This is a genomic window from Lacrimispora sp. YZC11 (genome assembly GCF_057543815.1).
In genome coordinates this window covers 1-57,671 of the sequence record NZ_BAAJYQ010000020.1, presented here as the reverse complement: position 1 = coordinate 57,671, position 57,671 = coordinate 1, and the positions used below count along the sequence as shown (strand labels likewise).

Below are 57,671 nucleotides of genomic sequence, written 5' to 3'. Positions count from 1 at the left end.
GCCTCATCTCATGGTTGTGGGACGCAGCCTTGTTGATACGTATTTTGGCCTTATTCCTCACATCATATACCATTACGGTCTCCGTATTGCCGGACTGGAGTACGGTAATCTCCTTATCGGCGGATACGCCGTAGTTTGCAGGCGCATTAATTTCCTTTAAAACATAATTTCCTGCCGGGAGACGTTTTACAGTGACTCTTCCATCGCTTCCGGTAGTAAACCCGGAACCTTCCTCCTGGCTTTCCTTTAATCCGGTATAGGAGTTGTTTTCATCCAGGGCAACATACTTTCCATCTGCGGTCATCAGCACAAACACTGCACCTTGCAGTATCTCTTCCGTCATTTGATCCCGTTTTTCAATGTTCAGCTCATGAGGCGTATTGACGATCCCATTGCTTCCTGTAAAGCTCACGCCTTCGGCGCTTTCAATGGTAAAATCCTTGGTCCATTCACTTCCGCTGCTGAATAAATATCCTTCCGGTGCCTTGATCTCCTTTAAGGTGTAGCTGCCGTATGGGATCTCTGTCAGAAGACCGGCCTTTGAATCTCCGGTTCCATCTACCTGGAACTTAATCCACAGCCTTCCGTCTTCGTTCCCTGTAGATACATGGGATACTCCCAGACCTATCACATGATTTTGGTAAGCGGCAAATGCCCCGTCGATCACAGAGGTTCCGCTTAGCTCAAACTGCGCTCCACCGATGGCTTTTCTGGTTTCCCCGTCGATCTTTTCTAAGTTAAGGGAACCGGTTTTAATCACGTTCTTTACAATCAGGTTGATCTGGTTCTGTTCTGAGCTGTTTAAAGTAAGCTCGCCTCGCCCTTCCCCATCTAGCAGAGAAACGGTTCCATCCGCATCAATTCTTACGTAGAATGGCTCCACAGATTCATAGCCCTCTGCATTAAATTCCTCTATTTTGTAATCTCCATATTGCAGATTCCAGGTGATGAGGCCGTCTTCATTGGTCTGTTTTACTTCATATCCCTTTACAGTCGGATCATTTAACTTAAATCTGGCTTTGCTGAACGGAATCCATGAACTGCTTTCATATTTTCCAGGACCGGTTATGGCGAACTGTATTCCGGCTACCTTGTCGTTGCCTGCATTATCCGCCTTCTTAAGGCTTAAGCTGTATTCGGTTCTGGTATTCCTAATAAGGTTGCCCTCAAGGCCAGAAAGCACTGCCTGCTGCCCATTGGTTTCGATCCGGAATTCGATATCAGCCTGCTTCTTTGTGATATCGTATCCATCAGGCACCCGGATTTCTGACAGTGTGTAGGTTCCATATGGGATTCCGGTCAATATTACCTTACCAGATACCACCTCAAATTCTACCATACTGTCTGTTGCCGTTACCTTTGTCACTCCCATAGAGGCCGGATCCGCCTTCATGGCATTTATAAATGCCTTCCAGGCATCCTCTACCACAGCACCCTTTTTCTCAATCCTAAATGCTGCTCCGCCAAGCTCCTTTTCCGTCAATCCGTCCAGCTTTGTAAATTCCAGAGCTCCGGATACATAGCCGTTCTTAACCGTTATAGTGCTTGGTATTGGGGTTCCGGCCGTCTTAAATTCCTTGCTGAGAAGCTCCCATGCCTTCTGACCCTTCACCTGATAGGATTCCATTGGAACCATATCACCGGACTGTGCACCGACAATCTCATATCCCACAGGCGCCCCATCCTCTACAACGATATAATTCCGGTAATAGAGTAGTTCTCCTGCATTCCAGACTGCCTCGCCGCCGGCCAGGGCCGTACTGCCTTGAGCCGCCGGGCTTCCAAGGACTGCTGCATCCTTAATTCCATTTTTCCGTAATGCTTCCATCTCCTCGTTGGTATACGGCCCGTATACGCTGAAATGAGCGCCCGCTACCGGATTTCCGGCTTCATTTGTCTTATTAATCGTTACATTCCTATATGGTACAAATCCGATATCCTTTGTCTTATCATAGTCACTTCCTGTAGACCATAAGAAGAAGTCTTCTGATGCATAAGAGCCTTTCGCATCCTTAAAGTTGCTGTCACGGCTCTCTTCGTAATTGCTTCCTTCTTCTGCCAGGGTACCAGGCAGCCTTGATCTTCCGGCCTCAGGATTTTCCCCGGTGGAAAGCATGGTCGGTCTCGCTAGCTTAAGCACCAGATCTTCATATCCCTCCGGCATGGTTTCTGTTGACACATAAATCCTGTAATGGGCTGGATCCTCACCCTTTAGCTTCGATAAGATCAGAGACTGATTGCTGTACCAGCTGTTTTCCTGATCCTTGGTGAATTCCGACCCAGTGATTCCAAAGGGCCTTGCAGGCGTCAATTCGTCAAACAGGAATCTGGCATCACCAAAACCTACCGATCCTGTCACCTCATCGTCACCGCTCTTGCTGTATTTCAGAAGACTGACCTTAAAATACTCTGACTGAAGCACCGGAAGCAGATCCGTAAGGAGATGATCCTTTTCAATGCTCTCATCCTGTATTCCGTTGTTGTTGTCATCAATCCATATCCGCCCTGATACCTTCACATTTCCCGGAACCAGAACCACCTGAACCGCATTGCTGGTCTGTGCTTGGGAGAACTTAATATCAGAAGTATCTGATAAGCTCTTCTTATAGCTGTAGGAGGTAGCAAAGTCATTGACCGCATATCCGTAAGCTGCTTCATCCAGCTCCGTCATTGTGGTATAAGGAACAACCGTCTTATAGGTCACCACCAGGTTTTCCCCTGGGGCTAAATAGAACCCGGGATCAGTGATCTTAATGCGGATAGCCGTTGGATCATCTAAGTCTCCAGACCAGAATCCGTCATTGTTGTCGTTTAACATGGATTCTTTTCCTTGCTGCGCCGTTCCTTTATTGTCAAATGCCCGTTCAGAATAAGTCACCTCACTGCTGAAGTCTTTGACCTTTCTTCCTTCCTTATTATCAGTCCTGTTCTCAATGGCAATGGATATAATTCCATCATATTTCAGCCGGTAATCACTAAGCCGTTCAAAATTGCCGGTACTGTAATCACCCTTGACCGGAAGAATATCCATAAACTGCAGCTGGGTTATATAATCAGTTGCTGAAGCATTGTTAGCCGTAAGCCGGTATAATACGGTACCGTCATAATCGGTGGGTTCCGTATTTTCCGCAATCTTTGCCACCTTACCTACCGTTGTACCTGATACGAATCTTGTGTCTAAATTTCCTTTGACCTCTTTATGAAGGACCAACCCGGTACCGGTGCTCATGGTGTTCTCCGCAGAATCAGAAGCGTAACCATAGCCGTGGTACTTTTCATCCGGCAGCTGCACATCCTTTGGTAAGTCAGCGCTGGGCCATTTGCTGCCTGAATCCGTTTTGATCATAAAGGAAGCACCTGTCTGGTTTAACGAAAATGCAGGCTGAAGAACATCACTTGTAACATAAAGTTCATTGAGAATATTCTTACCGTAATTGATAACGCTTCCCGCAATCTGCGCTTTCACTTCAACCGTAACGGACTCACCCTTATCCAGATCTCCGCTTAGCTGGATGAATAAGGTCTCCCGCCCTGTCACTGGATCAACCTTTTTAATGGTTTTTTCAATGGCAACACCCTGTGGGGCATCCTTTAAGCTGACAGCCTTTAACAGGCGGTTTTCACCGGCTGACTCCCCTGATACAGTAACTCCAAGAGGCACATAATCAATGAGAATGGGCTTTTGCATTGGAACAATGTCAGGATCATTGCTTGTGGTATCATTCTTTACAAAAAGCGTATAAGTTAAGATATCACTTGGCTGTATACCTTTAATAGGATCAACGCTCTTTTTCACCGAAATAGTCGGTGCCTGGCTCTGAACGACCTGAATATCGCATTCCTTTTCTGCCTGGCTCTTTTCCTGGCCCTGAACCAGCATTCCGTTGGTATCCCATTTTCTGAATTCCATAGCCACATCGGCCACGTTGCGGATATATTTGATTTCTTTCTTAAAGGTTCCGCCTGACAACTTCGGATCCTGGCGGTTCAGCTTTACTGTAACCTCTATGCTTCCGGGTACAAAATCATTTCCAAGGACATATTGGTTTTCCGTAGAGCCTTTTAATGTGTCATCCCGGTAGCTGATTTTGAAGGATTTCACCTTTTTCCCGCTTACCGGTTTAACCAGGCCAATCTCTCCGTCGCCGGATACCGCAACGCTCTGCACCTCTCCCACCTGGTTTCCGTTAAAATCATAGAAGGTCACATCAGCCATGATGGTTCCGGTCTTTGCACCCTTAATGCGGTTCTGTTCCGTGGCTTTTCCCGGCTTAACCCCGGTGATCGTATATTTTTCGTAGGTGTAATCAGCCTCTGAAAGCACTGTCTTTCCTGCATCCAGCATCTTTAAGCCCGTATCCGTTACTACAAACCGGTCCAATGGTATGCTGTTGACCACATGAGGCGTTAAGGTATAGGTCACTGTCTGGCCGTCATTCCACCATAAATCCTTTAATGAGGTTGTTAGAGATGTCTTATCCAGTGACACATCTGTCTTCTGCTTTACGTTAGTAAACTCACAAGGCTCCGGAACTGCACCCTTCTTAACTTCCACTTCTTTCCTGTAAATGGTTCTGACATCATCCTTATTAATGACATAGCCCTGGCTGTTCTGGTTCACTGCCATCTCTTCGATGACATAGGTTCCCGGTAACAACGGCACCGTAATTCCGGTTTCCCCGTATGGCACTGCAACAAGATCTCCAACTTCTTTACCCGATTCTTTTTCCGTGATCTTCATGGAAACGGTAATGGAGCTGCCAGGATTATCCTGTTTATTTACATCGTTTTTAATGAGTTTTAAAGGCAGCGCTTCCTGGTTATGGGCCTTAAAGTCATATACTCCCGGAGTAACAGTATTGTCTCCTGTCAGAACATAAAGATCCAGACCGGTTTTGGTTTCTCCGTTCTTTACCACATCCGCTGTTGTAGGAAGGATGGTTCCCGCCTCTCCCTCAAAGGAAGCCATGCGGAATGTTTCAAAGCTATTTTCCTTTTTCGTCACCTCATAAACTCCGTAGGAGTCACCTGCCGTCAGCTCAAGTCCCCGGAAAGAAAGCTTTCCTAGGGAATCAGTGGTTCCTTCCTCAACATAATTCCAGGCACCACCGGACTTTCTGTAAAGCTCAAAGCTGATTCCCGATTTAAGGGATTCTGAACTTCCATTTCCGCTGTATTTGGTGATCTGCAAATCAATACCGCCCTGATTTAGCACGGTAATTTCTGTTGTTTTTCCTGTTTCTGCTGCCAGACCTTCCGCCGGTATGGCTGTTGTGATTGCAATATAGCCTGCAGGAGCATTCACTTCTTTTATATAGTAGGTTCCAGGGCTGTAAAGTTTGGTGGAAAATACGATTTCATATACTCCGCTCTGCCCTATCTCTGCGAAATCTCCTACTGCTTTTGTCAGCTCCGGGTCGGAATACAGCTTAAAGGCTGCTCCCGTTAATTTCTTTAAAGGATTCGTCCCATCTACCTTGGTCAGGCGTATCCTTGCTTTGGCATATTGATTGTTCACCGTAATGGATACCGGATTTTGGGAAGTGAAATCAGACTCTCCGCCTACCTTAATATATCCGTCTGCCTGAAGGGTACCGCTATCTTCCACACTTAAGGCTGAAAGCATCCAGTCAGAGTTTTCCTGCTCCTTTAGATAATAGGCGCCGCCTTCCGGCTTCTGAGGAAGTAATGCGGTTCCCTTTGCCGTGTAATAACCATCCTGAGCTTCAAAGCTCTGGATCTTTACCTGCACCGGCTTGTTGCTTTCGTCTAATACCTGCTTATAGGCATTATTGGAATAGGTGTAAATATCAAATACGATCTCAGCCGGAAGCTTATTAACAATGTTCTCATCATTCATGAATCCGTCGCCAAAGAAAAGCTTCTTTGTTACGGTCAATTCTGCTTTCTTCCTGTTTTCAAAGGTCACAGGAACAATACCCTCATATCCGCCGGCCATATCTCCCACCACAGCCACAATCATCGGCTGGGCGTCAATGGTATAGCCTGCCGGGGCTTTCTGTTCAGTGATCCGGTACCAGCCAGGCTCACAGCCCTTCCGTGTATAGGAACCGTCCTTGTTATCAGTCAGAGTTCCTGAAATTTCATGAAAGCCCTGATCTGGTTTACTATATCCTTCATCGGTTACATTCTGCAGAACTCCTCCGATTAAATCTGAGCCGGTACGGAACTTCAAGTATTCCACTTTAAAGGAAGCACCTGCCATACCAGTACCGCTTTCCTTTGTTTCTGCATCTGTCTTATGAATGATAAGATCAGAAAGACGCGGGTTCTTAACCACAGCCGCCGCCAGCTTTCCTGTCACGCTGTCTCCTACAGGAATCAGGGATACCTTTTCTCCGGAAGCTTTTGCTTCGTACCCCACATTCACTGTTGCTGTTTCAAAATATCCGCTGGTTACGGCTTGTGCCGCTCCGCTTCCTAAGGCTTCCGCCTTAATGGTGTAAACGCCGCTGTCCAGATTCTTAAAGCTGGCAGCATATTTTCCATTCTCCAGTTTTACGGTAGCCGCCTTGATCTCGCTGCTGCCTGATTTTTGAATGGTAAAGGTGATCCCGTCAAGGCCAATGGAAGGATCTCCGGCCCAGGTGGTCTTTTCAATTGTCAGATCCGGCTTCTCCGGGTTATAAACATTCACAGCGGAAGGAGTGCTTCCTACTGTAAAGTATCTCCAAAGATTGCCCTGGCCGGTATACATGGTAATATATTTACTGCTCTGGGTCGTTGTCAGGGTTTCCTTTAACCGGTACCGCCCTGCTTTTAAGCCCTTGGGTATCTTTATCTGACCGTTGCTTTCTGTGGTATAAGTTCCTATACTTACATAACTATAACTGCCGTTTGCCCACTGGTACTGAAAGATTTCAAACTTTACGCCGCTTAAAGGGGTTTTTCCAATGTTTAAAGCAGCCAGCTCCTCATCGGTCTTGCCAAAGGTACTGGAATCCGGTACATATCCGTATTTTGCAAGAGTTACCGGATATTGTTCCAATACCGTGTTCATCAGACGGTATTCCTCAGATTTACCCTGTTTCCAGAAATACTGGGAATCAATGGCATCCTGATTTTTGGGAATTGTCACTTCCAGGTAGTGAAGGGTCGGATCCATCTGGATCTTGGAAGGCGCATATACCTCTTCCAGTCCAAAGAGTGCTTTTACTTTATCATTCTCAAGCTTAAGGATCCTTTCAATACTTTCTTTATCAAATCCCTTGCTTTCAAGCTCTGCCTCAAGCTTACCCAAGTTGATCATCTTGGAAAGGGCATAGCCTGTTTTGTTCTCACTGTCAGATTCCAATCCGCTTTCAACCACCTCAACAGGAAGCAGTTTTTCTTTACTATCCGGATCCAACAGCCATATCTGGAATTTAGCTCCGCCTAAAAGGGTTGGTTCTGCATTCGGCTTCGAAACATCCTTCAGCCATTTGTTTAATGCAATCTGGAAATAATATGCATCAAGACCTCCCGGGCCCTCCCCATGCTGATTTTTCACTACAGCGATTTGTTCATTGCGTCCGTTTTCATAAAGATGAAGAATTTCATTATATCCTGAGTAACCGGAATCCTTTGGCGCGAATACTGCTGTGATCTGACGTCCGCCAGGCAGCTGATATCCCGGCGCAGCCTCTTCTTCTACCAGCCAGTATACCTTACCGGTTTCCAAAATGGCGGTATCAAATTCTCCGTCCTCCCTGATTCCTGTCTTCGGATTAATCCGGGTGCCGCTTTCATAGCTGTCTATCTTCTCAAACCGGTTTTCATCCGCCAAATCCGCTAAATCGATACCCGAAAGGTTTTTCTCATCACCTTTCATCTTATAAAGGGTAAATTTCGCTCCGTTGACGTGTTCCTCTGGATGGGTGGTTCCATCGATTGCCTTTCCATCACAGGTTTTTAATATATTAAACTGAACCCATGGCTTATAGTTATAAAGTGAATCGGTATTCTGGATTAAAGAGTCCGCTGTTTTTGCAAGATCTTTCCCCGTATATTTCACTGCATTGTATTTGCCGGCTTCCAGTTCTGAGACAGGAAGGGTCTTTGGAGGTTCGGCATTTCCTTCTGCCAAAGGTGTCTTATCCTTCATATTCAGTTCAAAATCAAAGCCGGTCTCTTCCTTGGTGGGTACCCGGACCTCAACCACATAGTAGGTATCATTCCGGTTAATATCATAGAAGGTAGCAATACCGTCATAGGCATTGGTGGTTTCTGTTTTTACATAATCCGCTGTGACGCCGTCTGCATTTACCTTATAGAGGGCCAGCTTCACGTTTCCAAGAACATGATCCACCGGATAGAACTGGTAATTCCATTCATCCCTCCAATACTTCTGGGTGCGGATGGTCAGCTTGGGTTCGTTCTTAATAACAAGCGCGCTTCCGTTTGTGTCCCCATTGACCGTAGTGATTACCTTGCCTTCTTTTAAGGTAGTCGTTAAGATTTCATAGGATGGCAGGTATCCGGCTGGCGGTGTTATTTCAGCAATAACATAAGCAATCTTATTTCCATTGACGTCAAAGATCTTAAGGTTTGTGCTGTCAAAGGCTGCCAGACCGCTTCCGCTGGTAGTTATCGTTTGAATCGGATTCTTAATGCTATTTGCCCAATCATCTACATTAAAGTTATCCGCTCTGAAAATACCAAAAACGGCTCCGTTTACAGTGGTATCCCTTAAAGCATCCTTTTTAGTAACGGTTACTTTTCCATTATCCTTATAATTCTCTACGGGCTTATTCTCTCCTGCCAGATAGATATCCAGACTCTTTTCGCTGCTTGTGGATGCTGCGGTTATGGTGACCGGTCCGTAGTAAACATCGGTTCCGGAAACCTCATAACCAGGATTACCCGGATGGGTCCCTTGCGCTTTGCCAGCGTCAGAAAGCAAGTAATAAGGATTGATATTACCGCTTGGAACAACTTCCTTAAAGTAATACATTCCAGGAGCAAGCTGGGTCGGAACACTGGATTTCAGACTGCTTGCTTTTGAAAAGCTGCTGCCATTCTTAACATAGACATCAAACTGTATTTGTGCACTGAGATTTGCTTTTCCGTCTGCATCAAATTGCGTCTTCTTAATGGAAACGGATTTATATGGTTTATTTTCAAAGGTCCGGCGGGTCTCTTCATTGCCCTGGGTAAACCACCGTTCCAAATCTGCTTTTTGAACAGGTCCATTAGGAGTAGTGATCTTAATGTCTTTCCCTTTTTCAAAATTAGCAGGAGGCGTTGTTTCTTCTATGGTGTATTCTGTTCCGGGATCAAGAATCACATATGTTCCCTTATTGGTCACTGAACCGTTGAAAACCACTGTCTTATCAGCATCTCTTGTTATTTTAAATTGTGCTGATATGGAATTGTTTTTATTTGTGATATCAACCTTATAAAGCCAGTAAGGCACCTTTTGAGGAATGTTATAAGCCTTTACGGTAGTATCACTTTCTCTGACTACCTTATAAGGGCCGATAAAAACCCGATCTCCGGAAATTACCATTTTCGCGGAATCATCTGCTTCCAACCTTCCGCTGCTGTTGATTTCAGACCAGTAATAGTCCTTTGTTACATCAAGGCCCTTTACCAGAATTTCTCCGTTACTGTTTGTTGTATAGATCGTATTTGGCAATACTTCGGTGAAGTCATTTCCTTCTTTATAGTAAAGTTTAAACTGAAATCCACTTTTGGAAGCATTCTTATCCAGGCTTCCGCTGTTTATGAACCAGGCTTCCTTTTGAAGCTTTAAGGCGCCCCCTTTATTATTTTTCAAGTCTATCTGAGCGGTCTTTAAAGGTTCCAGGGAAAAAGTCTTATAAATGTAAGTCTTATTTCCTTTTGTTTCCTGTGAAAAACCGGCTTCGGTGCCATTCCCGTCAGAATATCCCTCAGGCACTTCCTCAACTATGCGGTACTTAATCATCTGGCCGCTTCCATCATAAACTGGAAGAGCCGCTGTGAACTGGCTTGAACCATCCAGAGAGTAGGTGGTTTTGGAGCCAATGCTCACTTTTGTCCACGTGCCCTCCACATTCTTTTCAAACCAGAATTTATTGTTAAAGTCCCCTTTGTAAGTTCCAGGTACCTTAATATAACCATCCTTGTCATTTTGCATCCACTTTGTTACATTTACCTTTGCTTCATTTAATGTGTTGACAAGGAGGTTATTCCCGGCTTTTACTGGTGATGTCTTACCGGCCTCTACGGTCACTTCATAATCATGATTGTCAAGGATATAACCGTTGGCGCTTTTTTCTCTTACAATGTAATTGCCAGGCGTAAGAGGCTTAAACAACACATATCCTTTGCTGTCTGATTTTACGGTTTTCACTTCTAAAAGGCTTCCATCTTCATTTTTCTGGTAAAGCGTGAATTCCGCACCTTCCAAAGCATTTAATTCTGTTTCACTAAGGTCTGCACTGTTCCAGGAACGGGCCTTCTTGTTAAACTCAATGGCTCCCTTTCCAATGACTTCGTTAATTACAGTAACCTCTGCCTTTTCTCCTGCCTTTAAAGTGACCTTAATATCATCGCCTTTGGCAACCGCCTTTGTTCCAACCTTTGCGGAGCTGAATTGGGTTCCAACTGGATTTGCTATCTCATTGATCACATAGGTTCCCGGATCTACCTGGATCTCGATGCAGCCATCATCCCCAGTTGCGTAGAATCCGCTTTCCGTTTCATCACTGGATGGATTGACAGCAATATTTTTATTGTTAATTTTTTGACCATGTCCGTCTATAACCGTATAATTTTCATAGGTCGTCTGCTTGTTGTCAGAATCCAGGGAATAGATCTCAAAACCAGCCAGCCCGGGATATTCCTTTTCCATGGTCAATCCATACTTCTGGGTAAGGCCAAGGCCCTCGTCGATTTCCTTCTTTATCTTGATGACTGCCGGCTGGTTGACTTCATGGATCGCAATATCCACATCAGAATCTTCAGTAACCAACTGATCTGCTCCCAGCTTTACATATTCCAGATGAGCCTTATTGTTGATTGTGAATACGGTCTTGTTCTCAACGCGTTCATCATTGTATTTCAGTAAAAATGGTTCATAGGGATAGCGGGCGGTTACCAGATAGGAGCTGTAGGTAGGCGCTAGGTCTGACACGTAAATGTGATCCGCATCATTTTGTCCCTGGGTCTTGAACTCATCAATTGTGATTGATCCATCCCCATTGTTAATCACCCGGACATTGGATCCGTCCCCCCATTTGGCCGTTACGGAAACCGGCTTCATGGCCTCAGGTGCATTTTCCGTGAGGATCCTAAGAGAATCCGTTATTTTATAAGAATTATCCTTAAACCCGGTACGGCCATAAGTCTGGTAAATGGTACCGTTAGGCTGCCTGGATATGTCGCCTGAGCTTCCGTACATACCCATTTCAATCAGGTAGGTAATGTCCACAAATTCAGGATTTCCTGCATCGTCTCTAACCACCGTATAAGAATTATCCGATGGATAGACTCTCTTTTTAATATGCCATTCATCATCGGACACAAGAGTCAGTGTGGTGTCTGCCGGCTGATCCGCATAAGTGATTGTTTCAATCGTTCCGGGATATGTTACATTTTCCTTATCTGTCTTATCAGCCACCTTAACGTCAGCATAGAAAGCAACGCTGTCTTTAGACAGTATAAATTCCTCCCCAACCGCTCTTTTTCCGTTTCCGTCAATATAGGCATTCATGGATATGCTGTCTGATTTGCCCGGACGGATTACATTCTGTTCATCTCCCACACTGATTTCATAAACCTTTCCCTCATCATCAGAAGATACCAGCTTTACTTTTCCGGGTTGCTCTTCTATGACAATGCCGTCAGGAACGGTGAAGAGAATTTTTGCATTCTCATAGGTATCAAAGAGAGAAAGCTTTCCCCCTGCGGCATATTCGTAAAGAGGTGATGCCTGCATGGTATAGGTGATGGTATAGGTATATAAAATTCCTGCCTTTATGGAGCCGGTCTGGCTTTGAGACAGATTTACTTCAACCGTTTCTTTCTTATCCGCAGCGTCTGGCCCATAATAAGTCAGAGCCGTTTCATAAGGACTGAGCTTTCCTTCACTGTTCACCTCTGTATTCAGAAGGGTCATTCCATAGCTGTGAACCACCATGCGAAAGGATGGCTGGCTGAGAAAAGAAAATAAACTTATCTTCTTTTCCTCTCCATTTAAGGTGTCAATATCCGTTCCCATCAGAGAGGCCCGTTCCTCTTCTGACAGGACCTTCTTATCCCCTACAGAAACAAGATTAGCCTCTTCCCCGCCGGTGTAGTCATCATCTGCTTCAGAAGCTGTTGCCAGTGTATTATCTGTGTTAAAAAGCACCGGAACCTCATGCCTTGTTATTGAAATCCCATTTAGTTCAACACTGCTTACAGAAAGAGCGTCCCCGGATTTATCAGAACTGGAATCTTCCCCGTTTTCTTTTCCAATCTCTTCTTTGACTGCGTCTTCTGATTTTTCCTGGGCTTCTCTGGAATGCGCTTCCGTCTGTGCCTCTTCCGTTTCGCCGGTCTGGCTTTGCGCTTCTTCAGCCGGTTCTGAAAGATTCTTATCAGCCTCACTGGTTTCCTTCGCATCCGTTTCCTGAATCTCGGTTTCTATCGCATCCGTCTCCTGGACCTTGGTCTCTTCCTCTGTTACAGCAGCCGTTTCTTTGGTCCCGGAACTTCCTGAACTTCCGGTTTGATTCCCGGTTGAGGAAGGCTTTGCAGCCGTTTCTTCCTGTGAACCTTCCCCGATGACCGCAAATTCTTCCATTTGGGCATCTGTGATCATGAAATCATCGCCAACAATCCGCAGCCGGAATTCACAATCCCGGTCCTTATATCCGTTGACTCCTATGATCTGAATGTTATTAAGGATTGATTCCTGCTTGATCCGTTCGGATTGATCGGCTTCAAAAAAAGGTTCTCCATCCAAGGTATCGGATACCACCACTAAGTACATGGCTTTACCCACCTTCTTCTGGAGCACCAGAGTCTTTCCCTCCAGTTCTTCATACAATTTTCCTATAACCAGATCCTTTTGGTCTCCTTCAAAAGGAACCAGATCTTCCTTTAATTCAGGTCTGCTGTCAAGATCCTTTTTAAGAACCTTCTCAATGGCAGACTGAGTCACTTGGACGTCAATAACCCTCGCCGCCTCTGACGGAGTTGCCTCCGACGGGGATGCTTTCCCTGCATTGGAAGAAGATTTACTTCCGCGCTCTGCAGTTTCTGATGCATATGCGGTGGTTACTGAAAGCTGCGATATATTTCCGGTAACAATCGCAACGGTCAGCAGCCAGGCAATCACCCTTTTTAAGCGATGCACTTCCTTCACTACACCTTTCATACTTTTATCCTCCTTAATTATTACCATCTTAACGTTAAAATCTATTATTAAGAAAAAGCTGTATTTTCTATTTATTCAGTATATCTCCCGATGGTTACAGACTGGTTATTTTTTCCAAACTTTTGAAAATCTTTTTTGTAACCGTTTTCTATTGTTAACCTATAATCAATTATTGGTTGACAATCAGTTTCCCATGTGTTACCATTCCAATAGAATCTTATATTACACAAGGGAGCATGATCTTATGAATACAGCAAAAACCTTTCAAACAAAGACCTCATCCGCTGCCAAACACCGGATTTCAACAAAGGAACTGGTATTGACCGGGATGTTTGCGGCAGTTCTTGCCGTGATTTCCCAGATTTCTATCCCCTTGCCAACCGGTGTTCCCATTACCATCCAGATCTTCGGAGTGGCGCTTATAGGAACCGTGTTGGGATGGAGGCTCGGCTTTTTAGCAACCCTTATTTACATCCTTCTTGGAGCTGTAGGCCTGCCGGTCTTTTCAAACTTTCGCGGAGGACTCCAATCCTTACTGGGGTTAACCGGCGGTTACATATGGGGCTGGCTGATTATGGTAGTCCTCTGCGGCATCAGACCAAAAACGGGCAGTAAGCTTCTTAACACGATCCTTATGTTTCTGCTCCCGGTTCTTGGCACGCTCATAGATGAAACCATAGGAGGCCTCCAATGGGCGGCATTGTCCGGGGATATGTCGGTATTAGGCGTATTTTCCTATTCCATAGTGGCATTTGTTCCCAAGGACATTATCCTTACAGTGATTGCTGTTATCACCGGAACTCCTATCCGAAAAGCCGTTTTACGGCAATGACAAATATAATTGAGGCCGGCGCTAATAAAAGCGCCGGCCTTTCTATCTTTAACTATTTTCTTATGGCTTGACAGGATACATTTTGAAATTTAAAATAGATTAGAATACTTTAATGCAAATAATTAGAAAGGAAGTTCAGTCCGCCATTGGCTCACTGGACGGCTAATTTTCTAAATTCAGGCGTTCTTTGTTTGCCTTCATTAAGTAAATTATGCCAAAGAAGGTTCTTTACAGATGATACAGGATATTTTTCCCCATGTTTTCCATAACGAATTTCAAATAAAAACGCCGGACATGGACAGCTATTTTCTATATTTCCAGGATGGCCGCCTCCTCCTTGACCACAGAAGTTCCAAAAAAATCCCTCAGTTTAAAGATATTAAAAACCTGAGCAAAGAAGCTATGACCTGCTCTGATTATCTTTTCTCCATTGACCAGATGGATTTTTTTCTTGTAGATGAAACTAATGTCACCCTGGCAGAAATAGATTCCCTTTCCTTTTGCGAAACAGGTGTCATAAGGGATCTAAAGCCCATGTGGGTGTCCTTTGCAGCTATTTCTGCCGTACAGCTCCACCGGTTTTACAGTTCTAACCGGTTCTGCGGCTGCTGCGGCTCTCCCATGATGAAAAGTAAAAAAGAAAGATCCATGGTCTGCTCCTCTTGCGGCAATACCGTTTACCCCAAGATTGCTCCGGCTGTCATTGTGGCTATTACTTACAACGGAAAGCTTCTGCTGACCAAGTATGCCGGAAGGGAATACACCCGGTATGCCCTGATCGCAGGCTATACGGAATTCGGTGAAACATTAGAAGAGACGGTGAACCGGGAAGTACTGGAAGAAGTAGGTCTTCGGGTCAAAAACATACGATATTACAAAAACCAGCCATGGGGGTTCAGTGATTCCATTTTAGTCGGATACTGGGCCGAGCTGGATGGTTCTCCACAGGTCCGCCTGGATGAAACAGAGTTATCCACAGCAGACTGGATGGCTCCGGAGGATATCCCCGATGATTTCACCAATTTAAGTCTGACCCATGAGATGATTCTTCTCTTTAAAAATGGAGAGGTGAAATAAAAAAAGAAATGCAAAAGGCCGCCCCGAAATTCGGGTACGGCCTTTTGCCACCTATTTAAACTTATTTACCATAGTAAGCCTTTAAATACATTTCTTTGATCTCACTCATAAGAGGATATCTCGGGTTTGCACCTGTACACTGGTCATCAAATGCATTTTCAACCATCTCATCCAGAGTAGCCAGGAAGTTTTTCTCGTCAATGCCATATTCCTTAATGGTTGCCTTGATTCCTACTGTCTTCTTTAATTCCTCAATCTTAGCAATGAATTTCTTAAGCAGTTCGGCATCATCCTTACCTTCGATACCACAGAAACGTGCACACTCTGCATATCTTGCAAGAGTATGAGGATACTCATACTGTGGGAAGGTTCCCATTTTAGTAGGTACTTCACAAGCATTGAAATCCATGACCAAGGTGATCAGGAGAGCATTTGCAACACCATGAGGAAGGTGATGATAAGCGCCTAATTTATGAGCCATGGAATGGCATACACCTAAAAATGCGTTATTAAATGCCATACCAGCCATGCAGGAAGCATCTGCCATCTTACATCTTGCCTCTACGTTGGTTCCGTCATTGTATGCAGTAGGCAGGTAGTTAAATACATTTTTCATTGACTTAAGTGCAAGACCATCTGTATAATCAGAAGCCATTACAGAAGCATAAGCCTCCAATGCATGAGTCATAACGTCAATACCGGAAGCGCTTGTAAGGCCCTTTGGCTGGCTCATCATGTTGTCTGCATCAACGATAGCCATATTCGGCATTAATTCATAGTCCGCAAGTGGATATTTCACCCCTGTTTCCTGGTCAGTAATAACCGCGAAAGAGGTTACCTCAGAACCGGTACCGGAAGAAGTTGGGATGGCCACAAAGTAAGCCTTTTCACCCATTTTAGGGAATGTGTATACTCTCTTACGGATATCCATAAAGCGCATGGCCATATCCTGGAAATCCACCTCCGGATGCTCATACATTACCCACATGATCTTGGCAGCGTCCATGGCTGAACCACCGCCTAAGGCGATAATGGTATCAGGCTGGAATGCCTTCATGGCAGCCGCACCTGCCTGGGCATTTGCAAGGGTGGGGTCTGGCTGGACATCAGAAAATACGGTATAAACAATGCCCATTTCATCTAATTTATCTGTAATCGGTTTGGTATAGCCGTTCATGTAAAGGAAAGAGTCTGTTACTACGAATGCTCTCTTTTTGTTATATACATCCTTTAATTCGCTAAGTGCGACAGGCATACAACCTTTTTTAAAGTAAACCTTATCCGGATTTCTGAACCACAGCATGTTCTCTCTCCTCTCAGCAACGGTCTTAATATTCAGCAAATGCTTTACCCCAACGTTTTCGGAAACAGAGTTTCCGCCCCATGAACCACAGCCCAGAGTCAGGGATGGCTGAAGCTTGAAGTTGTAAATATCGCCGATTCCGCCATGAGAAGATGGGGTATTCACCAGGATACGACAGGTCTTCATAGCCGCTGCATGCTTTTCCATTTTCTCTTTTTCATTTACATTTATATAGAGAGAAGAGGTATGTCCGTAACCGCCGTCGGCAACCAGCTGTTCTGCCTTCTCAATGGCCTCATCAAAGGTCTTAGCCTTATACATAGCCAGAACCGGTGACAGCTTTTCATGTGCAAATTCTTCTTCAATATTAACGCTCTCAACTTCACCGATCAGGATCTTTGCGGATTCAGGAACTTCCACGCCTGCAAGCTTTGCAATGGTGTGGGCTTTCTGGCCTACAATCTTAGCATTTAACGCGCCGTTGATAATAATGGTCTTACGTACCTTATTCAGTTCATCTTCCTTCAGAAAATAGCATCCTCTGGCTGCAAACTCTTTTTTAACCGCTTCATAAATAGGCTCAAGTACTGTTACAGACTGCTCGGAAGCACAGATCATACCATTGTCAAAGGTCTTGGAATGGATGATGGAGCTGACTGCCATCTTAATATCCGCTGTATCGTCAATGATCACAGGGGTATTGCCTGCACCAACGCCGAGCGCCGGTTTTCCGGAAGAATAAGCGGCTTTCACCATTCCAGGACCGCCGGTCGCCAGAATAATATCCGCACTCCTCATGACCTCGTTGGTCAGCTCCAGAGAAGGAACGTCGATCCAACCGATGATACCTTCCGGTGCGCCGGCCTTAACAGCGGCATCGAGAACCACCTTTGCAGCCGCAATGGTAGAATTCTTTGCACGGGGATGAGGGGAAATCATGATGGCATTTCTGGTCTTTAAGCTGATCAGTGTTTTGAAAATAGCAGTTGAAGTCGGGTTTGTGGTAGGAATAACCGCCGCAATCAGACCAATAGGCTCTGCAATTTTCTTAATGCCAAATGCCTTATCTTCTTCGATCACACCGCAGGTTTTGGTGTCTTTATATGTGTTATAAATATATTCTGCAGCATAGTTGTTCTTAATGACCTTATCTTCCACAACACCCATGCCGGTTTCTTCTACAGCCATTTTTGCCAGAGGAATTCTTAACTTGTTGGCAGCACTTGCTGCTTCAAAAAAGATCTTATCCACCTGTTCCTGGGTGAAGGAAGCAAATACTCTCTGAGCCTCTTTCATGGCTTCCATCTTTGCAATCAGGGCATCAACACTATCAATGATCTCAGGAATTCTTACCTGTTCTTCTTTCTTTGCCATCATGATTTTCCTCCAATTTTTAAATATGTTCAATAGGTATTTTTATATCGATATTTTTTTAACGATCTATCGTAATTTCATTATATGTTATTGTTATTTTTTTGTCAATGTTATATCTTACAAAAAAATACAAGGTTCAAGCTATTTTTTATTCAAATCTCATATTATTTATTTTAATACAAGGTTTAACTTAATCATACAGCTCTTTTTCATATAAAACATATTCTGAGCATCTACTTCCTGGTTTATTCTTAAGGAAAAGTATGATATTCGGTCTTTGGACGGATTTAAAAACTTGGCAATGCGCATCATGTATGATATAGTAAGCCTTAGCATTGCAGGTTTGTCTGTGCTTAAATATAATTATGTTACCTAAAACACCGTTCTTTTACAGGTAAGATTATATTGTTTTAATATACAAGAATAAGGGGATTTTAAGATTATGAAAATTACAATTGGAATTGATCTTGGAGGAAGTACCACTAAAATTGTAGGATTTCAAGATAATAAATTAAAAATTCCTACTTTTGTTAAAGCTGATAACCCAATAGCATCACTGTTTGGAGCTCTTGGAAAATTCATCTATGAAAACAACATCCAGTTGAATGAAATTGAAAAGATTATGATCACAGGGGTTGGCAGCGCTTACGTAGAACAGCCTTTATACGGAATTCCTACTTATAAGGTAGACGAATTCACTTGCAATGGTCTGGGAGGACAATACTTTACAGGATTGAACGACTTAATCGTCGTGAGTATGGGAACAGGAACCTCTCTTGTCCAGGTAATTGGAGATAAAATTACCCACACCGGAGGAATCGGCATCGGAGGAGGAACCATCCTCGGCCTTTCAAGCCTACTTTTAAAAACCCAGGATATCTCTCTGATCATGGAACTTGCAAGCAAGGGAAACATTAGCAACATTGATCTCCAGATACAAGATATCTCCAGAACTCCCCTTCCCGGCCTTCCTCTTACTGCTACAGCCTCTAACTTCGGTAAGGTACGAAACCTTGCATCTGACGAGGATATTGCTGTAGGAATCATTAATATGGTACTTCAGGTTATTGGAAAATCCGCTATTTTATCTTCACTGAACAGCAATATCACCAATTTTGTCATGACCGGAAACCTGGCAAAATTCCCCCAGTGCAAAGGCATCTTTCAATCCCTTGAAACCATGTTTCATGTCCATTTTATCATACCGGACCAGGCAGAATACGGTACTGCCATCGGAGCAGCACTTACAGAGGAACGCCATATGGAGATGAGGCAGATCGTATACCCATCCGATAATAAACCTTCATAAATTATTGTAAACTAAAACAAATTATACTATCATAGGTTTTGATAAAAAAGTTTTTTGTTTTACCATTATAAAAAACCAGGTGCAGCTTTTACCGCACCTGGTTTTTTATGAATGATATCCCAATGCCTGCTCCAATGCATCCTTTTCCTCACTTCCAAGCAAGACATCTGTTTCTCCTCTTTCCACTTCCTTGATGTAAACATAACATCCTTCCCGGCTATGAACGGAATTTAAAACAAAACCGGAATTTGTATAATCAAGGATTGCCATTGCAAAGCTTAAGTTTCCGCCCATCCCTTTAAACGCATTGTATTTTATAAGTCCGAATTTCTGGAAAGCACTTCTGTAATTTTTGTTGGTATTACGAAGAGAGTCTTTATTGGCGCGGTCTTCCGCTTTTAGTTCCGCAATATCCTCCATTTGCTCCATAATAATCTCTTCCAGGGTCTCCGCATCTTTTCCCCTCATAAAATAGTCGTATCTGCGATATAGCTTTCTCATTTGAACCAGGCATATGATTACAACGATCAGTAATATCATGGTAATTACAGCTAATCCAATGATTAAAAAAGCAGGATCAACCGCTAACTGATTCAATATACTGTTGTCCATTCTTTTGTCCTCGCTTCCATGATGTTATCTTATGGATTCTATCAACTCTACTATTCTTTCCAATTCTGCCTCAGAATAGTACTCAATTTCCACTCTTCCTTTGTTTCTATCTTTCTGGTTAATACTTACCTTTGTTCCCATGGCAGTTTTCATTCTATCTTCCAGTTCTCTGAAAATCAGGAAAATACTCTCATCCTCTTCCTTTTTTTCTTTTGGTTCTTTTTTCTTTGACATGGATTTAACAAGTTTTTCCACTTCACGGACGCTTAGATTTTCAGCAATAATCCTTCCTGCAATCTGGAATTGCATTTCCGGATCGTCAACAGCCAGAAGCGCCCTGGCATGTCCTCCTGTGATCTGGTTTTGAATGAGCATATCCTGTACTCTTTTTTCCAACTTTAATAAACGCATGCTGTTGGTGATGGTTACCCTGTTTTTGGCCACACGCGCTGCAATTTCTTCCTGCTTTAAACCAAATTCCTGCATCAGACTTTGATAAGCCTTGGCTTCTTCAATGGGATTTAAATCTTCTCTTTGTACATTCTCGATCAATGCAATTTCCATTGATTGCTGCTTCGTATATTCCCGGATTACCACAGGCACTTCTTTCAAGCCTGCCAGCTTTGCCGCTCTCCATCTGCGTTCACCGGCGATGATTTCGTAGAAATCCCCCTTTTTCTGTACCAAAAGAGGCTGTAAAACACCATATTCTTTCATGGATTCCGCCAATTCCATGAGAGATTCCTCACGGAAATCCATTCTTGGCTGATTATGGTTCGGTTCAATGGAGGATATTTTAAGGAACAGCCCTTTTCCTGTTTCCGGTTCCTCTTCCCCTGTTCCTTTTCTTACGTTTATCTGCTCCGGCTTTGGATGGTTTTTCATTTCCTGTTCCTCTGCCGCTGATTCCATTACTTCATCTCCGAAAATTGCTCCAAGGCCTTTTCCTAAACCCGTTCTCTTTGCCATAATTATATTTCTTCTCCTCTGCTTATTACTTCTGCCGCCAGTAACCGGTAGCTTTCCGCTCCTGCTGATCTGGAATCATATAAATTAATCGGCATTCCATGGCTGGGAGCCTCTGCCAGTCTGACATTTCTGGGTATAATGGTTTTATAGATATTCTGGTTTAAATTATTTTTAACGCTCTCAACAACCTCCAGGGAAAGATTTGTCCTGGCATCATACATGGTAAATACTACGCCTTCCATCTCAAGGGCAGGATTTAGCTTCTTTTTTACCAGATTTACCGTTTTCAATACCTGGCTCAATCCCTCTAACGCATAATATTCACATTGAATTGGTACCAATACGGTGTTTGCAGCTGTTAAGGCATTAATTGTCAATAGATTCAATGACGGAGGACAATCTATGATAATAAAATCATAGTGTTTCTTGACTTTTTCAAGATATGTTTTGAGGAGTGTTTCCTTGTTCTCAATTTCCAATAATTCAATCTCTGCTCCTGCTAAATCCACATTAGAAGGAAGCAAATCCAAGTTTTCCTGAACATTGGTAATCAGACATTCTTCAATTTCACACTCTCCTACCAGCAGATCGTATACCGTTCGCTCAATGGAACTTTTTTCGATCCCTAATCCGCTGGTCTCATTTCCCTGTGGATCAAAATCCACAGCCAATACCCGCTGTCTTGATTCTGCCAGACAAGCAGATAAATTGATTGCAGTAGTCGTTTTACCGACTCCGCCCTTCTGGTTTGCTATCGCAATGATTCTTCCCATTTTTAATTTTGCCTCCTAATGAATCAAGCGGGTGTGCTCACTTATCCAGTTGATTCATATATTCAAGGCTGAAAGATGTATTTCTTTCAACCTTTTCTTGTTATAACATCCGGAAATTGCAGTTCAAACTAGAGTATAGCATACTTTATTTTTTTTTCCTATGGTTTCCTGTAAAAAAAATCTATAAAATATAATAAATGTTTCACGTGAAACATTTTTCCAATCTTATTCCTACACTTAGTTGGTATAAAGCTATATCCAAAAGATTTTAGCATCTTTTTTGCCCAATTTTTTAACTATAAATGAATATTTGTAAGGTTTTTCCAAGTTTTAAGAATAAATTAATATGTTAGGCGTTGTAAGTCCATATTGATTATATTATAATAAGAAAAGATCAACTCATTTCAGGAGGTAAAATATGAAAACAAAGAACAAATTATTGACCTTGCTTATTTTATCAGCCAGCACAGCAACTGCCACTGCTGTCATTAATAAATGTATTAAATACTCTGCAACCTCCAAAAACATACTATCTGATTCAAAGCCCCTTTGCTATAAATGGCGTTTTGGTAATATTCATTATACAAAGACTGGAACCGGCAAGCCACTTTTACTCATTCATGATTTAACGGCTTGTTCCAGCGGATATGAATGGAACCAAATGATTAACTATTTAAAAGAACAGTATACCGTATATGCTATAGACCTCCTGGGATGCGGACGCTCTGAAAAACCGGATCTGACTTATACTAATTATCTTTATGTACAGATGATCTCTGACTTTATCAAATCAGAAATAGGACATCGTACGAATGTCATTGCATCCGGCGCTTCAACGCCTCTTGCTGTCATGGCATGTAATCAGGCACCAGAATTATTTGATCAGATCATGCTGATTAATCCGGATACCTTACTATCATGCAGCCAGATACCAAACAAGCATGGTAAAGTTTATAAATTTATTTTGGACTTGCCCATTTTAGGAACACTGCTCTATCACATCGCTACCAGTAAAAGGTCAATTATGGAAGATTTTGCTAATAACTTCTATAATCCTTATTCTGTAAAGACCTCACTGGTTGATGCTTACTATGAATCAGCTCATTTGGGTGAATCACCAAAATCCTTATATGCCAGTGTCAGATGCAATTATACTAAGTGCAACATTGTAAATGCTTTAAAGAAAATCGATAACAGCATTTATATTATAGGGGGGTGTGAAATGGAAAACATTAATGAATTGATCCGGGAATATCAGACATATAATCCGGCCGTTGAAAGCTCCCTGATTGGAAATTCCAAATACCTACCTCAATTGGAAAATCCTTCAGAACTGTATCGCGTCATTCAAATGTTCTTTGCATAATTAATAGATATAAAAAATGTTTCACGTGAAACATCCACTGCATCATTGCTGAACGAACAGTTCAAGGATGTTTCACGTGAAACATTTTATTTTAAAGGCTCCTTTGATGGCAAGCCCGCTTTTCTTGGATACTTTTTAGAAATACCATTATTCTTAACAATCTTCACTAAGGAACGTTCCGCATCTGTTCCCGGTAATAAAAAGGTTTTCACTTCTTCCACGCTTCCTCCTAATAAAAATATGGCGTGCTTTGCTGCTCCCAGCTCTTCTTCAATCTTTCCTGATTTATATGGAATAAAATGACCTCCGACCTTAACAAAGGGCATACAGTATTCGGATAACGTGCTAAGGTTAGCAACTGCTCTGGAGACACAGAAATCATATTGTTCCCGGTGGAGAGGATCTCTTCCTAAGTCTTCTGCCCTCCCGTGGATGGCCCCTATTTTTTCAAGTCCCAAAGAATTAATTACTTCATTTAAAAAGTTTATCCTTTTATTCAAGGAATCCATTAATGTAATTCTTAAATCAGGAAATGCGATCTTTAAAGGAATTCCGGGAAACCCTGCTCCGGTTCCCACATCAATGATCTTATAATCCTTTGTACCAATATCTCCCATCGCTTTTATCAAAGACAGACTGTCAACAAAATGCTTTGTAATCACTTCATCCATTTCAATAATCGTAGTCAAATTCATAAATTTATTCCATTCAACCAATAATTCAAAATAATTATAAAATTGATTTATTTGATTTTCTTTTAACTCTATGGACAATAAATTCAATTCTTTCCGGAGACTTTCTTCAAATACTCCTGTCATATAATACTCCTCATTCTTTCTTTTCCAGGCTCTTCTGATAACGAAGCTGCTCCAGAAAAACGAGCAGAACGGATATATCTGCCGGTGACACACCGGATATTCTGGATGCCTGTCCAATGGACATGGGCTTATACAGATTCAGTTTCTGGATGGCCTCTTTTCTAAGCCCCTTTACCGCGGTATAATCAAATTCTACATCAAGCTTTTTATTTTCCAGCTTTTTATACTGAATTACCTGCTGTCTCTGCCTGCGGATATATCCATCGTACTTAATATTAATATTGACCTGTTCCATCACATCCTCTGAGAGAGCGGGCCTGTTCTTATCTAATTTAGTTAACATAACATAGTCCAGCTCTGGTCTTCTCACCAACTCTGCCAGGGTTGTACCAGTTTTTAAAGGTGTACTCCCGTTTTCTTCAAGAAACTCCTGTACTTCTCTGGATGCCCCTATATTGGTAGCTTCCAGGCGCTTGATTTCTTCCTCAATCAGCCGTTCCTTTAAAAGAAGCTTTTCATGCTGTTCATCACTGATCAACCCGATGTCGTGACCGATTCCCATTAAACGGATATCCGCGTTATCCTGACGAAGCAACAGCCTGTATTCCGCCCTTGAGGTCATCATGCGGTACGGTTCATGATTTTCTTTTGTAACAAGATCATCAATTAAAACGCCGATATAAGCCTGGGAACGGTCCAGTACGATTTGGTCTCTCCCCAGTATTTTCATGGCCGCATTTACACCCGCCATAAAGCCCTGGACTGCCGCCTCCTCATATCCGGAGCTTCCATTAAACTGACCGCCGCAAAACAATCCGCTGATCGGTAATGTTTCCAGAGTTGATTTAAGCTGTATGGAATTGATGCAGTCATATTCAATAGCATAAGCATTTCTGACAATTTTCACCTTCTCCAACCCCGGAACCGTCCGGTACATGGCATGCTGCACATCCTCAGGCAGAGAGCTTGACATACCTCCTAAATACATTTCATTGGTATAAAGTCCCTCCGGCTCAACAAAGACCTGATGACGGTCCTTATCCGGGAATTTAACTACCTTGTCCTCAATGGATGGGCAGTATCTTGGCCCGGTGCCTTCGATGGCTCCTGAGTATAAGGGAGAACGGTCTAAGTTTTCCCGAATGATCTCATGGGTCTTTTCATTGGTGTAAGTAAGCCAGCAGGAAACCTGCTCTTTTTGCAGCGCTTCCCTATCTGTGGAAAAGGAAAAAGGCACTACTATCTCATCCCCCAGCTGCTCTTCCATCCTGGAAAAATCAATGCTTCTCTTATCCACTCTGGCTGGAGTTCCCGTCTTAAAACGCAGCATTTCGATTCCATGCTCCTTTAGGGAATCGGTCAGATGATTGGCCGCCTTAAGGCCGTTAGGGCCTGTATATTCGCTTACATCGCCATAGATGCACCTTGCTTTCAAATAGGTTCCCGTAGCCAATATGGCAGCCTTGCAGTGGTAAACTGCTCCGGAAAAGGTCTTAACACCTGTAAGGGTTCCATCCTCTACAATAATTTCTGTAACCTCCGCCTGCCTTATGGTCAAATGGTCCGTATTTTCCAGGGTCATTCTCATGGCTCTGGAATATTCCTGTTTGTCCGCCTGAGCCCTTAAGGAATGGACTGCCGGTCCTTTTGACTGATTTAGCATTTTGGACTGGATAAAAGTTTTATCTATAATTTTGCCCATTTCACCGCCTAAAGCATCCAGCTCCCTTACCAAATGGCCTTTGGAGCTTCCGCCTATATTGGGGTTACAGGGCATCAGCGCAATGCTGTCCACACTGACTGTAAACATAATTGTCTCAAGGCCCAGCCTTGCTGAGGCCAGGGCCGCCTCACAGCCGGCATGGCCTGCTCCGACTATGACAACATCATAAGATTCTTCTAAATTCTGCATTTCTTTCTCCTTTCGTATCATTCTCCATCCTAATTCCTTACTTACCCATACAGAACTTACGGAATATCTCATGCACCAGATCATCCCCTACAGATTCTCCCAGGATGGTTCCTAACTGCTCATAAGCATCCATTAAATCAATGGAATAAAAATCCTCCGGCATTCCCTTATTCACGCTTCCTTCCACCATAGAAAGACTCTTAAGTGCTTCTAATAGGGCATTTTTATGCCTTACATTTGTGATATAAACCTGATCATTAAAATCAATTTCACCCTGATAAAACATAGCCTTTATCTCATTTTCCAGATTCCCGATCCCCAGACCTTCCTTTGCGGAAATGGGAATCACCCGATGCCCGGTTCTCTTTTTAATCATATCCTCTGTAACAACAGGAATAAGATCCGTCTTATTTAAGAGGACAACTGCCTCCCTGTTTTCAATGAATTCCAATATCTCCTCATCATTTTCATCAAGAGGACATGACCCATCCACCACATAAATAATCAGATCAGCATCCTGGGCCGCGTTTCTAGCCTTCTCAACACCGATCTTTTCAACCACATCCTCCGTATTCCGGATTCCTGCCGTATCAATGATATTAAGGCTTAAGTCCTCCAGCCTGATCTGCTCCTTTAAGGTATCCCTGGTGGTTCCTGCAATATCCGTAACAATTGCCCGCTCCTCTCCCACCAAAACATTTAAAAGAGAAGACTTTCCTGCATTTGGTTTACCTAAGATAACAGTTTCAATACCTTCCGAAAGAACTCTTCCATTATCTGCAGACTTAATAAGAAGATTCAGTTCCTCTTTTAAAGGCATAAGCGCCTGCAAAAGAAGCTCCTGGTACCCATCCAGAGAAATGTGTTCCGGATCATCAAGAGCTGACTCAATAAAAGCGATATGATAAATGATTTTATCCCTCATATCCTTTATTTTCCTGGAAACTGCTCCCTCTAACTGGCTGACGGAAGACTTTAAGGCATAATTATTTTTTGCATGAATCACATCAATAACAGCCTCAGCCTGGGATAGATCCATCCTGCCGTTCAAAAATGCCCTTTTCGTAAATTCTCCAGGTTCCGCAGGTCTGGCACCGTACTTTAATACAGTCTCCAGAATCCTTTTCGTTACAAGAACACCTCCATGGCAGTCAATCTCAACCGTATCCTCTGCCGTATAGCTTCTTGGTCCCCTCATAATCAGAACCAGAACCTCATCAATGACCTCATCCCCATCACAAATATAGCCGTAATGAATGGTATGGGAAGGCTCTTTGGAAAGCTTTTTCTCTCCTTTTCCCTTTCCCTTAAAAATCTTATCTATAATCTGAAATGACTCCTCGCCGCTGATTCTCACGATCCCAATACCGGAACTGGACATGGCTGTGGCGATGGCCGCTATTGTATTCATTTTCATATTCAATCACCTGAATAAACTTCTCTTTAAGAAAAGGGGTGAGGGTGCCTTCCGACAGCCCCAACCCCTCATAGTTATTTGTTTATTTATCTTTTTCCTGATTCCGCTCTTTTTTTGAATAATCCTTCTTTAAAGAAATAACAACATGCCTGAATGGATCCTCTCCTTCACTTCTTGTAACAACAAACTTGTCATTCTGAAGTGAGGAATGGATAATCCTTCTTTCATAAGGATTCATTGGTTCCAGAGAAACGGAACGTCTTGTCCTCTTCACCTTGTAAGCAATGTTTTTTGCAAGAGTCTCCAGAGTTTCCTTTCTCCGCTCCCTGTAATTTTCCGTATCAAGCTTTACCCTGATGTAATCTTCATTTTCCTTATTTATAACAAGGCTCACCAGGTATTGCAGGGAATCCAGGGTCTGTCCTCTTTTGCCTATTAAAATTCCCATGTCATCCCCCGACATGTTGATGGAAAGCTCTTTTTCTTTTTCAAGATAAGAAGATTCCATATGCACCCCTAAATCCATAGCGCCGAACACATCGGAAAGAAAGGCCATAGCCTTGTCTTCCATGGTTTCTTTCTTTTTTGCACGGATGACAGCCGGCTTTGAACCGATAAATCCCAGAATACCATTACTGCCCTTATCAACAATCTCGTACTCCAGCTTATCACTGGTTGTCCCTAATTCGATTAATGCCTTTGTAATCGCTTCATCAACGGTTTTAGCTGAAACTGTAATCATATCCATAGGTCACCCTCCTATTTATTGTGCTTTTCGTTGAACTTCTCAACCATCCTAGCCTTAGATGCAATGCTGCCCGGATTTGAGGCTCCGCTGTTATAATAATCACTGGAAGCCTTAACCTGATCCCTTGTCTTCTCTGCCTTGGCATTACTCTCAGCTTCCTCTTTTTCATTGACAGCCTGAAGATTTTTCAAACTAGCTGTGGCATTCTGGGAAACGCGCTGAGGAGGAAGCCCCTTCTTGGCACGCTTTTTATTAGCCTTTTCAACATTCCTCTTAATCATGTCATCCATATCAATCTGGTTTAAATAGCGGTTTACCGCAACCTGCTGGATGATCTGGAACACGCTTGAGGCAATCCAGTAAATACCGATACCGGATGCAAAGGTGAAACAGAAAAATACAGACATAAGCGGCATAACCGTATTCATGCTCTTCATGGACTGAGCCATGGCATTGTTTTCATTATTACCAGTTTGAGGCTGGTTTACTGTCATCAACCTGGCACTGAACCACTGGCTGAGACCGGCCAAAATTGGAATGAGGATAGCAAGACTGAAATGGAAGCCCCCTCCTGGCGGAAACAGTACGCTGGATGGCGTAGATGCTAAGTTGATTCCCAGGAAGGAATTCATATGGGAAATCTGGGCTGCATTGGTTGCAATGGTATCCTTAATGGATGGAAATAATTCCTGTAAATAATTCCACTGGCTGGGATTTAACTGATATAAGAAGTCTACCATTCCATTGCTGCTGGTAAGGCTTCCGATTCTTGATACATTGACTTTATTATCTGTGGCAAACTGTGTCAGCATCCCCACATGATCTACCCCAAGGGAATTGATGGCTGTCACCACATTTTCAAATACCGTTTTAACGCTCTGTACATAGGCAGGAATATGATAAATAACCTGATACAAGGCGAAAAGAATTGGCATCTGGATGACAAGCTGCACACAGCCTCCTGTCATGGAAGTTCCATATTTTTCATAAACCGCCTGAACCTCCACGTTCTGCTTTCTCATGGATTCCTGGTCGGTCTTTCCTTTATACTTTGCCTGAACCGCTGAAATTTCCGGCTGCATAACACTCATAAGCTTTGAAGATTTCTGCTGTTTTAAGGTCAGCGGAAACATAAGAAGCTTTGTTACAAGAGTAAATAAAATAATACACAAACCAATATTCTGGATTCCAAACGTGCTGGTCAGCTTAAACAGCCAATCCATGATAACACCCAGAACGGTCGCAAACGGCCCCAAAATGCCTCCTACCTTAGTCAATACTAAGAATTCCAATAGAACTACCTCCTCATCTGTTACGGAACTGGATCATAACCGCCTTTTGCAAAGGGATTACACCGAAGTATCCTTTTGCAAGCCAAAAATGTACCTTTTAACACGCCATACCTTGTAAGTGCCTCAATGGCGTATTGAGAACACGTAGGCGTGTAAATGCAGTGAGTTCTTATTTTCAGAGGAGAAAGATATTTCTGGTATCCTCTGATCAACAAAATCATGACTTTTTTTACCATAAGATCACTTCGATTCTTTTTTTAAAATGTTATGAAGTCCGCACAAGTGCAGATATGCACTTTCGATTGTTTTGTAATTTTCTTCCTTTGCCGCTGGTCTTACAACGACTACGATGTCTAATCCTGCCTCTACCATTTCCTCATGAAGCCTGAAGCTCTCTCTGATTAATCTGGTTATGTGATGCCTTACAACGCTGTTTCCTACCTTCCTGCTGACAGATATGCCGATTCTGGTTTCCGGCCTGTCCGTTTTCTTAACATACATGACAAGAAGTCTGTTGGCAAGGGATTTTCCATTCTGATAAACTTCTTGAAAATCCCGGCTTTTCTTAATTGAATTAAAATGTTTCATGAAACTTTTACCTATCTCCTGTCCACTCTTTTTGGACATAAAGGTATACCAAAAAGGTATTTTCCTGTTTCCCAGGAATTTGAGAAAAGAAAAGGCCACAATTACTTGCGGCCTGGTCCATTAAGCTGATAATTTTGCTCTTCCTTTTGCTCTTCTAGCGGCTAAAACTTTTCTTCCGCCTGGAGTGCTCATTCTGGCTCTGAAACCATGAACTTTGGATCTCTGTCTCTTCTTTGGCTGAAACGTCATCTTCATAATCTACGGACACCTCCTCTTGTTACAATAGCTTATCATAGGCAATATGATGAAACATATTGAGACTATTTTAATTAAACATCGTTTCAATTATATAGAACAAAAGGTGGTTAGTCAAGGGAAAAATATATTTTTTCTTTCAAAACCAATACTCTCCCGGCTTTTCTGCAAGGCATTCCAGATACCGGATCAGAAGCATAAAAGACATTCCTTTCCATATAAAGGAAAAATCCCATAAAGTCGGCTCATAATCTATCAATCAAACCATTTATACAGTATAATAAAACTGGAAAATATTTCTATCTGTTCATATGGATAGATATGGGAAAAACGCTCTTATGAAAGGATGGTTTGCAAATGAATCTTGAAAGAATCAACATCAGAGATCCCTTTATATTGGTAAATGAGGAGAAATACTATATGTATGGAACACGGGCTGAAACATGTTGGACATCTGCCACCGGATTTGACTGTTACATCAGCGAAGACTTGGAAAACTGGAATGGTCCTTACGAAGTATTTCATAAGCAGGAAGACTTTTGGGCCGATTTAAATTGCTGGGCTCCGGAAGTCCATAAATACAACGGTTCTTATTATATGTTTGCAACCTTTAAAGACAGTCATTCCCATGGAGGTACTGCAATTTTAAAGGCAGATCATCCCTTAGGACCGTTTATACCTCACAGCGAAAAGCAAATAACACCCCAAGACTGGGAATGCATTGACGGAACGTTTTATGTAAGTCCGGAAGGAAAACCCTATATGGTTTTCGTTCATGAATGGGTCCAGATTTCGGATGGTTCCATCTGTGCCGTAGAACTGAGCCTGGATCTAAAACAGGCGGTATCTGAACCCATACTTCTCTTTCACGCTTCAGAAGCAAAAGGCTGGATCGTCCCCGTAAAAAATAAAAGGCCTGGTACAAATTATGTAACGGATGGTCCTTTCCTGTACCGAGCCAAAAGCGGCCGCCTGATTCTTCTCTGGTCCAGCTTTGGTAAGGAAGGATACACGCAGGCTCTTGCTTATTCCGGCAATGGAGATATTACAGGAAAATGGGTTCAGGATGACAGGCTGCTTTTTGAAAAAGACGGAGGCCATGGCATGATATTTAAAAACCTATCCGGTGAACTTTATCTTACCCTTCATACCCCTAATGAACATTTAAAAGAGCATCCTGTTTTTTACAAACTGGAAGAAACAGATGACACCCTTTGGGTCAGCGGAACTTAATATGAAAAAAGTGATTTTTACAGGAAAATGCGATGGAATCGGAATCAGCCATGTAGCCAGGGACTGTGACCTGGCTGAAACCATTGGATTTTATAAAAATGAATATCAGATTTATTATATCCTGGATGGAGAGCGTTTTTTCTATTCAAACAATAAAAGCTACAGGATGTCAAAAGGCACCCTGTCTTTTATTGATAAAAAAAAGATTCCTTTTACGAACGTAATCGGTGGAAAATATCATGAACGGATATTAATAGAAATTGAAGAAACATGGCTGATCTCTGCAGGAACTGTTATGGAGCTGGACTTAACGGGGTTTTTCAGCAATTTACACGGCGTTCTTCAGATGAATTCTAAACATCAGGAGATCATTGAAAAGAAACTCCGTAAGATGGAAGAAGTTTTGAAGGCAGAAAAACCTTATGCCTCCGCAGAAGTGAAAGAACTGCTTTTTTCCATCATCATAATGATTTTAAACGGAGCTGGTACCAGGCCGGAGGAATACCATACTACAGGCGGTAAAATGATGCGCTATGTAAAAGTGAAGGAAATTATATACTATATTATGGAGCATTATTCTGAGATTTATGGTCTGGAGGACCTGGCAGGCATATTTTACCTTGATAAAAGTTATTTAAGCCGCATCTTCAAAGAAGTGACTAATTTTACCGTAAATGAATTCATCAACATACAGAAAATCGACCGTGCCAGAAATCTGCTAATAGATGATTCCCTTTCCATAGAGGATATTTCAAAAAAATTAGGGTATGAAAGACTTTCTTATTTTGACCGGGTTTTCAAAAAATACGTAGGGATGTCTCCCCTTCAATATAGAAAATCCAGGAAAACCCCATAAGTCCAGTCAATTTAGTGAAAATAATGAGGATTTTTTGATGTATTGGCGCTTTGCCCAACATATGTTGTTATTTTCAATTAAAAACAGTAAAATATATACATATAAGAGCAAATCCGGATTTCATTATTGTACATTTTAAACATCATTTTAAAACGTAAAGGAGGTTAGACAGATTGAAAAAGATGAAAAAGTTCTGTCGTGACAATTTTATCCCATATATTTTTCTGCTTCCCTGGCTTATAGGAATTCTGGGACTGACGGTTTATCCCATGCTCATGTCGCTCCGCATGAGTTTTACGGATTACGATTTCACAAAGCCCGATTCTGTCCAGTGGATCGGTTTCGGCAATTACATAAGAATGTTTGGTTCATTATTAGGCATCACTGATTTTACAGCGGCATCAGGCAAAATAATGAGGGTCGACCCCTATTATTTAAAATCATTATCAGTGACATTCACCTATGTGTTCACATCGGTGCCCTTAAAGCTGGTATTTGCATTGCTGGTAGCTGTACTGATGAACCAGAAACTGCGGTTCGTGTCTTTTTACCGCGCCATATACTACATTCCCACACTGTTAGGCGGTTCTGTGGCAATTGCAGTTTTATGGAGAAAGTTATTTGAAAAAGAAGGTTTGATAAACGGCATCCTTTCGTCAATTGGATTTACGGATTTACCAGGGTGGATAACCAATCCCAAGTATGCTTTGGGCACTCTGGTACTTCTCACAGTATGGCAGTTCGGTTCATCCATGATCATCTTCCTGGCCGGCTTAAAACAGATTCCCACGGACTACTATGAGGCCGCCAGTGTGGACGGTGCCAGTAAAGTCCAGCAGTTTTTTTCAATAACTATTCCATCACTTACGCCGGTTATACTTTTTAACCTCGTCATGCAAATGATTTCAGCATTCCAAACCTTTACCCAGGCATACATCATTGGCGGCGGCAAAGGAGGAGTCTTAAACTCAACTCTTTTCTATACACTGCATTTATATCTTCAGGGGTGGACTTACCATGAAATGGGTTATGCCTCTGCAATGGCATGGGTACTTTTAATTATTATCGGAGTATTTACGGCAGTCATATTTGGATCATCAAAACTATGGGTCTCCTACGGAAACGGGGAATAATCTATGAAAGCGAAAAAACAATTGCATATCATCATGACACATATTTTTATCGTAACACTGGGAATTACCATGCTTTATCCGGTTATCTGGATGGTTGTCAGTTCCTTTAAGCCCAACAATATGATATTCAGCGACGCCGGTCTGATTCCCAAAGCAATCACCATTGATAATTATATCAGCGGCTGGAAGGGCTATGCAGGCGTTTCATTTGGTAAATTTTTCTTAAACTCCATGCTTCTGTGCATAACTGCAGTGGCCGCAAACCTTATATCATGTACTATGGCTGCTTATGCTTTCGGAAGGCTCAAGTTCTTCGGAAAAAATTTTTGGTTCGGTATCATGATGATAACCCTTATGCTTCCGGCACATGTTACACTGGTGCCCCGTTATATCCTTTTTAATAACTTCGGCTGGGTCGGCACTTACTTACCGATCCTGGTTCCCAAATTTTTAGCCACTGACGCGTTTTTTGTATTTCTGCTTGTACAATTTATAAGAGGACTGCCAAAGGATCTGGATGAAGCCGCCATCATAGATGGCTGCGGAAAGATCGGAATATTTTTCAGGATTGTGATACCTCTTGCAGGACCTGCAATGGTTACGACCGCACTCTTTACTTTCCTCTGGACATGGGATGATTTTTTTAATCATCTTCTCTATCTTACGTCTCCGGCAAGCTACACAGTATCCCGTGCCTTAAGAACCTTTGTAGGGGATGCGGGCGCCGTATCAAACTGGGGAGGTGCACTTGCCATGTCCACTCTCGCCATGCTGCCAAGCTTTATTTTATTCTTTTCACTTCAAAAATATTTTGTTCAGGGAATCGCTACATCCGGGATTAAGGGATGACACCCTTTCAATCAAATAACATGAAAAGGAGAATACTATGAAAAAATCAATTCAACTGCTGTTAGCCGCCTGTGCAGTCCTTTCCTTATGGGGATGCAGTTCCAAAGCCGTTACAGAAACAACAAATGCTCCGGCTGCGGCTCCTACAGAATCACAAAAAGCAGAAAATGAACCAGTTGACACAAAAGTTCTTCCCCCCTATACCGGCGAAGCGGCTGAACTGCGTTTCGGCTGGTGGGGCAATGACGAACGCGCTGCCCTCACCAATCAGGTGATAGACAGATTTATGAAAGCCTATCCAAATATCAAAGTTACAGGCGAACCTAACGGCGGTACTGCCGATCATTTCCAGATCATCGATACCCAGCTGCAAGGTAATAATGCTCCGGATCTGATTCAATTCGGAGGAAATTATCCGGACTACATACAGTATCTCACACCCCTTAACGATTTTCTCGGTAAGCAGCTTTTGATCGGTACTGCCGGACAGTTTGACCAGGTAGCCCTTGAAGCTGCTACCCTGGACGGAAATCTTTATGCCGTCAGCCTTGGAACCAACACTCTTGTTCTTGCCTATAACAAATCATTGATAGAATCCGCCGGTGCCGCTGTCCCCGATTACAATCTGACATGGGATGAACTGATTGCCTACGGCAGAGAGTTAAAAACCAAGCTGCCGGATGGCGTATTCCCCTTTGTTGATAACAGTACTAATCAGGCCAACTACTTAAGCTACTATTGTCAACAGGAAGGCACTCCATTATGGACCGCCGATCAGGGCGGCAAAGGTTATTTGACACTGGAAACTTCTAAAAAATGGATTAAGTTATGGGCCGATTTAAGGGCCGAAGGACTGATACCCGATGCTGACACTACGGCAACCTACGCAGAATCAGGCGCTGATAGTTCTGCCCTAGTCGCAGGCAAAGCTGCAATCGGAATGATATGGAGCAACCAGTTAGCCGGTTATCAGGCGGCTATGACCGACCAGCTTGGAGCGACCACACTTCCGGCAGGCGGTGAAAAGGCATACGCAATCCAAATGAGCCAATATCTTGGAATCAACAAAAACAGCCAGAATCAGGAAGCAGCGGCCCTCTTCATTAATTTCTTTGTGACCAGCCCCGAAGCCGGTGAAATTCTTGGCACAAACCGCGGCATTCCATGTTCTCCTATTGTACGTGAAGCAATCACCGGGAAATCCACTCCAGTTGACGCAGCCGTCTATTCTATTTATAATGCGATCAGCGACCGTTCCATTCCCCAGGGGCCAAATTTGCCAAATGACCAGGAATTCATAAATGAATTACACCTCATTGGCCAAAATGTGGCCTATGGAAGTATTACCGAAGACCAGGGTGCTGATGATCTTTTTGATCTTGTTCAAAGGCTTATTGTAAAATAATAAAACTTGATCAGCAGGATAATCCGCTAACCCTTGGAGGCAAAATGTGAATATTCAAACAAATGTATCATTTCATACTTCTTATGAACTTTTGCAAAAGCTTATGGATTCAGCCGAAATAAAAACAGGGAATAATTTAAAAAATTTCAATTCCAGACTTGTACTGATCGAAGGCGGTGGCTACGAAAAATTATGGCTGGAAACCCAACCCATGGGCGGGGAAATGTACGCAAAAAGAAACATGGAAGCCGGACTGAATAACCATCTTTTGTTCATGGAAACCCAAAGGAAGGATGGCCGATTTCCCGGAAGCATTGCTTTAATTGATGGAAAAATCACTCCCCAGTTCAATAAATTCCAGGGATTCTGCTTTCCCTCTTCTGCTCTTAACATGTATTATTTAATGGGGAAAGATCCGGAATATTTAAACCTGCTTTATATTTCCCTGGAAAAATTTGATACTTATTTATGGAATGTAAGGGATTCAGACGGTGATGGCTGTCTGGAAAGCTGGTGCAAATACGATACCGGAGAAGACCACGCTCTCCGGTATGGGGATGCACCGGATTCCTGGAGTGGAGAAGTTCCCCCAAAAAATTGTCAGATCGTGCCCATGGCATCCATGGACATTATGAGTTTTTCTTATTCCTCAAGGGAAATTCTTTCAAAAATCTGCAGAATACAGGGAAATGAAAGCAGGGCTGAATTCTGGATAAAAAAAGCATTATCCGTTCAGAACAGAATAAAAAATTATCTTTGGGATGAAACAAAAGGTGCCTGCTTTGACCGGGACCGGAATCATAACGTCATGAATATCATGACCCATAACAATTTAAGAGCCATGTACTGGAACAGCCTGACCCATACCATGGCCGGCCATTTTGTCACAAAGCACCTGTTGAATCCGGAAGAATTCTGGACTAATATGCCCCTTCCATCCATTGCGGTAAATGATCCTCTATTCCGTAACATCACCACCAATGACTGGAGCGGACAATCCGAGGCTCTCACCTATCAGCGGGCAATCCGCGCTCTTGAGAATTATGGCTACGATCATCTGATCCCATATTTGGGTGAAAAACTGTTCCAGGCAATTGGAGAAACATGCATCTTTGTTCAACAGTATGATCCTTTCACCGGGAAACCATCCCTGGAATCCTTAGAAGGAATCCAGGATTCCTATGGCCCTGCCATGCTTTCCGTTATGGAATATACAGCCCGCATGTACGGAATACATATAGAACACGAAAGGATTTACTGGGGAACTACAGGGGGACACGAAAGCCTTTACGAACAGGTATGGGGGAAGCATACATATAAAATCAGAAACTCCGGGTCCCGGGCAGAAGCTTTTGTTGATGGAAAAAAAGTTTTTGAAGCTGGAAAGGACTTAAAGATCATTACAGATATAAAAGGCAATCTATTGGATTTAAGACAATTCAAGACACATGCGGATATCAGAACTATAAAAACTTTTTAATAATTCACATCATAATAGGAAGAGCCATTTCTCCACCAAATGATTTATCCATGGAGAAATGGCTCTGTTATTCGTAGTGATTACCCTTTCATTGCCTTAAACAAGGCCTGTGTAACCGCCACCGTAAGAATTCCCGCCACAATGGCCTCAGGAATTCCGTTGATGCATATAATTCCAATAATTACGGAATAAATTCCTTCCGTCAGTCCCCTTGCCGCCTGTCCGTACTCTTTTCCGAAAAATAAGTAAATCAGATTCATTACCAATAGAGTATTGGTTAATGATCCGGCGGCTCCTGCGGCCGCTAAAGCAATGGTCATCTTTCCGCTTTTTTCACCAAAAGCTTTTAACACCCCACGAAAAACATAATAGGCTACGATTCCCACAAGAATCCTTGGAACCATACAAATAATCAGGCTTCCTATATTTCCGCCGTACTCTCCCACTTTAATAAAGGGAGAAAATACAAAGGACGTGGGATTGGGCATGTTGGTATTTTTCCACAAACTAGTCAGTCCGAATACCATTCCCAAAAATCCGCCATATTTTGGTCCAAGAATAATGGCTCCAATTATGACAGGAACATGAATGACGGTGGCGTTCATAAATCCCAGGGGAATATACCCAAAGGGCGTAAACGCCATGATGACGATAATGGCAACAAATACGGCTGCCAATACCAGGCTACGGGTTTTGTTTTCAATATTCATTTTTTTACCTCCTGTGCTACTGTTCTTTTAAAATAAGATACAATGCATCTGGTTACATGTGCATTATATTATAGAAAGCTTTTATCCGTCAATCCGCGTCAGGAAATTTACGCCCATTTTGTTAATTTACATAAACTTATCAACATTATGGGGATAACTTGTGGAAAACTCTATGGATATTATCTTGATAATTGCCATTTTATTCACAGGCCTGTCCTTTCAGCCCATATAAATTCCACGCTCCCGGGATGTGAATAACACAACTTTCCAAATTTACCCTTTTTGTGGAAAACTCTCTCTCTGGATGATTATCAACATATGATTCACATGCAATACACATCCTCTGCACACACTTATCCACAATATTTTACTATTATCATTGAAAATTGTTTCGAAATAGTATAGAATGAACTGTAGATTGGGTAAATGCGCATATTTGCATTTTTATAAATGTAGGAGACATACAATGTTAGAAAAGTTAAAGGAAAAATGGGATGAAATCTTATTGAATTTAAAAGAAGAACACGAAATTACGGACGTGTCTTTTAAAACATGGCTTCTTCCGCTGAAGGTTTATTCTGTAAGCGGTGAAAAAGTCATCGTCACGGTACCGGATGTGGAATTCTTGGGATACATCCGCAAAAAATACGGATTTCTTCTAAAGATCACCATAGAAGAAGTGACTGGATTTGAGTGCAGCGTCGATTTTGTCGTTGAAAACCAGATCCAAAAGGAGGCAGCGACCACACCTGCAGGCAACACTCTTATTACAAATACCATGAATCAGGTCAGCCAGTCGGCTATCATAACCGCGAATTTAAATCCGAAATACACCTTCGATACCTTTGTGGTAGGTGCAAACAACAACCTGGCTCATGCTGCTTCATTAGCTGTTGCAGAATCTCCAGGTGAAATTTATAACCCTCTGTTCATATATGGAGGTGTTGGTCTTGGAAAAACCCACTTAATGCATTCCATCGGCCATTTTATCTTAAAAAACAATCCGGCTGCAAAGGTCCTTTACGTGACCAGCGAGAAATTCACCAATGAGCTGATCGATGCGATCCGTAACAAAAATAACTTCTCTCCTACTGAATTCCGTGAGAAGTACCGGAATAATGACGTTCTGTTAATCGATGATATTCAGTTCATCATCGGCAAGGAAAGTACCCAGGAAGAATTCTTCCATACCTTCAACGCCTTATACGAAGCCAAAAAGCAGATCATTATTTCCTCCGATAAACCACCGAAAGAAATCGAGACACTGGAAGAACGGCTCCGTTCCCGGTTTGAATGGGGCTTAACAGTGGACATACAGTCCCCAGATTATGAGACCAGGATGGCCATCCTCCGGAAAAAAGAAGAAATGGAAGGCTATAATATTGACAATGAAGTCATTAAATACATAGCAACCAATATCAAATCCAACATCCGGGAGCTGGAAGGCGCCCTGACTAAAATCGTGGCTCTCTCCCGCCTTGATAATAAGGAAATTACCGTAGAACTGGCTGAAGAAGCATTAAAGGACATTATCTCCCCCAACGATAAGCGGGAAGTCACGCCGGAACTTGTCATACAGGTGGTTGCAGATCACTACGGCATTACTCCGCTTGACATCTCTTCCCAGAAACGGAACAAGGAAATCGTTTATCCGCGTCAGATTGTCATGTATCTCTGCCGCGAAATGGTTGGAACCCCCTTGCAGATGATCGGAAAATACTTAGGAGGAAGGGACCACACCACCATCATCCATGGAATAGAAAAAATCACCGTGAACATGAGCAAAAACGAATCTTTAAGCAACACCATTGAAATTCTTAAAAAGAAAATCAATCCACAATAAGGTGTGTATTAGATGTTAATCATCTGTGGATAATTAAGGGCCTAAAACCGTTTCTCATCTCCTTGTGGATAACCTTGAAGTTTTCCTTCGTTTTTGTGGACGTTATTCACATCGTTATGAACATGGAAACATCTGCCTTTATATAGGTTATTAAGGCTTTTACACAAACCCACAGCCCCTACTACTAATACGACTAAATTTAACTATATCATCCATCTATTTATTGCAATTTCTAGAGCAAAGGAGTTATCAACAATTATGAAACTGACATTTAAACAGGATGCGATCCTAAACGGCATTAATATCGTACTGAAAGCAGTTCCCAGTAAAACCACCATGTCCATCCTGGAATGCATCTTCATCGATGCCAGCGGATCAGAGATAAAACTGACCGCCAATGATATGGAGCTGGGAATTGAAACAAAGGTAGAAGGAACCATCCTGGAGAGAGGAAAAATCGCCCTTGAGGCAAAACTGCTTTCGGAGATCGTAAGAAAACTCTCTTCTGCAGGAGATTCCCTTGTCACCATTGAAAGCGATGAGAAACTTACCACCACCATTTCCTGTGAAAACTCCGTATTCCATATCCAGGGACGGGATGGGGAGGAGTTTGCTTATCTTCCGTATATTGAACGGGATCATTATATCTGCCTTTCCCAGTTCTCTTTAAAGGAAGTTATACGCCAGACCATTTTCTCTATTGCCCCTAATGACAGCAACAAGATGATGACCGGAGAGCTTTTCCAGGTATCCGGGAACCAATTAAAGGTGGTTTCTCTGGATGGTCACAGGATTTCTATCCGGAATATTGAATTAAAAGATACTTATCATGATATAAAAGTCATTGTTCCTGGCAAGACTCTAAATGAAGTCAGCAAAATCCTGGGTGGGGACAATGAAAAGGAAGTGCTTATTTTCTTCAGCACCAATCACATTTTATTCGAATTTGATGATACCATCGTTGTTTCCCGTTTAATTGAAGGAGAATATTTCCGGATTGATCAGATGCTTTCCAGCGATTATGAGACAAAGACCGCAGTCAATAAAAGAGAGCTTTTGGACTGTCTTGACCGGGCCACCATCCTGGTGAGGGAAAATGATAAGAAGCCCCTGATCATGAACATTGAAGAACAGGAAATGCAGCTTAAGATGAATTCCAGTTTTGGTTCCATGAATGCTCAGGTTCCGATTCATAAAACAGGAAGCGACATCATGATCGGCTTTAATCCCAAGTTCCTGATTGATGCCTTAAGGATCATTGATGATGAAGAAGTAACCCTTTATATGCTGAACCCTAAATCCCCATGCTTTATCCGGGATGAAGAAGGAAAATATATTTATCTGATCCTTCCTGTCAACTTTAATGCGGCAGCTGTTTAAACTGTCCATATGCGGTGACAAAAAGAGGGGAGCTGGCATTGTGCCCTATAGACATGGGAAATAGAGAGAAACGCCCTACGGGCATACCGTAATGCCCTAAAGACATGGGAAATAGAGAGGAACGCCCTACGGGCATACCTTAATGCCCAAAAAGCATGGGCAGTAGAGAGGAAATTATGGAGACAATCAAGTTAAGGGATGAATACATCAAGCTTGGACAGGCCTTAAAGGCTGCCGGTGCGGTGGGATCAGGTGTTGATGCCAAATTTGTCATTGAGGATGGACTTGTACGCGTCAACGGCCAGGTAGAATACCAGAGAGGGAAGAAATTAAGAGCCGGAGACGTAGTCACATTTGAAGGTAATACCATCAAAATTGAGGAATAACACCATCCATGATAATTGAATCGATAGAGCTTAAGAATTACCGCAACTATGATGAATTACATATGGATTTTAGTCAGGGAACCAATATACTCTATGGGGACAATGCCCAGGGGAAAACAAATGTCTTAGAAGCAATCTATGTCTGTGCTACGACAAGATCCCACAGAGGGAGCAAGGATAAGGAAATCATACAGTTTGACAGGGATGAGTCGCATATCAAGCTAAACATCAGAAAGAAAGATATTCCATACCGGATTGACATGCATTTGAAGAAGAATAAAGCCAAAGGCGTGGCAGTGAACGGCGTTCCCATAAGGAAGGCCAGTGAATTGTTTGGAATAGTCAATGTTGTATTTTTTTCTCCGGAAGACTTAAATCTCATAAAAAATGGGCCGGCCGAAAGGCGCCGGTTCGTTGATTTAGAATTATGTCAACTAAATAAACTTTACGTCCATTCCCTTGTACAATATAACCGGATCGTGACGCAGCGCAATAAACTGTTAAAAGATATGGCTTTCCGGCCTGATTATGAGGAAACCCTGGATATATGGGACATGCAGCTGGTCCAGTATGGAAAGGAAATGATAGGGTACCGGAAAGAATTTATAGAACAGCTGGATGGAATCATCGAACCTATCCACGGTCATCTTTCCGGGGAAAAGGAAACTCTGCGCATCCTTTATGAGCCAAATGTAGAGGCGGATGCGTTTGAAGATGTCATAAGGCGAAGCAGACAGCAGGATATTAAGCAGAAAACCACACTTACCGGTCCCCACCGGGATGATTTAAGTTTCATCATCAACGGAATCGACATTCGCCGGTTCGGTTCCCAGGGGCAGCAGAGGACAGCGGCTTTATCTTTAAAGCTTGCAGAAATAGAACTGGTAGAAAAAACAGTACATGATTATCCCATCCTTCTGCTGGATGATGTATTATCAGAACTGGACAGCAGCAGACAAAATCAATTACTTGCAGGAATCAATCATATACAGACCGTGATCACTTGTACGGGGCTGGAAGAATTTGTAAGAAACCGGTTTCCCGTCGATAAGATATTCCGGGTGGTAAGCGGTACAGTAGGCAGTGAAAATTAATTCAGGAGGAAGCGTGCAAATATGAGTCAAGAATATGGTGCAGATCAAATCCAGATATTAGAGGGTCTTGAGGCAGTAAGAAAAAGACCTGGTATGTATATCGGCAGTACATCCACAAGGGGACTTCATCATCTGGTTTACGAGATCGTGGACAATGCGGTGGATGAGGCTCTGGCAGGATATTGCGACAGCATAGAGGTGATTGTCCATCCTGACAATTCCATTACAGTCGTGGATGACGGACGAGGGATCCCCGTAGGAATCCAGAAAAAGGCCGGGATACCGGCGGTAGAGGTGGCTTTTACCATTCTCCATGCCGGCGGCAAATTTGGCGGCGGGGGATACAAGGTTTCCGGCGGCCTTCATGGCGTGGGCGCTTCTGTAGTAAATGCTCTTTCCCAGTGGCTTGAGGTGGAAATCCGCCAGGATGGAAAGATCTATAAACAGCGTTATGAAAAGGGAAAGACCATGTACCCCTTAAAAGTCATAGGAGAGTGTGACCCTGCTGAGCATGGAACAAAGGTTACCTTCCTTCCCGATGATGATATTTTTGAAGAAACGGTCTTTGATTATGATACCTTAAAGATCCGTCTCCGTGAAACTGCATTTTTAACAAAAAACTTAAAGATTATTCTGAAAGATGAGAGAGAGGATAATCATGAGCACGTGTTCCATTATGAAGGGGGCATCAAGGAGTTTGTCGCCTATTTAAACAAGGGAAAAACCTTTCTTTATGATCAGGTTTTTTACTGCGAAGGGACAAAGGACGGCATCTATGTTGAGATTGCCATGCAGCACAATGATTCCTATACAGAAAATATTTATAGCTTTGTCAATAACATCAATACTCCGGAAGGAGGAACCCATCTGGCTGGCTTTAAGAATGCTCTGACAACCACCTTAAATGATTATGCCAGAAAGAACAAGCTGTTAAAGGAAAATGAAACGAACCTGTCCGGTGAGGACATCAGGGAAGGTTTGACGGCCATTATAAGTGTTAAGATCGAGGAACCTCAGTTTGAGGGCCAGACAAAGCAGAAATTAGGAAACAGCGAGGTAAGGGGGGCGGTAGATAACCTCTTAAGGGAACAGTTTACCTATTATTTAGAGCAGAATCCAAGCCTTTCAAAAATTATATGCGACAAATCCATCCTCGCTCAGCGGGCAAGAGCTGCGGCCAGAAAGGCCAGGGATTTAACCAGGAGAAAAACCGCCCTTGAGGGGATGGCCCTTCCCGGAAAGCTCGCGGACTGTTCCGATAAAAATCCGGAAAATTGCGAAATCTACATCGTAGAGGGAGACAGTGCCGGTGGTTCTGCAAAGACGGCCCGTTCCAGAAACACCCAGGCCATCCTTCCTTTGCGAGGAAAAATCCTTAACGTTGAGAAGGCAAGGCTTGACAGGATTTATGCCAATGCGGAAATAAGAGCTATGATTACCGCATTTGGAACAGGAATCCATGAGGACTTTGATTTAAGCAAATTAAGATATCATAAAATCATCATCATGACCGATGCCGACGTGGATGGTGCCCATATCAGCACCTTGCTTCTCACCTTTTTATACCGCTTCATGCCGGAACTTATCCGGGAAGGCTATGTATATCTGGCACAGCCTCCTTTATTCAAGGTGGAAAAAAATAAAAAGGTATGGTATGCCTACGACGTTGAGGAACTAAATTCCATCCTGAAGGAAATCGGCCGTGACAACAACAATAAGATCCAGCGTTATAAAGGTCTGGGAGAGATGGACGCAGAACAGCTCTGGGAAACCACCATGGATCCGGAACGAAGAGTCCTTCTGCGTGTTGTCATGAATGAGGACACCACATCCGAAATGGATTTAACCTTTACCACCTTAATGGGCGATCAGGTAGAGCCAAGACGTGAATTTATCGAAGCCAACGCCAAATACGTACAGAATCTTGATGTTTAATTGGAGGAAATAAAATGGAACCAAATATCTTTGATAAAGTTCATGATGTGGACCTAAAAAAGACCATGGAAAAATCTTATATCGATTATGCCATGAGCGTCATTGTTTCCAGAGCCCTGCCTGATGTAAGAGACGGTTTGAAGCCGGTTCAGCGTAGAGTCCTGTATTCCATGATCGAGCTCAACAACGGTCCTGATAAGCCACACCGTAAATGTGCCCGTATCGTCGGTGATACCATGGGTAAATACCATCCTCATGGCGACAGCTCCATTTACGGAGCCCTGGTTAATTTGGCACAGGAGTGGTCTACCAGATATCCGTTGGTGGATGGCCATGGAAACTTCGGTTCTGTGGATGGAGACGGAGCGGCTGCCATGCGATATACGGAAGCCCGCTTAAGTAAGATTTCCATGGAGATGCTTGCGGATATCAACAAAGATACCGTTGATTTCAGCCCTAACTTTGACGAGACAGAGAGGGAGCCGGATGTCCTTCCGTCACGTTATCCCAATCTTCTGGTAAATGGTACCTCAGGCATTGCCGTTGGTATGGCTACCAATATCCCTCCTCACAACTTGAGAGAGGTCATCAATGCGGTTGTTCATATTATTGACAATCAGGTGGAAGAAAACAGGGAAACCACCATGGAAGAAATCCTGGAAATCATCAAAGGGCCGGATTTCCCAACCGGAGCAACCATCCTGGGAAAGCGGGGAATTGAAGAAGCTTACCGCACAGGAAGGGGAAAAATCCGTGTCAGGGCTGTCAGCGACATTGAAGCCATGGCAAATGGAAAAAGCCGGATCATTGTAACCGAACTCCCATACATGGTCAATAAAGCCCGTCTCATTGAAAAGATTGCTGAGCTGGTAAAGGATAAGAAAGTAGATGGCATTACCGATTTACGGGATGAGTCCGACCGTTCCGGTATGAGGATCTGCATTGAGCTTCGCCGGGATGCAAATGCCAATGTAATACTTAATCAGCTGATCAAGCATACCCAGCTTCAGGATACCTTTGGCGTGATCATGATTGCTCTTGTTAAAAATAGTTCCGGTGTTCTGGAGCCAAAGGTCTTAAACATCCTTCAGATGTTAAATTATTATCTGGATCATCAGAAGGAAGTGGTAACCAGAAGAATCCGTTATGATTTAAATAAGGCGGAAGAGAGAGCCCATATTTTGCAAGGCTTGCTCATTGCCTTAGATAATATTGACGAAGTCATCAGGATCATCCGCGGTTCGGCAAATGTCCAGACAGCCAAGGCAGAACTCATGAGCCGTTTCGGCTTAAGCGATGTCCAGTCTCAGGCAATCGTGGATATGCGTTTGAGAGCTCTTACCGGTCTGGAAAGAGAAAAACTTGAGAACGAATACAGGGAACTGGAAGCCAGGATTGCAGAATTAAAGGCCATCCTTGCTGATGAGAAAAAGCTTTTAGCAGTGATCAAGGAGGAAATATCCATCATTTCCGCAAAATATGGAGATGACAGAAGAACCTCCATCGGCTTTGACGAATACGATATGTCCATGGAAGACTTGATTCCCGATGAAAGCACCATCGTCGCCATGACAAAACTGGGATACATTAAGAGGATGTCTATAGACAACTTCAAGAACCAGAACCGGGGCGGCAGGGGAATCAAGGGAATGCAGACCATTGACCAGGATTACATCGAGGATCTGATGATGACAACAACCCATCATTACCTGATGTTCTTTACCAATACAGGCCGTGTTTACCGGTTAAAGACCTATATGATCCCGGAAGGAAGCAGAACATCCAGAGGAACCGCCATTGTGAACCTTCTGCAGATGCTTCCAGGAGAGAGCATTACGGCTATCATCCCCATGAAAGAATACGACGATGACAAGTTCTTATTCATGGCAACCAGAAACGGAATGGTAAAGAAAACACCTATGATGGAATATGCCAATGTCCGTAAGAACGGCCTCCAGGCCATTGTCCTTCGGGAAAATGATGAACTGATTGAGGTTAAGGCAACCGACGATACAAAGGATATTTTCCTGGTAACTAGAAAGGGTCAGTGCATCCGGTTCCATGAAAAGGATGTCCGTATAACAGGCCGTGTATCCATGGGTGTTATCGGTATGAAGCTCAATGATGATGACAAGGTTGTAGGCATGCAGAAGGAATCCCAGGGACCAAAGCTTTTGATCGTATCTGCCAATGGTATGGGCAAACGTACTCCAATTGAAGAATTTACTCCTCAAAGAAGAGGCGGAAAGGGTGTTCTGTGCTATAAGATCACAGAAAAGACCGGAGATATTGTTGGAGCCAAGTTAGTTGAAGATGACCATGATCTCCTTCTGATCACAACGGAAGGCATTGTGATCCGCATTTCTGTCAATGATATCTCTGTTATCGGCAGAAACACTTCCGGAGTGAGACTGATGAACATTGACCATGATTCTGATATCAAAGTTGCCAGCATTGCAAAGGTACGGGATGACGGCAGCAAGTCCGACGGTGAAGGACTGGAAGAACTGGATATTATGGATGAAGAAATTCCGGAAGAAATCGTTGAAATCGTTGAAAGTGATGAAGCTCCGGAAGAAGAATAAAAAATTTAATACCAATAGGTATGGTAATATTTAATTTTTTATATTATAATATGTACCATCAATAATCAGCAGTAAATGACTTTGAATGCAGCAATATTAACTTTACTGCATCCAAAGTCTTTTCTTTATTGAAATTCAGCAGGAAAATCCTGCATGGACGAATGTCCTAAAAAAAGGAGGAATACCAGCTTGGACAGTGACCCAGGCGCGGCGCAGATAGCCGCACAGATATTATTATTAATTACTTTGACCTTAATGAATGCGTTCTTCGCGGGAGCAGAAATGGCTGTTGTATCAGTCAACAAAAACAGGATCCGGATGCTGGCTGACAGCGGAAATAAGAAGGCAGCCCTGATTCAAAAGCTTTCCGAGGATTCAACCGGTTTTCTTTCAACCATCCAGGTAGCCATAACCTTTGCAGGTTTCTTTTCCAGTGCATCGGCGGCAACAGGAATTTCACAGATACTGGGAGTAAAGTTGCTGGCTTTGGGAATTCCCTACAGCCGCAGTATTGCCATGGTGACAGTAACCATTATCCTGTCTTATTTTAACCTGGTATTTGGAGAACTGGTGCCTAAAAGGATTGCATTGCAAAAGGCGGAATGGTTCAGCTTATTCGCTGTACGCCCTATTTACGCCGTATCAAAAGTCATGGCTCCGTTCATAAAGCTTCTTTCAGTGTCAACCAATGGAATCTTAAAGCTTCTTGGCATGAAGACGGATAATCTGGAGGAAGAAATTTCTGAGGAAGAAATACGTTCCATGCTTCAGATGGGGCGGGAAAGCGGTGTATTCAATAAAATCGAAGAGGATATGATCACTTCTATTTTTCTCTTTGATGATAAAAGGGCCAGAGAAATCATGACCCCCAGACAGGATATGGTGGCAGTGGATATTAAAAATCCCATGGAGCTGGTCCTTAATGAAATACTGGACAGCAGACATTCCAGAATTCCGGTTTATGAAGAAGAAATTGATAATATTATCGGTATTTTGTCCATGAAGGACTTTATAATTGAAATGAATAAGTATGATCAGGCGGGTGTCGATATCCGTACCATCATGCAGAAGCCTTTTTTTATACCGGAAAATAAAAAGACAGATGATTTATTTCTGGAAATGAAAAAAAGTAAGACTAAAATGGCCATCCTGGTGGATGAGTACGGAGGAGTTTCCGGTCTTATCACCATGGAGGATTTGATAGAAGAAATTGTAGGAGATATTCCGGATGAATATGATGATTGGGAACCGGAGCTGATAGAAATGGAACCTAATGTCTATAAGGCGACAGGAAGTATATCTCTGTATGATTTGGATGAGGTGCTTCATGAAGAAATAGAAAGCTCCTGCGATACATTGTCAGGATATCTGATCGAAATACTTGGTTTTATTCCAAAGAAATCTCAGCTTCCATTGGAACTGGAGGATGAAAAAAATCTTTATACCATTTTAGAAATGGATGATAAAGTAATAAAGAATGCCATTGTCCGGATTAAGGATAAATAATTTAATATAATCATAAAAAAAGTTGTCCAGCTTAAAAAGCTAGGACAACTTTTTTTTTTGAGCGGACATGAAGTTCTGTACTAGAAGGTCACTTCCAGGTTATCGGTCAGCATTTGGATGAAAGTTTCATGGTCTTTGACCTGAATCAGTTTTTTAATGAATTCCCTGTCCGTAAGCATCATGGTGAGAGGCTCAAAGATTTCATTAAAAATATATCGGTCATTCTTGTTAAAGCACATCATGATGATCAAGTAAACAGGCTTTCCGTTCCATGAGACAGGAGAATCTGAAATCAAAATATTCAGTCCGGTTTTTTCCGCATGCATTTTTATTGCATGAGGGATTGCAAAATCATGAAAAGCGGTGGAAGATAGTTTTTCGCGCATGTAAATATCTTCCCTGAATGTTTCGTTTACATAACCCATCCGGTACATCTTGCCGGTCAGATATTCAATTGCATCCCTCTCAGTTTTTAAATCATTTCTTCTTTCAAAGAATTCAGGGATAATCAGTAATTCCAGATAATTTTTAAAGGTCGCTTTTCTTTTGTTGATTCTTACGGAAGTAATTTTATTTCTGATCACAGATATGTCCTTATCCGTAAAAAACATTCCGATATGGACGATATCCACTCCATAATAGCCGTGAAGCGGTACCGTAGACATAATAAAATCGTATTTAGGAACCTGTTCCAGTAAGGTATCATCCGTTATGATGTTGGTTATCAGCATCTCACAGGAAAAGTGCTGGTTGATGGTATCTGTCAGACGTACATTTAAATCATAATAGTTCGGGCAGTATAAAACAGCAGTCACCTTTTTATTAAGGTTTTTTTGTGCTTCCAGCGTGCTTCCTAAGTGAAAGGTGATATATGCGATTTCATCGTCATTTATGATAATCCCTGTACGGTCTTTGATAATTCCGGATAAATATACGGAGACATCATAAATTAGTGGGCAGGATGTTTTAATTTCTTCCGTTAAAGGATTTTTTGAAAATTGCTGGTTCTTTGATCTTTGAAGTAAATTTCTTATATGAATGGCAAACCGAATCAGGAATTCAGGTTCTGATAAATCAATATAGTAATAGGCATTGACTGACTGGATCATCTCCTCCACCAGGTCAAAGCATTCCTTACCGATAAAGTCCTCTAAATTAGCGGTGGTTATGCTTTTATAATCAATGGTAGTAGCTCTGGAAATCAGCAGCAGGGCAAGTTCATAAATTTCCGCCTCACTATATGTGATATGAAAATGATTTTCTAATTCGTTTGTGACCTGACTTGCCAGCTCATATTCGTGATGCCGTATCTGAGCCAGTTCCTGAACATCCTGGTTATTGACATTGTGATTTTTTATCCTGTCGATGGCTATGGTGATGTGGAGAACAATATTGATCAGAGAATAGTCATTGACAAAATACTGGTATTTATCAAAGATATTCAGCAATGTATTTTTAATATATTCAATTTCAATATCAGGAAATACATGCTGTATGGTTTTCAGGCTTACAAAGTTAATGTTGGATTCATCGTATAAAATAGAGCTTAGCAGACGGCGCTTGTTTTTTTCCAGTCCCTCAATGGACAAATTGTCCTTTTGATTCACAAGCCTTAAATCAAACGGACTCAGCTTCTTTTTTACAGCTCCCAGTTCATTTTTTAAAGTGGAGTAGCTGATGTATATGGTATCGCATAAGTCGTATGCATCAATGCCGGCTTCCTGTTTGATCAGAAGATTGATAATATAAACCAGTCTTTCCTGGGAGGACTGGGGGATGTGAGTGCCGGAATCATTTAATAATTTTCTTCCGGTCTCCGCTTGGATAGAATACCCCTTCCTGGATGAGCGGATCGTCTGAGGATGGTTGTTATTGATCTCTGAAATATAATTTTTAATGCTGCGTTCCGATACCCCCATCTCAGCAGCTAAAGCAGAAGCAGTCATTTCGTTTGTGTGCATTAGCATAATACGAATTAATTTTAATAGTTTTGGCCCCATTGTAAAATCCTCCTTCTGTCTATTATAAGAGTATAGAAAGGATTTTTCCACCAAAGTTTTGCACGCTCCATGTGCAAATGTCTGGTGGAATTGTAAGTGGAAAAAAGTCATAATGAATACATCAAAGAAATTATGAAAACTAAAAATGTTTTCAGCATCTTATGAGGGGATACAAACCGCTTCTCATAAACCATAGTATACAGATAAAGGAGGATTTTATTTATGTTAAATGTTTTACTAGTTTGCGGATCTGGTGCAAGCTCCGGGTTTATGGCAGCTAATATTAGAAAGGCAGCGGCCGCAAGAAAAATGGAGATCAGCGTAAAGGCCAGAGGGGAAAGTGAAATTGAGAATTATATTGATGAAATTGATGCTCTTATGGTAGGACCGCACCTGGCTTATATTTTGGATGAAATTGAAGAATATACGGGCGGAAAGGATGTTAAGGTGATCTTAATGAAGCCGGAATATTATTCAACATTAAATGGAGAGATGGCCTTGGATCATTTGATGAGCGAAATGAGCTGAGGGAAAAGGAGGAGAAAAATGAAACAGTTAATTCATTGGTTAGAGCACAGTTTTGCACCGAAAATGAACAAAATTAATAACAATGTCTGGGTTACCACCTTAAAAGATTCCATCATGCAGGTGCTTCCATTTATTTTGTTAGGATCAATATTTTGCTTTTTAACTGTTCCGGGAGAAGTGTTTGGCTGGCAATGGTGGCCTAATTTCTGGACTCCCTTTGGCTGGACAATGGGATTGTTATCATTGTTCATTGCATTTTTGATACCGTTTAATTTAATGGAAAAAAAGCGCCTGCGCAAACAAAGGATCATTGCGGCACTTTCCGGTGTGGTGGCATTTTTAATTATTATATCTCCCCAGGTGATCAAAGATGGTGTGCCAGGATTCCAGCATGCATCCTTAGGAGCCGGAGGCATGTTTGTTGCAATTACCGCAGGTGTGTTCTCAGGTTTTATTATGGGGATTTTCGGAAAGTTCTCATTTTTTAAGGAGACTTCCGTGATCCCAGACTTTGTAAGGGCATGGTTTGATTCCATGCTGCCGGCGGGTATCGTTGTTTGTACTCTTTGGATTTTGGTAGATTTGCTTGGAATTGATATTTATAATCTTCTTCTGGCGCTATTTATGCCGATTTCCAATGTTATGCAGACCCCCTGGGGATTTGCTCTTTCCCTTTTTCTTGTTTGTTTTTTATATTCACTTGGAATTTCAAGCTGGGTTCTTACACCGGTCTATAAACCGGCGATGCTCATGGCTATTACTGCTAATGTAAGTATGGTAGCGGCCGGAACAGCTACCCATGAGACATTGAATCTGGTCACTGATCCTACGGTATACTCTGCTTATCTATGGATCGGCGGAATCGGATGTACATTGCCGCTGGTTATTATGCTCATATTTGCAAAAAGCAATAAATTGAGGGCATTGGGACGCGCCTGTCTAGTACCTGCAATTTTTAATATTAATGAACCGGTAGTATTCGGATGTATTGCATGGAATCCGATTATGATGATTCCTATGTGGCTGATGGGAATCGTACTTCCTACGGTAGTATGGATTTTTACAAAGGTAATTCCATTCGCACCTATTCCTACAAGGGTTTTTGATATGTGGTATTGTCCTTTCCCCATTTCCACATGGCTGACAACGGGAAGTATCAAAGGTATTATTTTAATGGCCGTCTGTGCTTTGCTTTCAACCGTAATATGGTATCCATTCTTCCGTATCTATGACAGTCAAGAGACAGAAGCAGAGAAAAAAGCAGTGGAAAAGAAATAGAATAATAAGAAGGGTGATTAAAATGGATGAAAAAACACTAGAATCTGCAATGAGCATTATTATGAATGCGGGAGATGCACGCTTATTGTGCAAGGAAGCATTGACAGCCATTGCTGATCAGGATTTTATTTTGGCAAATGAAAAGATGAAGGAAGCACAGAAAAAGATTACAGAGGCACATCGGATCCAGACAGATGCCATCCAGGGAGAGACCAGAGGAGAAAAAACGGAGTATTCATTGATTTTCGCCCATGCACAGGATACGTTAATGACCATATACAGTGAAATCAATATAGCAAAACAAATGATTAAAATCTTTGAGAATTGGGAAAAGCGTTTATCACGCCTGGAAAATAAAGAATGAACCAGTAAAGTCAGGATGGAAAGGAGAACATCATGAAGAAAGTACCAAATGGTTTCCCATCAAATTTCATGTGGGGAGGCGCTGTTGCGGCAAATCAGCTGGAGGGAGCTTATGACTCTGACGGCAAGGGGCTTTGCCTGGCAGATATTAATGAGTTTCAAAAGGATCTGCCCATTGAAAAACGTTCCAACGGGGAAATAACCAGAGCATATATAGAGGAAGCCTTAGAAAACAGTGATAAAAATTTCCCAAAAAGGAGAGGCATCGATTTTTACCATACCTATCCTGAAGATTTAAAAATGCTGGCTGATCTGGGATTTAAAACATTCAGAACTTCCATTAACTGGGCCAGAATCTTTCCAAATGGAGATGATGCGCAGCCAAATGAGAAGGGACTTGAATTTTATGATAAATTATTTGATGAGATCATTAAAAACGGCATGGAGCCAATGATCACTATTTCTCATTACGAGATGCCTCTTCATCTGACCACTGCATACCAGGGCTGGTATTCCAGAGAAACCATTGATTTTTTTGTAAAGTATTGCAAAACAGTATTTGACCGGTATGCCGGTAAAGTAAAGTACTGGATCATTGTCAATCAGATTAATTTAATCGGACATGAGTCATTTAATCACCTTGGAATTGCAGAAGATACGGTTGATGATCTCTTTTCTGCAAAATATCAGGCAGTCCATCATGAGATGGTGGCATGTGCCAGGGCCACAAAGTATGCCCATGAAAAACATCCTGAAATGCAGATCGGCATGATGCTGTGCGGCGGGCCGGAATATGCTGCCACATGCAAGTCCGAGGATGTTTTAGCCACATTGAAGCATAATCAAATGGAGTATTTTTTTGCCGATGTATTGCTCCGGGGATTTTATCCAGGCTATGCGTACCGTTTCTTTGAGGACTGGAATATTAAGCTTACATTTGAAGACGGTGATGAAGAGGATTTAAATAATACGGCTGACTTTTTCTCATTCTCTTATTACTATACCCAGATATGTTCAAAGGAAAGCTATGAGACGGGAAATGAGGTATACAGGAATAAACAGCTGCCGGCAAACCCGTGGGGCTGGACCATTGATCCCATTGGGCTCAGGATCTTATTAAATGAATTTTATGACAGATACCAAAAGCCGATTTATATAACGGAAAATGGAGTAGGATACTATGATGAAGTAGAAAATGGCGAAATCCATGATTCCTACAGAGTGGATTATCTCCGGGCACATATTGAGCAGATGAAGGAAGCCATTCGTGACGGGGTGGATCTAAGAGGTTATTATGCATGGGGGCCCATTGATATTGTTTCCTGCTCTTCTTGCGAAATGAGCAAACGTTATGGTTTTATTTATGTAGATTATGACGATTATGGAAAAGGAACAGGGAAAAGAATCAAAAAGGACAGTTATGCATGGATGAAAAAAGTGATTGCATCGGGTGGTGAAGATCTGGCTTAACAGGAGGTGCTTTGTGAAGCAGTTTGAATTTATAGTACAGGATGCAATGGGGATTCATGCCAGATCGGCAGGAGATATGGCTGCGGAAGCCAAGAAATATACCTCTCATATCCTATTAATAAAAGAAAAAATGGAAGCGGACCTAAAAAATCCCCTTGCTATTATGAGATTAGCCGTCAAACAGGAAGAACGGGTGACAATAACAGTCGCTGGGGAAGATGAAAACCAGGCGATTAAAGAGTTAAAAAACCTGACAGTAAAAATTGGATTATCCAAAAACCGCTGAATTCCATGAAGTAAGGGAAGTCCGCTTGACATTGATCCGTCAAATTGATAAAATATAAACTGAAACTATATCAATTACAGATCAAGGAGGTTCGATTTGCTTAACGGCTCATCGAACGGCTGATTTTCTAAGTTCAGTCCGCACTACATTTGACTTCACTAAGAAAATTAAGCCCATGAAATAGGGGATTCGTATGACAAGTGAGTTTGCAGTAGCGGTTCATGGAATAGTTTATTTAAATCAGAGGAAGACCACCATTTCCAGTGAAGAACTGGCTTCCAATGTATGCACCAATCCTGCCCGGGTAAGAAAAGTGATGGCAAAATTAAAAAAAGCCGGAATTATCACAACAAAGGAAGGGCTGGAGGGCGGCTATCATATTGCAAAAGATTCCTCCGAAGTTAATTTAAGAAGCATTTGTGAAGCTTTGGAAGTTACCTTTGTATCTTCTTCCTGGAAATCCGGAAATGTAGATACCCCCTGTATGATTGCCTCTGGAATGTCAGGGGTCATGGATGAAATCTATGGGGATTTAAACGAGCTTTGCAGAAAAAGAATGGAAGAGATCACGATAAAAGATATTCAGGAAAAGCTGATCCGGAACCGCCTTGATTCTAAGACATGAGTTTTTAATAATAACAAATAGCTTTTGGGTGAATTTAAAGTGAACCGGTTTTCCTTTAAATAAGGCAGGGAATGATAAATAAAACATTCCCTGCCTTATTTTGTGTTTGAACTTGATTTCACAATAAGAATCATTTATGATGAAATAAAACAAAGGGCCTGCATGTATGGAGGGTTATATGATAAGAACGGTTAGAATTGAAGAAATAACGAAGAACGTGAAAGAAATGTGTATAGAAGCCAACCATGTGCTCTCAAGTGATATGGAAAGGATATTTCTTAAGGCAGTGGATGAAGAAACATCACCCCTTGGCAGACAGGTGCTCTGCCAGCTGAAGGAAAACTTAAAAATTGCGGGAGAAGATATGATTCCCATTTGCCAGGATACTGGAATGGCAGTGATTTTTGTAAAGATAGGGCAGGATGTACATATAGAAGGCGGTAATCTTACCGATGCTATAAATCAGGGAGTAAGAGAAGGATATGGAGAAGGATACTTAAGAAAATCTGTCGTGGAGCCGGTAGAGCGTGTGAACACAAAGGATAATACTCCTGCTGTCATCCATTATGAAATAGTGGACGGAGATAGGATTGATATTACAGTTGCTCCCAAAGGGTTTGGAAGTGAAAACATGAGCCGCATATTCATGTTAAAGCCTGCGGATGGCTTGGAAGGAATCAAGGATTCCATATTATCTGCCGTTAAGGAAGCCGGACCAAATGCATGCCCTCCTATGGTTGTCGGAGTGGGAATCGGCGGAACCTTTGAAAAATGTGCTCAGTTAGCAAAGCAGGCTTTGACCAGGGATGTTGAGAATCGGTCCCGGGTTCCGTATGTGAAGGAACTGGAATCAGAGATGCTTGAAAAGATCAACAAGCTTGGAATCGGACCCGGGGGTCTGGGGGGAAGGATTACCGCTCTGGCTGTAAACATTGAAACCTATCCTACCCACATAGCCGGACTGCCCGTAGCAGTCAATATCTGCTGTCATGTAAACAGACATGCACACAGAGTCTTATAATGATTGAGCATAGAATGGAGGAAACCATGGATCATCACATAAAGGTACCGATCAGCAGGGAAGATGCAAAAGGCTTAAATGCAGGGGATTACGTTTATCTGACCGGGACCATTTATACTGCCCGGGATGCCGCTCATAAAAGAATGAAAGAAGCTTTGGATCAAAAGGGAAGTCTTCCCTTTGATATAGAAGGAAACATGATCTATTACATGGGACCATCCCCGGCCAGGGAAGGACGCCCCATCGGTTCCGCAGGACCGACCACAGCCAGCCGCATGGATAAGTACACTCCCCTTCTTCTTGATATGGGAATGGGGGGAATGATAGGAAAAGGGAAAAGAAGCAAAGAAGTCATTGAAGCCATCGTAAGAAACGAATCCATTTATTTTGCGGCGGTGGGAGGGGCTGGAGCTCTTCTTTCTAAATGTATCCTTGCCTCTGAAGTAATTGCTTATGAAGATTTAGGAACAGAGGCCATAAGGCGTCTGGAAATCAAAGACTTTCCAGTGGTGGTTGTCATAGACAGCAAAGGAAACAATTTATATGAAACAGCCATAGAAAGATACAGGGAGGATTAAAGAAAAATGAATCGTATCTTTTATATGGTAATAAGAAATCTTTTTCGTGTCCCCGTATGGTTTTACCGCATATGGAGGATGGGACTTCCGAAAGATACTCATACCGATGAGGAGCGCTATGATTACCTCCGCCATGTCGTGAAAACAGTAAACAGAACAGGGCGCATTAAGGTAGAAGTTCAGGGAATTGAGAATCTGCCTTCTGATAATGGCTTCATCCTGTTTCCTAACCATCAGGGATTGTTTGACGTGCTGGCTCTTATGGAAGCCTGCCCCAACCCTTTTAGTGTGGTAGTAAAGAAAGAAGCCGCCAAGATTATTTTAGTTAAACAGGTAATCAAAGCCCTGGATGGTTTTTCCATTGACCGTCAGGACATCAGGGCTTCTATGGAAATCATAACTAAGATGGCGGAAAAGGTAAAAATGGGAAAGAATTTTGCAATCTTCCCAGAGGGGACCCGCAGCCGTGAGGGAAATAAACTCCTGGCATTTAAGGGAGGAACCTTTAAAAGTGCTGTAAATGCCAAATGTCCCATTGTGCCGGTGGCGCTGATCGACTGTTTTAAACCCTTTGATGAGAATTCATCCAGGAAACAGACCGTACAGGTTTGCTTCTTAAAGCCGCTTTATGCGGAGGATTATCAGAACATGAAAACCATCCAGATTGCGGAAATGGTACACGACAAAATACAGGAAGAAATAAATCAAAAAATAGGTTGACAAGTCGAAATATATCTTGTATAATTGTCAATGCGTCTCGAAAAGATTTTCTTTGAGAGACCCATCATATGGAAAATATGAACTACGGAGAAATACTCAAGAGGCCGAAGAGGCGCCCCTGCTAAGGGTGTAGGTCGGGTAACCGGCGCGAGGGTTCAAATCCCTCTTTCTCCGCTCATTTCCAAATGATTATTTTTTACTTCTGGGCAGTGAAAAAAGTAGTTGACATGGTAATAAAGATGTGATACTATATACCAGTTGCCGAAAAGCAGTGAAAAAAGAAAATTAAAAAAGTGTTGACAGAACAGAAACGCTGTGATAAGATAAATGAGTTGCTGTAAAGAAAGAACAACACAAAGCACTTTGAAAACAGAAGATTGAACAGTATGTAAAACCCTGAAAATTCTAATAAAA

41 protein-coding genes and 1 tRNA gene (1 of these 42 running past the window's edge) are annotated in these 57,671 nt (G+C 42.4%); 27 read left to right on the top strand and 15 right to left on the bottom strand.

Going from position 1 to position 57,671, the window contains the following annotated elements; translation table 11 throughout:
* Positions 1–13,348, bottom strand: the 5' portion of a protein-coding gene (locus AC27IJ_RS21775; protein ID WP_487150781.1) for a doubled motif LPXTG anchor domain-containing protein. The gene continues 1,985 nt to the left of window position 1, outside the view; only the first 13,348 of its 15,333 coding nucleotides appear in the window; it begins with the start codon at positions 13,346–13,348; the stop codon falls past the left edge of the window.
* 244 nt (positions 13,349–13,592) lie between these two features.
* On the opposite strand from AC27IJ_RS21775, the gene AC27IJ_RS21770 reads away from it, so the two are divergent.
* Positions 13,593–14,180 (top strand): biotin transporter BioY, encoded by a 588-nt coding sequence (locus tag AC27IJ_RS21770; RefSeq protein WP_312440793.1) that lies wholly within the window; start codon positions 13,593–13,595, stop codon positions 14,178–14,180.
* A 234-nt stretch (positions 14,181–14,414) separates the two neighbouring features.
* Positions 14,415–15,257: an NAD(+) diphosphatase gene (nudC, locus tag AC27IJ_RS21765; RefSeq protein ID WP_312502513.1), complete on the top strand. Its 843-nt coding sequence runs from the start codon at positions 14,415–14,417 to the stop codon at positions 15,255–15,257.
* Positions 15,258–15,318: 61 nt separating this feature from the next.
* On the opposite strand, the gene adhE is transcribed toward nudC, so the two are convergent.
* Entirely contained in the window at positions 15,319–17,934 is a 2,616-nt protein-coding gene (gene adhE / locus AC27IJ_RS21760) for a bifunctional acetaldehyde-CoA/alcohol dehydrogenase (protein WP_312502533.1), read from the bottom strand.
* Positions 17,935–18,376: 442 nt separating this feature from the next.
* Between adhE and coaW the strand changes: the two genes are divergently transcribed.
* The gene (coaW, locus tag AC27IJ_RS21755) at positions 18,377–19,243 is read left to right on the top strand and encodes a type II pantothenate kinase (protein ID WP_312440791.1); all 867 of its coding nucleotides are present in this window, start codon (positions 18,377–18,379) and stop codon (positions 19,241–19,243) included.
* A gap of 105 nt (positions 19,244–19,348) precedes the next feature.
* Here the strand turns inward: coaW and AC27IJ_RS21750 are convergent, their stop codons facing one another.
* Genes AC27IJ_RS21750 through AC27IJ_RS21740 form a run of 3 tightly spaced genes read right to left on the bottom strand, consistent with a single transcriptional unit; the run spans position 19,349 to position 21,597 of the window.
* On the bottom strand, positions 19,349–19,855 hold the full coding sequence (locus AC27IJ_RS21750; RefSeq protein ID WP_312440790.1) for a DUF4446 family protein: 507 nt from the start codon (positions 19,853–19,855) through the stop codon (positions 19,349–19,351).
* 24 nt (positions 19,856–19,879) lie between these two features.
* Positions 19,880–20,824, bottom strand: coding sequence for a ParB/RepB/Spo0J family partition protein (locus tag AC27IJ_RS21745; RefSeq protein WP_487150778.1), 945 nt, complete (start codon positions 20,822–20,824; stop codon positions 19,880–19,882).
* Between the two features lie 2 nt (positions 20,825–20,826).
* Entirely contained in the window at positions 20,827–21,597 is a 771-nt protein-coding gene (locus tag AC27IJ_RS21740) for a ParA family protein (RefSeq protein WP_312440788.1), read from the bottom strand.
* Positions 21,598–22,015: 418 nt separating this feature from the next.
* Between AC27IJ_RS21740 and AC27IJ_RS21735 the strand changes: the two genes are divergently transcribed.
* Positions 22,016–22,963, top strand: coding sequence for an alpha/beta fold hydrolase (locus tag AC27IJ_RS21735; protein ID WP_487150776.1), 948 nt, complete (start codon positions 22,016–22,018; stop codon positions 22,961–22,963).
* An 86-nt stretch (positions 22,964–23,049) separates the two neighbouring features.
* Here AC27IJ_RS21735 and rsmG read toward each other — a convergent pair whose 3' ends face one another.
* The 8 genes from rsmG to rpmH form a co-directional block, all read right to left on the bottom strand.
* On the bottom strand, positions 23,050–23,781 hold the full coding sequence (gene rsmG, locus AC27IJ_RS21730; protein WP_312440786.1) for a 16S rRNA (guanine(527)-N(7))-methyltransferase RsmG: 732 nt from the start codon (positions 23,779–23,781) through the stop codon (positions 23,050–23,052).
* Between the two features lie 10 nt (positions 23,782–23,791).
* Positions 23,792–25,693, bottom strand: a complete 1,902-nt coding sequence (gene mnmG, locus AC27IJ_RS21725) for a tRNA uridine-5-carboxymethylaminomethyl(34) synthesis enzyme MnmG (RefSeq protein ID WP_313256795.1) — start codon at positions 25,691–25,693, stop codon at positions 23,792–23,794.
* A 37-nt stretch (positions 25,694–25,730) separates the two neighbouring features.
* A complete protein-coding gene (gene mnmE, locus AC27IJ_RS21720) occupies positions 25,731–27,110 on the bottom strand; it encodes a tRNA uridine-5-carboxymethylaminomethyl(34) synthesis GTPase MnmE (protein ID WP_312502520.1) in 1,380 nt (459 codons plus the stop codon).
* A gap of 82 nt (positions 27,111–27,192) precedes the next feature.
* On the bottom strand, positions 27,193–27,858 hold the full coding sequence (gene jag / locus AC27IJ_RS21715) for an RNA-binding cell elongation regulator Jag/EloR (protein ID WP_312440783.1): 666 nt from the start codon (positions 27,856–27,858) through the stop codon (positions 27,193–27,195).
* Positions 27,859–27,869: 11 nt separating this feature from the next.
* Positions 27,870–29,150 carry a YidC/Oxa1 family membrane protein insertase gene (locus AC27IJ_RS21710; protein WP_312440782.1) on the bottom strand — a complete coding sequence of 427 codons (1,281 nt, stop codon included), beginning with the start codon at positions 29,148–29,150 and terminating at the stop codon, positions 27,870–27,872.
* Between the two features lie 20 nt (positions 29,151–29,170).
* The gene (yidD, locus tag AC27IJ_RS21705) at positions 29,171–29,386 is read right to left on the bottom strand and encodes a membrane protein insertion efficiency factor YidD (protein WP_312440781.1); all 216 of its coding nucleotides are present in this window, start codon (positions 29,384–29,386) and stop codon (positions 29,171–29,173) included.
* 4 nt (positions 29,387–29,390) lie between these two features.
* Positions 29,391–29,738: a ribonuclease P protein component gene (rnpA, locus tag AC27IJ_RS21700; RefSeq protein ID WP_312440780.1), complete on the bottom strand. Its 348-nt coding sequence runs from the start codon at positions 29,736–29,738 to the stop codon at positions 29,391–29,393.
* 120 nt (positions 29,739–29,858) lie between these two features.
* Positions 29,859–29,993 (bottom strand): 50S ribosomal protein L34, encoded by a 135-nt coding sequence (gene rpmH / locus AC27IJ_RS21695; RefSeq protein ID WP_013274848.1) that lies wholly within the window; start codon positions 29,991–29,993, stop codon positions 29,859–29,861.
* Between the two features lie 357 nt (positions 29,994–30,350).
* Here rpmH and AC27IJ_RS21690 point away from each other — a divergent pair, with 357 nt between their 5' ends.
* The 6 genes from AC27IJ_RS21690 to AC27IJ_RS21665 all read left to right on the top strand — a co-directional run bounded on the left by AC27IJ_RS21690 (position 30,351) and on the right by AC27IJ_RS21665 (position 36,949).
* The gene (locus AC27IJ_RS21690) at positions 30,351–31,226 is read left to right on the top strand and encodes a glycoside hydrolase family 43 protein (RefSeq protein WP_312502522.1); all 876 of its coding nucleotides are present in this window, start codon (positions 30,351–30,353) and stop codon (positions 31,224–31,226) included.
* Between the two features lies 1 nt (position 31,227).
* Positions 31,228–32,082, top strand: a complete 855-nt coding sequence (locus tag AC27IJ_RS21685) for a helix-turn-helix domain-containing protein (RefSeq protein WP_487150772.1) — start codon at positions 31,228–31,230, stop codon at positions 32,080–32,082.
* A gap of 182 nt (positions 32,083–32,264) precedes the next feature.
* Positions 32,265–33,215, top strand: coding sequence for a carbohydrate ABC transporter permease (locus AC27IJ_RS21680; RefSeq protein ID WP_487151287.1), 951 nt, complete (start codon positions 32,265–32,267; stop codon positions 33,213–33,215).
* Positions 33,216–33,218: 3 nt separating this feature from the next.
* Entirely contained in the window at positions 33,219–34,064 is an 846-nt protein-coding gene (locus tag AC27IJ_RS21675; protein WP_312440777.1) for a carbohydrate ABC transporter permease, read from the top strand.
* 37 nt (positions 34,065–34,101) lie between these two features.
* Entirely contained in the window at positions 34,102–35,469 is a 1,368-nt protein-coding gene (locus AC27IJ_RS21670; protein ID WP_312440776.1) for an ABC transporter substrate-binding protein, read from the top strand.
* Positions 35,470–35,515: 46 nt separating this feature from the next.
* Entirely contained in the window at positions 35,516–36,949 is a 1,434-nt protein-coding gene (locus AC27IJ_RS21665) for an MGH1-like glycoside hydrolase domain-containing protein (RefSeq protein WP_487150770.1), read from the top strand.
* An 80-nt stretch (positions 36,950–37,029) separates the two neighbouring features.
* Here the strand turns inward: AC27IJ_RS21665 and AC27IJ_RS21660 are convergent, their stop codons facing one another.
* Positions 37,030–37,659 carry an ECF transporter S component gene (locus AC27IJ_RS21660; protein WP_487150768.1) on the bottom strand — a complete coding sequence of 210 codons (630 nt, stop codon included), beginning with the start codon at positions 37,657–37,659 and terminating at the stop codon, positions 37,030–37,032.
* Between the two features lie 466 nt (positions 37,660–38,125).
* Here AC27IJ_RS21660 and dnaA point away from each other — a divergent pair, with 466 nt between their 5' ends.
* The 7 genes from dnaA to AC27IJ_RS21625 all read left to right on the top strand — a co-directional run bounded on the left by dnaA (position 38,126) and on the right by AC27IJ_RS21625 (position 48,388).
* Complete coding sequence (dnaA, locus tag AC27IJ_RS21655; RefSeq protein ID WP_312440773.1) at positions 38,126–39,502, top strand: chromosomal replication initiator protein DnaA; 1,377 nt, start codon at positions 38,126–38,128, stop codon at positions 39,500–39,502.
* A 258-nt stretch (positions 39,503–39,760) separates the two neighbouring features.
* On the top strand, positions 39,761–40,882 hold the full coding sequence (dnaN, locus tag AC27IJ_RS21650; protein ID WP_312440772.1) for a DNA polymerase III subunit beta: 1,122 nt from the start codon (positions 39,761–39,763) through the stop codon (positions 40,880–40,882).
* A gap of 176 nt (positions 40,883–41,058) precedes the next feature.
* The gene (locus tag AC27IJ_RS21645; protein WP_312440771.1) at positions 41,059–41,268 is read left to right on the top strand and encodes an RNA-binding S4 domain-containing protein; all 210 of its coding nucleotides are present in this window, start codon (positions 41,059–41,061) and stop codon (positions 41,266–41,268) included.
* A gap of 8 nt (positions 41,269–41,276) precedes the next feature.
* Positions 41,277–42,362 (top strand): DNA replication/repair protein RecF, encoded by a 1,086-nt coding sequence (gene recF, locus AC27IJ_RS21640; protein ID WP_312440770.1) that lies wholly within the window; start codon positions 41,277–41,279, stop codon positions 42,360–42,362.
* A 21-nt stretch (positions 42,363–42,383) separates the two neighbouring features.
* The gene (gene gyrB, locus AC27IJ_RS21635) at positions 42,384–44,297 is read left to right on the top strand and encodes a DNA topoisomerase (ATP-hydrolyzing) subunit B (protein ID WP_312440769.1); all 1,914 of its coding nucleotides are present in this window, start codon (positions 42,384–42,386) and stop codon (positions 44,295–44,297) included.
* Between the two features lie 14 nt (positions 44,298–44,311).
* Positions 44,312–46,882 carry a DNA gyrase subunit A gene (gene gyrA / locus AC27IJ_RS21630; RefSeq protein WP_312440768.1) on the top strand — a complete coding sequence of 857 codons (2,571 nt, stop codon included), beginning with the start codon at positions 44,312–44,314 and terminating at the stop codon, positions 46,880–46,882.
* 189 nt (positions 46,883–47,071) lie between these two features.
* Positions 47,072–48,388, top strand: coding sequence for a hemolysin family protein (locus tag AC27IJ_RS21625; protein WP_487150764.1), 1,317 nt, complete (start codon positions 47,072–47,074; stop codon positions 48,386–48,388).
* A gap of 80 nt (positions 48,389–48,468) precedes the next feature.
* Here the strand turns inward: AC27IJ_RS21625 and AC27IJ_RS21620 are convergent, their stop codons facing one another.
* Positions 48,469–50,388 carry a BglG family transcription antiterminator gene (locus AC27IJ_RS21620; RefSeq protein ID WP_487150762.1) on the bottom strand — a complete coding sequence of 640 codons (1,920 nt, stop codon included), beginning with the start codon at positions 50,386–50,388 and terminating at the stop codon, positions 48,469–48,471.
* A gap of 222 nt (positions 50,389–50,610) precedes the next feature.
* Here AC27IJ_RS21620 and AC27IJ_RS21615 point away from each other — a divergent pair, with 222 nt between their 5' ends.
* The 10 genes from AC27IJ_RS21615 to AC27IJ_RS21570 all read left to right on the top strand — a co-directional run bounded on the left by AC27IJ_RS21615 (position 50,611) and on the right by AC27IJ_RS21570 (position 57,431).
* Entirely contained in the window at positions 50,611–50,916 is a 306-nt protein-coding gene (locus tag AC27IJ_RS21615) for a PTS sugar transporter subunit IIB (RefSeq protein WP_312440765.1), read from the top strand.
* Positions 50,917–50,934: 18 nt separating this feature from the next.
* Entirely contained in the window at positions 50,935–52,194 is a 1,260-nt protein-coding gene (locus AC27IJ_RS21610) for a PTS sugar transporter subunit IIC (protein ID WP_312440764.1), read from the top strand.
* Positions 52,195–52,216: 22 nt separating this feature from the next.
* Entirely contained in the window at positions 52,217–52,558 is a 342-nt protein-coding gene (locus tag AC27IJ_RS21605; protein ID WP_487150759.1) for a PTS lactose/cellobiose transporter subunit IIA, read from the top strand.
* A 32-nt stretch (positions 52,559–52,590) separates the two neighbouring features.
* A complete protein-coding gene (locus AC27IJ_RS21600; protein ID WP_487150757.1) occupies positions 52,591–54,027 on the top strand; it encodes a glycoside hydrolase family 1 protein in 1,437 nt (478 codons plus the stop codon).
* 13 nt (positions 54,028–54,040) lie between these two features.
* A complete protein-coding gene (locus AC27IJ_RS21595; protein WP_312440761.1) occupies positions 54,041–54,313 on the top strand; it encodes an HPr family phosphocarrier protein in 273 nt (90 codons plus the stop codon).
* Positions 54,314–54,506: 193 nt separating this feature from the next.
* A complete protein-coding gene (locus tag AC27IJ_RS21590) occupies positions 54,507–54,938 on the top strand; it encodes an RrF2 family transcriptional regulator (RefSeq protein ID WP_312440760.1) in 432 nt (143 codons plus the stop codon).
* Positions 54,939–55,116: 178 nt separating this feature from the next.
* Positions 55,117–55,959 (top strand): fumarate hydratase, encoded by an 843-nt coding sequence (locus AC27IJ_RS21585; RefSeq protein ID WP_331662831.1) that lies wholly within the window; start codon positions 55,117–55,119, stop codon positions 55,957–55,959.
* Positions 55,960–55,985: 26 nt separating this feature from the next.
* Positions 55,986–56,537 (top strand): Fe-S-containing hydro-lyase, encoded by a 552-nt coding sequence (locus tag AC27IJ_RS21580; protein ID WP_312502529.1) that lies wholly within the window; start codon positions 55,986–55,988, stop codon positions 56,535–56,537.
* Positions 56,538–56,543: 6 nt separating this feature from the next.
* A complete protein-coding gene (locus tag AC27IJ_RS21575; RefSeq protein ID WP_312440758.1) occupies positions 56,544–57,257 on the top strand; it encodes a lysophospholipid acyltransferase family protein in 714 nt (237 codons plus the stop codon).
* Positions 57,258–57,343: 86 nt separating this feature from the next.
* A tRNA-Ser gene (locus tag AC27IJ_RS21570) sits at positions 57,344–57,431 on the top strand.
* Positions 57,432–57,671: the final 240 nt, after the last annotated feature.

What these genes read in the sequence shown, in the direction of transcription:
- AC27IJ_RS21770 (WP_312440793.1), top strand. Translation starts at nt 13,593, where the DNA reads ATGAATACAGCAAAAACCTTTCAAACAAAGACCTCATCCGCTGCCAAA.
- nudC (WP_312502513.1), top strand. Translation starts at nt 14,415, where the DNA reads ATGATACAGGATATTTTTCCCCATGTTTTCCATAACGAATTTCAAATA.
- adhE (WP_312502533.1), bottom strand. Translation starts at nt 17,934, where the DNA reads ATGGCAAAGAAAGAAGAACAGGTAAGAATTCCTGAGATCATTGATAGT.
- coaW (WP_312440791.1), top strand. Translation starts at nt 18,377, where the DNA reads ATGAAAATTACAATTGGAATTGATCTTGGAGGAAGTACCACTAAAATT.
- AC27IJ_RS21750 (WP_312440790.1), bottom strand. Translation starts at nt 19,855, where the DNA reads ATGGACAACAGTATATTGAATCAGTTAGCGGTTGATCCTGCTTTTTTA.
- AC27IJ_RS21745 (WP_487150778.1), bottom strand. Translation starts at nt 20,824, where the DNA reads ATGGCAAAGAGAACGGGTTTAGGAAAAGGCCTTGGAGCAATTTTCGGA.
- AC27IJ_RS21740 (WP_312440788.1), bottom strand. Translation starts at nt 21,597, where the DNA reads ATGGGAAGAATCATTGCGATAGCAAACCAGAAGGGCGGAGTCGGTAAA.
- AC27IJ_RS21735 (WP_487150776.1), top strand. Translation starts at nt 22,016, where the DNA reads ATGAAAACAAAGAACAAATTATTGACCTTGCTTATTTTATCAGCCAGC.
- rsmG (WP_312440786.1), bottom strand. Translation starts at nt 23,781, where the DNA reads ATGACAGGAGTATTTGAAGAAAGTCTCCGGAAAGAATTGAATTTATTG.
- mnmG (WP_313256795.1), bottom strand. Translation starts at nt 25,693, where the DNA reads ATGCAGAATTTAGAAGAATCTTATGATGTTGTCATAGTCGGAGCAGGC.
- mnmE (WP_312502520.1), bottom strand. Translation starts at nt 27,110, where the DNA reads ATGAAAATGAATACAATAGCGGCCATCGCCACAGCCATGTCCAGTTCC.
- jag (WP_312440783.1), bottom strand. Translation starts at nt 27,858, where the DNA reads ATGGATATGATTACAGTTTCAGCTAAAACCGTTGATGAAGCGATTACA.
- yidD (WP_312440781.1), bottom strand. Translation starts at nt 29,386, where the DNA reads ATGGTAAAAAAAGTCATGATTTTGTTGATCAGAGGATACCAGAAATAT.
- rnpA (WP_312440780.1), bottom strand. Translation starts at nt 29,738, where the DNA reads ATGAAACATTTTAATTCAATTAAGAAAAGCCGGGATTTTCAAGAAGTT.
- rpmH (WP_013274848.1), bottom strand. Translation starts at nt 29,993, where the DNA reads ATGAAGATGACGTTTCAGCCAAAGAAGAGACAGAGATCCAAAGTTCAT.
- AC27IJ_RS21690 (WP_312502522.1), top strand. Translation starts at nt 30,351, where the DNA reads ATGAATCTTGAAAGAATCAACATCAGAGATCCCTTTATATTGGTAAAT.
- AC27IJ_RS21685 (WP_487150772.1), top strand. Translation starts at nt 31,228, where the DNA reads ATGAAAAAAGTGATTTTTACAGGAAAATGCGATGGAATCGGAATCAGC.
- AC27IJ_RS21680 (WP_487151287.1), top strand. Translation starts at nt 32,265, where the DNA reads ATGAAAAAGTTCTGTCGTGACAATTTTATCCCATATATTTTTCTGCTT.
- AC27IJ_RS21675 (WP_312440777.1), top strand. Translation starts at nt 33,219, where the DNA reads ATGAAAGCGAAAAAACAATTGCATATCATCATGACACATATTTTTATC.
- AC27IJ_RS21670 (WP_312440776.1), top strand. Translation starts at nt 34,102, where the DNA reads ATGAAAAAATCAATTCAACTGCTGTTAGCCGCCTGTGCAGTCCTTTCC.
- AC27IJ_RS21660 (WP_487150768.1), bottom strand. Translation starts at nt 37,659, where the DNA reads ATGAATATTGAAAACAAAACCCGTAGCCTGGTATTGGCAGCCGTATTT.
- dnaA (WP_312440773.1), top strand. Translation starts at nt 38,126, where the DNA reads ATGTTAGAAAAGTTAAAGGAAAAATGGGATGAAATCTTATTGAATTTA.
- dnaN (WP_312440772.1), top strand. Translation starts at nt 39,761, where the DNA reads ATGAAACTGACATTTAAACAGGATGCGATCCTAAACGGCATTAATATC.
- AC27IJ_RS21645 (WP_312440771.1), top strand. Translation starts at nt 41,059, where the DNA reads ATGGAGACAATCAAGTTAAGGGATGAATACATCAAGCTTGGACAGGCC.
- recF (WP_312440770.1), top strand. Translation starts at nt 41,277, where the DNA reads ATGATAATTGAATCGATAGAGCTTAAGAATTACCGCAACTATGATGAA.
- gyrB (WP_312440769.1), top strand. Translation starts at nt 42,384, where the DNA reads ATGAGTCAAGAATATGGTGCAGATCAAATCCAGATATTAGAGGGTCTT.
- gyrA (WP_312440768.1), top strand. Translation starts at nt 44,312, where the DNA reads ATGGAACCAAATATCTTTGATAAAGTTCATGATGTGGACCTAAAAAAG.
- AC27IJ_RS21620 (WP_487150762.1), bottom strand. Translation starts at nt 50,388, where the DNA reads ATGGGGCCAAAACTATTAAAATTAATTCGTATTATGCTAATGCACACA.
- AC27IJ_RS21615 (WP_312440765.1), top strand. Translation starts at nt 50,611, where the DNA reads ATGTTAAATGTTTTACTAGTTTGCGGATCTGGTGCAAGCTCCGGGTTT.
- AC27IJ_RS21610 (WP_312440764.1), top strand. Translation starts at nt 50,935, where the DNA reads ATGAAACAGTTAATTCATTGGTTAGAGCACAGTTTTGCACCGAAAATG.
- AC27IJ_RS21605 (WP_487150759.1), top strand. Translation starts at nt 52,217, where the DNA reads ATGGATGAAAAAACACTAGAATCTGCAATGAGCATTATTATGAATGCG.
- AC27IJ_RS21600 (WP_487150757.1), top strand. Translation starts at nt 52,591, where the DNA reads ATGAAGAAAGTACCAAATGGTTTCCCATCAAATTTCATGTGGGGAGGC.
- AC27IJ_RS21590 (WP_312440760.1), top strand. Translation starts at nt 54,507, where the DNA reads ATGACAAGTGAGTTTGCAGTAGCGGTTCATGGAATAGTTTATTTAAAT.
- AC27IJ_RS21585 (WP_331662831.1), top strand. Translation starts at nt 55,117, where the DNA reads ATGATAAGAACGGTTAGAATTGAAGAAATAACGAAGAACGTGAAAGAA.
- AC27IJ_RS21580 (WP_312502529.1), top strand. Translation starts at nt 55,986, where the DNA reads ATGGATCATCACATAAAGGTACCGATCAGCAGGGAAGATGCAAAAGGC.
- AC27IJ_RS21575 (WP_312440758.1), top strand. Translation starts at nt 56,544, where the DNA reads ATGAATCGTATCTTTTATATGGTAATAAGAAATCTTTTTCGTGTCCCC.